The 56,766-nt window shown below is 73.2% G+C and carries 50 protein-coding genes and 1 riboswitch (1 of these 51 only partly in view); of the genes, 14 read left to right on the top strand and 36 right to left on the bottom strand.

The window, feature by feature from the left end; all coding sequences use genetic code 11:
• Together ACFP1Z_RS23945 and ACFP1Z_RS23940 are read left to right on the top strand one after the other, a co-directional pair.
• Nucleotides 1–798: the 3' portion of a class I SAM-dependent methyltransferase gene (locus ACFP1Z_RS23945; RefSeq protein ID WP_390319302.1), read on the top strand. Its footprint begins 18 nt before the window's first position; 798 of the gene's 816 nt are visible here — the last part of the coding sequence; the start codon falls outside the window, past its left edge; it ends in the stop codon at nt 796–798.
• A 37-nt stretch (nt 799–835) separates the two neighbouring features.
• Complete coding sequence (locus tag ACFP1Z_RS23940) at nt 836–1,411, top strand: HD domain-containing protein (protein WP_390319300.1); 576 nt, start codon at nt 836–838, stop codon at nt 1,409–1,411.
• Between the two features lie 194 nt (nt 1,412–1,605).
• On the opposite strand, the gene ACFP1Z_RS23935 is transcribed toward ACFP1Z_RS23940, so the two are convergent.
• On the bottom strand, nt 1,606–2,139 hold the full coding sequence (locus ACFP1Z_RS23935; protein WP_390319298.1) for a hypothetical protein: 534 nt from the start codon (nt 2,137–2,139) through the stop codon (nt 1,606–1,608).
• Nucleotides 2,140–2,356: 217 nt separating this feature from the next.
• On the opposite strand from ACFP1Z_RS23935, the gene ACFP1Z_RS23930 reads away from it, so the two are divergent.
• The 3 genes from ACFP1Z_RS23930 (at nt 2,357) to ACFP1Z_RS23920 (ending at nt 4,430) form a co-directional block, all read left to right on the top strand.
• On the top strand, nt 2,357–2,863 hold the full coding sequence (locus tag ACFP1Z_RS23930) for an NUDIX domain-containing protein (RefSeq protein WP_390319296.1): 507 nt from the start codon (nt 2,357–2,359) through the stop codon (nt 2,861–2,863).
• Between the two features lie 136 nt (nt 2,864–2,999).
• A complete protein-coding gene (locus ACFP1Z_RS23925; protein WP_390319294.1) occupies nt 3,000–3,845 on the top strand; it encodes an MOSC domain-containing protein in 846 nt (281 codons plus the stop codon).
• A gap of 327 nt (nt 3,846–4,172) precedes the next feature.
• Entirely contained in the window at nt 4,173–4,430 is a 258-nt protein-coding gene (locus ACFP1Z_RS23920; protein ID WP_390319292.1) for a hypothetical protein, read from the top strand.
• Nucleotides 4,431–4,485: 55 nt separating this feature from the next.
• Here the strand turns inward: ACFP1Z_RS23920 and ACFP1Z_RS23915 are convergent, their stop codons facing one another.
• The 16 genes from ACFP1Z_RS23915 to ACFP1Z_RS23840 all read right to left on the bottom strand — a co-directional run bounded on the left by ACFP1Z_RS23915 (nt 4,486) and on the right by ACFP1Z_RS23840 (nt 23,615).
• Nucleotides 4,486–5,016, bottom strand: coding sequence for an NUDIX hydrolase (locus ACFP1Z_RS23915; protein WP_390319290.1), 531 nt, complete (start codon nt 5,014–5,016; stop codon nt 4,486–4,488).
• Nucleotides 5,017–5,062: 46 nt separating this feature from the next.
• The gene (locus ACFP1Z_RS23910) at nt 5,063–6,400 is read right to left on the bottom strand and encodes a tetratricopeptide repeat protein (protein ID WP_390319288.1); all 1,338 of its coding nucleotides are present in this window, start codon (nt 6,398–6,400) and stop codon (nt 5,063–5,065) included.
• 93 nt (nt 6,401–6,493) lie between these two features.
• A complete protein-coding gene (locus ACFP1Z_RS23905; RefSeq protein ID WP_390319286.1) occupies nt 6,494–8,113 on the bottom strand; it encodes an MFS transporter in 1,620 nt (539 codons plus the stop codon).
• A 946-nt stretch (nt 8,114–9,059) separates the two neighbouring features.
• Entirely contained in the window at nt 9,060–10,214 is a 1,155-nt protein-coding gene (locus ACFP1Z_RS23900) for a PP2C family protein-serine/threonine phosphatase (RefSeq protein ID WP_390319283.1), read from the bottom strand.
• A 240-nt stretch (nt 10,215–10,454) separates the two neighbouring features.
• Nucleotides 10,455–12,965, bottom strand: a complete 2,511-nt coding sequence (gene pheT / locus ACFP1Z_RS23895) for a phenylalanine--tRNA ligase subunit beta (RefSeq protein ID WP_390319281.1) — start codon at nt 12,963–12,965, stop codon at nt 10,455–10,457.
• Entirely contained in the window at nt 12,965–14,092 is a 1,128-nt protein-coding gene (pheS, locus tag ACFP1Z_RS23890) for a phenylalanine--tRNA ligase subunit alpha (RefSeq protein WP_390319279.1), read from the bottom strand. The genes pheT and pheS overlap by 1 nt, the downstream gene beginning before the upstream one ends.
• Before the next feature lie 172 nt (nt 14,093–14,264).
• Complete coding sequence (locus ACFP1Z_RS23885) at nt 14,265–15,428, bottom strand: sensor histidine kinase (RefSeq protein WP_390319277.1); 1,164 nt, start codon at nt 15,426–15,428, stop codon at nt 14,265–14,267.
• 40 nt (nt 15,429–15,468) lie between these two features.
• Entirely contained in the window at nt 15,469–16,323 is an 855-nt protein-coding gene (locus ACFP1Z_RS23880) for a TrmH family RNA methyltransferase (RefSeq protein WP_390319275.1), read from the bottom strand.
• 174 nt (nt 16,324–16,497) lie between these two features.
• Entirely contained in the window at nt 16,498–16,884 is a 387-nt protein-coding gene (rplT, locus tag ACFP1Z_RS23875) for a 50S ribosomal protein L20 (protein WP_390319273.1), read from the bottom strand.
• 113 nt (nt 16,885–16,997) lie between these two features.
• Complete coding sequence (gene rpmI, locus ACFP1Z_RS23870; protein WP_071964711.1) at nt 16,998–17,192, bottom strand: 50S ribosomal protein L35; 195 nt, start codon at nt 17,190–17,192, stop codon at nt 16,998–17,000.
• Nucleotides 17,193–17,316: 124 nt separating this feature from the next.
• Complete coding sequence (gene infC, locus ACFP1Z_RS23865) at nt 17,317–17,955, bottom strand: translation initiation factor IF-3 (protein ID WP_390319271.1); 639 nt, start codon at nt 17,953–17,955, stop codon at nt 17,317–17,319.
• Nucleotides 17,956–18,330: 375 nt separating this feature from the next.
• Nucleotides 18,331–18,732, bottom strand: a complete 402-nt coding sequence (locus ACFP1Z_RS23860; RefSeq protein WP_390319268.1) for a DUF1844 domain-containing protein — start codon at nt 18,730–18,732, stop codon at nt 18,331–18,333.
• Nucleotides 18,733–18,795: 63 nt separating this feature from the next.
• Nucleotides 18,796–19,617, bottom strand: a complete 822-nt coding sequence (locus ACFP1Z_RS23855) for an MIP family channel protein (protein WP_390319266.1) — start codon at nt 19,615–19,617, stop codon at nt 18,796–18,798.
• 111 nt (nt 19,618–19,728) lie between these two features.
• Nucleotides 19,729–20,487, bottom strand: coding sequence for an SseB family protein (locus tag ACFP1Z_RS23850; protein WP_390319265.1), 759 nt, complete (start codon nt 20,485–20,487; stop codon nt 19,729–19,731).
• A 66-nt stretch (nt 20,488–20,553) separates the two neighbouring features.
• Nucleotides 20,554–21,711, bottom strand: a complete 1,158-nt coding sequence (gene mycP / locus ACFP1Z_RS23845) for a type VII secretion-associated serine protease mycosin (RefSeq protein WP_390319498.1) — start codon at nt 21,709–21,711, stop codon at nt 20,554–20,556.
• A 947-nt stretch (nt 21,712–22,658) separates the two neighbouring features.
• Nucleotides 22,659–23,615 (bottom strand): hypothetical protein, encoded by a 957-nt coding sequence (locus tag ACFP1Z_RS23840; protein WP_390319263.1) that lies wholly within the window; start codon nt 23,613–23,615, stop codon nt 22,659–22,661.
• Between the two features lie 200 nt (nt 23,616–23,815).
• Between ACFP1Z_RS23840 and ACFP1Z_RS23835 the strand changes: the two genes are divergently transcribed.
• On the top strand, nt 23,816–25,030 hold the full coding sequence (locus ACFP1Z_RS23835) for an amino acid deaminase/aldolase (protein ID WP_390319261.1): 1,215 nt from the start codon (nt 23,816–23,818) through the stop codon (nt 25,028–25,030).
• 80 nt (nt 25,031–25,110) lie between these two features.
• Here the strand turns inward: ACFP1Z_RS23835 and ACFP1Z_RS23830 are convergent, their stop codons facing one another.
• From ACFP1Z_RS23830 to ACFP1Z_RS23815, 4 genes are all read right to left on the bottom strand, one after another.
• Complete coding sequence (locus ACFP1Z_RS23830) at nt 25,111–26,379, bottom strand: HAD family hydrolase (RefSeq protein WP_390319259.1); 1,269 nt, start codon at nt 26,377–26,379, stop codon at nt 25,111–25,113.
• A gap of 96 nt (nt 26,380–26,475) precedes the next feature.
• Nucleotides 26,476–27,288: a 3-oxoacyl-ACP reductase gene (locus ACFP1Z_RS23825; protein WP_390319258.1), complete on the bottom strand. Its 813-nt coding sequence runs from the start codon at nt 27,286–27,288 to the stop codon at nt 26,476–26,478.
• A gap of 50 nt (nt 27,289–27,338) precedes the next feature.
• Entirely contained in the window at nt 27,339–28,703 is a 1,365-nt protein-coding gene (locus ACFP1Z_RS23820) for an aldehyde dehydrogenase family protein (RefSeq protein WP_390319256.1), read from the bottom strand.
• A gap of 14 nt (nt 28,704–28,717) precedes the next feature.
• A complete protein-coding gene (locus tag ACFP1Z_RS23815; RefSeq protein WP_390319254.1) occupies nt 28,718–30,085 on the bottom strand; it encodes a glutamine synthetase family protein in 1,368 nt (455 codons plus the stop codon).
• 112 nt (nt 30,086–30,197) lie between these two features.
• Between ACFP1Z_RS23815 and ACFP1Z_RS23810 the strand changes: the two genes are divergently transcribed.
• The 3 genes from ACFP1Z_RS23810 to ACFP1Z_RS23800 all read left to right on the top strand — a co-directional run bounded on the left by ACFP1Z_RS23810 (nt 30,198) and on the right by ACFP1Z_RS23800 (nt 33,354).
• Complete coding sequence (locus tag ACFP1Z_RS23810; RefSeq protein WP_390319252.1) at nt 30,198–30,947, top strand: FadR/GntR family transcriptional regulator; 750 nt, start codon at nt 30,198–30,200, stop codon at nt 30,945–30,947.
• Between the two features lie 99 nt (nt 30,948–31,046).
• Nucleotides 31,047–32,516 (top strand): ethanolamine permease, encoded by a 1,470-nt coding sequence (eat, locus tag ACFP1Z_RS23805; RefSeq protein WP_390319250.1) that lies wholly within the window; start codon nt 31,047–31,049, stop codon nt 32,514–32,516.
• Nucleotides 32,509–33,354 (top strand): gamma-glutamyl-gamma-aminobutyrate hydrolase family protein, encoded by an 846-nt coding sequence (locus tag ACFP1Z_RS23800; protein WP_390319248.1) that lies wholly within the window; start codon nt 32,509–32,511, stop codon nt 33,352–33,354. Before eat ends, ACFP1Z_RS23800 begins: the two co-directional genes overlap by 8 nt.
• Here the strand turns inward: ACFP1Z_RS23800 and ACFP1Z_RS23795 are convergent.
• Nucleotides 33,351–34,331 carry a LysR family transcriptional regulator gene (locus tag ACFP1Z_RS23795; protein ID WP_390319497.1) on the bottom strand — a complete coding sequence of 327 codons (981 nt, stop codon included), beginning with the start codon at nt 34,329–34,331 and terminating at the stop codon, nt 33,351–33,353. The two genes, ACFP1Z_RS23800 and ACFP1Z_RS23795, sit on opposite strands and share 4 nt — an antisense overlap.
• 76 nt (nt 34,332–34,407) lie before the next feature.
• On the opposite strand from ACFP1Z_RS23795, the gene ACFP1Z_RS23790 reads away from it, so the two are divergent.
• Nucleotides 34,408–35,565 (top strand): TDT family transporter, encoded by a 1,158-nt coding sequence (locus tag ACFP1Z_RS23790; RefSeq protein WP_390319246.1) that lies wholly within the window; start codon nt 34,408–34,410, stop codon nt 35,563–35,565.
• Here the strand turns inward: ACFP1Z_RS23790 and ACFP1Z_RS23785 are convergent.
• On the bottom strand, nt 35,492–36,232 hold the full coding sequence (locus tag ACFP1Z_RS23785; RefSeq protein WP_390319244.1) for a helical backbone metal receptor: 741 nt from the start codon (nt 36,230–36,232) through the stop codon (nt 35,492–35,494). The two genes, ACFP1Z_RS23790 and ACFP1Z_RS23785, sit on opposite strands and share 74 nt — an antisense overlap.
• A gap of 36 nt (nt 36,233–36,268) precedes the next feature.
• Nucleotides 36,269–36,490: riboswitch (cobalamin riboswitch) on the top strand.
• Nucleotides 36,491–36,532: 42 nt separating this feature from the next.
• Here ACFP1Z_RS23785 and metE point away from each other — a divergent pair.
• Entirely contained in the window at nt 36,533–38,851 is a 2,319-nt protein-coding gene (metE, locus tag ACFP1Z_RS23780; protein WP_390319242.1) for a 5-methyltetrahydropteroyltriglutamate--homocysteine S-methyltransferase, read from the top strand.
• Between the two features lie 69 nt (nt 38,852–38,920).
• Here metE and ACFP1Z_RS23775 read toward each other — a convergent pair whose 3' ends face one another.
• Both ACFP1Z_RS23775 and ACFP1Z_RS23770 read right to left on the bottom strand, forming a co-directional pair.
• A complete protein-coding gene (locus ACFP1Z_RS23775) occupies nt 38,921–40,726 on the bottom strand; it encodes an ABC transporter permease/substrate binding protein (protein ID WP_465269285.1) in 1,806 nt (601 codons plus the stop codon).
• On the bottom strand, nt 40,719–41,801 hold the full coding sequence (locus ACFP1Z_RS23770) for a quaternary amine ABC transporter ATP-binding protein (protein ID WP_390319240.1): 1,083 nt from the start codon (nt 41,799–41,801) through the stop codon (nt 40,719–40,721). The genes ACFP1Z_RS23775 and ACFP1Z_RS23770 overlap by 8 nt, the downstream gene beginning before the upstream one ends.
• Nucleotides 41,802–42,062: 261 nt before the next feature.
• Between ACFP1Z_RS23770 and ACFP1Z_RS23765 the strand changes: the two genes are divergently transcribed.
• A complete protein-coding gene (locus tag ACFP1Z_RS23765; RefSeq protein WP_390319495.1) occupies nt 42,063–42,968 on the top strand; it encodes a 5'-3' exonuclease in 906 nt (301 codons plus the stop codon).
• Between the two features lie 109 nt (nt 42,969–43,077).
• Entirely contained in the window at nt 43,078–43,923 is an 846-nt protein-coding gene (locus ACFP1Z_RS23760; RefSeq protein ID WP_390319238.1) for a siderophore-interacting protein, read from the top strand.
• Nucleotides 43,924–43,998: 75 nt separating this feature from the next.
• Here ACFP1Z_RS23760 and ACFP1Z_RS23755 read toward each other — a convergent pair whose 3' ends face one another.
• The 11 genes from ACFP1Z_RS23755 to ACFP1Z_RS23705 all read right to left on the bottom strand — a co-directional run bounded on the left by ACFP1Z_RS23755 (nt 43,999) and on the right by ACFP1Z_RS23705 (nt 55,374).
• The gene (locus tag ACFP1Z_RS23755; protein ID WP_390319236.1) at nt 43,999–46,827 is read right to left on the bottom strand and encodes a DEAD/DEAH box helicase; all 2,829 of its coding nucleotides are present in this window, start codon (nt 46,825–46,827) and stop codon (nt 43,999–44,001) included.
• A 140-nt stretch (nt 46,828–46,967) separates the two neighbouring features.
• Nucleotides 46,968–47,858: a twin-arginine translocase subunit TatC gene (gene tatC / locus ACFP1Z_RS23750; RefSeq protein WP_390319494.1), complete on the bottom strand. Its 891-nt coding sequence runs from the start codon at nt 47,856–47,858 to the stop codon at nt 46,968–46,970.
• Between the two features lie 107 nt (nt 47,859–47,965).
• Nucleotides 47,966–48,247: a Sec-independent protein translocase subunit TatA gene (gene tatA / locus ACFP1Z_RS23745; RefSeq protein WP_390319234.1), complete on the bottom strand. Its 282-nt coding sequence runs from the start codon at nt 48,245–48,247 to the stop codon at nt 47,966–47,968.
• A gap of 198 nt (nt 48,248–48,445) precedes the next feature.
• The gene (locus ACFP1Z_RS23740) at nt 48,446–48,676 is read right to left on the bottom strand and encodes a hypothetical protein (RefSeq protein WP_390319233.1); all 231 of its coding nucleotides are present in this window, start codon (nt 48,674–48,676) and stop codon (nt 48,446–48,448) included.
• Nucleotides 48,677–48,699: 23 nt separating this feature from the next.
• Nucleotides 48,700–48,942, bottom strand: a complete 243-nt coding sequence (locus tag ACFP1Z_RS23735) for a hypothetical protein (RefSeq protein WP_390319230.1) — start codon at nt 48,940–48,942, stop codon at nt 48,700–48,702.
• Between the two features lie 35 nt (nt 48,943–48,977).
• Nucleotides 48,978–49,940 (bottom strand): helix-turn-helix transcriptional regulator, encoded by a 963-nt coding sequence (locus ACFP1Z_RS23730; protein WP_390319229.1) that lies wholly within the window; start codon nt 49,938–49,940, stop codon nt 48,978–48,980.
• Nucleotides 49,941–49,971: 31 nt separating this feature from the next.
• On the bottom strand, nt 49,972–50,973 hold the full coding sequence (locus ACFP1Z_RS23725) for a helix-turn-helix transcriptional regulator (RefSeq protein ID WP_390319227.1): 1,002 nt from the start codon (nt 50,971–50,973) through the stop codon (nt 49,972–49,974).
• A gap of 138 nt (nt 50,974–51,111) precedes the next feature.
• On the bottom strand, nt 51,112–51,489 hold the full coding sequence (locus ACFP1Z_RS23720) for an FKBP-type peptidyl-prolyl cis-trans isomerase (protein WP_390319225.1): 378 nt from the start codon (nt 51,487–51,489) through the stop codon (nt 51,112–51,114).
• Between the two features lie 103 nt (nt 51,490–51,592).
• Nucleotides 51,593–52,582, bottom strand: a complete 990-nt coding sequence (locus ACFP1Z_RS23715) for an FKBP-type peptidyl-prolyl cis-trans isomerase (RefSeq protein ID WP_390319493.1) — start codon at nt 52,580–52,582, stop codon at nt 51,593–51,595.
• Between the two features lie 161 nt (nt 52,583–52,743).
• Complete coding sequence (gene pafA, locus ACFP1Z_RS23710; RefSeq protein ID WP_390319223.1) at nt 52,744–54,105, bottom strand: Pup--protein ligase; 1,362 nt, start codon at nt 54,103–54,105, stop codon at nt 52,744–52,746.
• 9 nt (nt 54,106–54,114) lie between these two features.
• Complete coding sequence (locus tag ACFP1Z_RS23705) at nt 54,115–55,374, bottom strand: MFS transporter (protein WP_390319221.1); 1,260 nt, start codon at nt 55,372–55,374, stop codon at nt 54,115–54,117.
• A 197-nt stretch (nt 55,375–55,571) separates the two neighbouring features.
• Between ACFP1Z_RS23705 and ACFP1Z_RS23700 the strand changes: the two genes are divergently transcribed.
• On the top strand, nt 55,572–56,600 hold the full coding sequence (locus tag ACFP1Z_RS23700) for a LacI family DNA-binding transcriptional regulator (RefSeq protein WP_390319491.1): 1,029 nt from the start codon (nt 55,572–55,574) through the stop codon (nt 56,598–56,600).
• Nucleotides 56,601–56,766 lie beyond the last annotated feature (166 nt).

Genomic DNA, 56,766 nt, shown 5'->3' with positions numbered 1-56,766 from the left:
GTCGCCCCCGAGATCATCGCCTTCTACACCGGGGGGTACGACGAGGCGACAAGACTGACGTCTTCCGCTGACGGCAGGCTGGAACTGGTCCGCACCCAAGAGCTGCTGCGCCGCCACCTTCCGCCGGCGCCCGCGAGCATCCTGGACGTGGGAGGTGGGCCCGGCGTACATGCCAGGTGGCTGGCCGCCGATGGTTACGACGTCCATGTCGTCGACCCTGTTCCCCGTCACATCGAAGCAGCACAACAAGCCGGTTGCAGCGCAGAACTCGGTGATGCGCGGCAACTCGCAACACCTGATCACTCCTACGATGTCGTGCTTCTCCTCGGGCCGCTCTATCACTTGCTCGACCAGGAGGACAGGCTCCAGGCCTTGGCGGAAGCCCGCCGTGCCGTCAAGCCAGGCGGCTTGCTCGCGGCCGCCGCGATCAGCCGCTATGCCTCCTTGTTCGAGCACACGGCAACCACCTGGCTCGATCGCGAACGGGTACACGACGCGGTGAAGGACATCCTGGCCACCGGACGTCACGACCCGGGGCGCAAGGGCTTCACGGCCGCGTACTTCCACACGGCGGACGGGCTTGCGAATGAACTGGTCCTCGCCGGTTTCCAGGGTGTGAGTGTCTATGGCATTGAGGGGCCGACGTGGTCCCTGCTCAAAGCCGCTGAGCAACACACGGGCGACCAACTCGCCGATTCACCGATGTTCCGGGCCGCATTGGCGGCGGCCCGCATGGCGGAGGCGTACCCCGACCTGCTGGCAGCCAGCTCGCACATGCTGGCCGTCGCGCGGTCCTGAAAAGACGACCCGTTGATCCCCTGAGAGGACAGGCCGCATGACAGCCGATCAGCACGCCAAGGGTTCCGTGAGCTACCTCATGGAGATGGGTGCACTGAAGCGGGCGAAGCGTTCAGGCTGGTGGATTGCTGGCGTGAAGGACCCCGAAACGATCGCTGAACACAGCTTTCGCACTGCCGTCATCGGATCCGTTCTGGCCATGATGGAGGGGGCGGACCCGGCAAAAGTCGCGCTGCTGTGCACCTTCCACGACACCCAGGAAACGCGTGTCGGTGACATCCCGTGGATTGGCCGTCGCTACCTGAAGTCGGCGAAGAACGAAGACGTTACGGCAGACCAGGTTGCGGAAGCACACCCTGCGGTCGCCTCGGGTATTCAGGCCATCGTCGAGGAGTACGAGAACGGAGACTCCCCTGAAGTCGTGATTGCCCATGATGCCGACAAGCTTGAGTGCATGATCCAAGGGCTTGAGTATCTGGAGCAGGGCTACAGCAACGCCCAAGAGTGGGTTGACAGCACACGGGCCAAGCTCAAGACCCCGTCCGCAATCGCGCTGGCGAATGCGGCACAGGGCATGTCATCGATCGAATGGCAGCGGGTCTATCTGGGCTGATGCCAAACGGAAAGACGCCCCCGACATCGGCGCGAGGCCGACGTCGGGGGCAGTGCGCTATGGGGTACTCGCGGCCTGCCAGATGGAGACGAACAGTCCGGCGACCGCGAGGAGGGCGGCGCGGCTCGCGGTCGAGGCGGCATAGCCGTCCGGGCCTGTCGAGTGCTCGACCGGAGCGCGGGTGACCCCGACCGCTACAGCTCATCGTCCTCGTCGCCCGCGCTTGACTCGCGGACGTACCAGAGATCGAGCACGTACCGCTCCGGAACTGGGCATCGCTCCCACGCCTGACGCATGTCTTCCACGCTCCAGTCACTGGTGAGCTGCCGCACGACAGAGTCTCGGTACGCCACAACTTCTTCCCGGCCGCTCCACGAGGCATAGCCCTCGTACACGCCGGGACGAGGCAGTGACATCTCCCCGGCCGGCCCCGAGGTGAACTGATTCACCATCAGCACACCGTTCTCAGACTCCAGGGCCAGTCGGACAAAACCGCTCACGGACTGGCCAGGAGTCGGTTGCGGGCCGTCCCAAACCCTGATCACGACCTCGACCTTGATGTCGCGCTGAAGACTGTGGACGTACACGTGATACCCACTGCTGGCGACAACGTGAGCACGGGCATCCTCCAGCGCTTCGCTGTCGACGGCATCGGCTTCCGGATCGGAGATGTCCAGCGCTTCATAGTCCGGCTTGGCAAGCGTACGGATCTCGGTGATGAGAGCCATGCGGTCTTCCTCTGTTGTACAGATTCACGGAACGATGGTCACGTAGAAGGATTCTCCGCAGCGAGGCCCCCGTAGTCGTGGCCCGCGACACGAAAGGACTCATTGCCACCCTCAGCACCGCTGGCCGCGTACAAGCCCTCCCGATCCCCGTGGCGACGACCGGAGAAAAGCCACAACTGCCATGCGGCCAAGGCCCTGTACGGCTACCCTCCCCAAGATGACGTCCCCGCCGCCCGCCACCGCCCACTACCTCCGCAACGCCGCCTCCGGCCTCGTCGTCCGCGACGGACACGTCCTCCTCGTGCGCGGGACCTGGCACGGCTCCGAGGCCGAGATCCACTGGCTCCCCGGCGGGGGTCAGGAGCCCGGGGAGACGCTGGCCGCCTGTGCCGAGCGCGAGGTCCTCGAAGAGACGGGCGTGCGGGTCAAGGCCGGGCCGATGCTGGTGCTGCGCGAGCGCATCGCGGGGAATCACCCCGGCATCCCGGCGGAGACAGGGCATCACCGGGTGGAGGCGGTCTTCTGGTGCGACATCCTCCACCAGCCCGCGCGGCTCGGCGGGGACAACCACGACGACGCCCAGACCGGCGTCGACTGGATCCCCCTGGAGAAGGTGCACAGGCTGCGCATGGCTCCGCCCTTCCTCCAGGCCATGCTTCCCGACCTCGCCGCGCGAGCCGCCGCGGGGCGCGCGCACGCCTTTTACGCGGGCGACGTGGAGTGACGTGTCGGGGACGCCGGTCGGCCGAGGGGTGGGCCCGGCGGTGGACGCCGGCTTCGGCTCCGGACCCGGCCCCGGACCCGGAAGCCGACAGTAAACCCACTGGGGCGCCCCTCCGTAGATCTGTATCGTGCCGCCCATGGCCGCAGTACTCGAACTGACCACCTATCCCATCAAGGGCTGCGCCGGCACCCCCCTCACCGAGACCCTGCTCACCGAGGCGGGCCTCGCGCACGACCGTACGTTCATGGTTGTGGACGAGGGCGGCGGCTTCCGCAGCCAGCGCACGGATCCGAGGCTCGCGGTCGTCCGGCCCGAGGTTGACGCCGACGGCACGCGGCTCCTTCTCCGGGCGCCCGGAGTTGACGAACTCCGTCTCGATGTGGACCTGTTGGCGGCCCGCCGCGAGGTGGAGCTGTTCGGCAGGCCGTACCGGGGGATCGATCAGGGGGCGGAGGCTGCCGCATGGTTCTCGGAGGTGCTCGGTGCGGCCAGCCGGCTCGTGCGGGTCCCGCCCGAGCAGGAGCGGGTCACGGACGGCTGGATCCCGGGCCGGTGCGGTTACGCGGACAGCGGTGCGACGCTCGTGGTCTGTCCCGCCTCCCTCGCGGAGTTCAACCGCCGTGTCACCGAACGCGGCGGCGTGGCCCTGCCGATGGACCGTTTCCGGCCCAACATCGTCGTCGGCGGGGAGGGCTGGGACGAGCCGCACACCGAGGACCGCGCCCGCCGTTTCACCGTCGGCAATGCCGAACTGGGCTACGCCAAACTGGCCACCCGCTGCGTGGTGACCACCGTCGACCAGGACCAGGGCGTCAAGTCCGGACCGGAGCCGCTGCGTACGCTCGCCACGTACCGGCGCAGGGCGAAGGGCGGGGTCGCCTTCGGCGCGAAGTTCTCCGTCGTGCGGGCCGGGAAGCTGGCGGTCGGCGATGCCGTCACCGTCTCCGAGTGGGGGGAGTCGGAGCTGCGCCGGGTGGCCTGAGGCGGGTGCCGGAACCGGCGCGCAGGTCCGTACCAGCATGTCCGGCCGCTACCCCCCGTGTTCGTCCCCCGCGCCGCGGAATCCGCCGCGCGGGGGACGTTCCTTGCTCGTCCCCCGTCCGTCTTCCGTGCGTACCCCGCACGTCTTCCGTCGCACACCTGGTTTCACACGGGGTGTGCGCCGGTGACCCGCATTCACCCTCCGCACACGCTCCCGTGTGCGCTGCCCAGGCGGTTGACTCGACTCCGGCAGTTCGACTCACAGGTCGAACACGCAATCCGCACAGGCACTTTGCACGACGGGGGCTTCCCGGAAGGAGTACGGACCGTGACCATCCATCCCGAGCGCGACGCCAAGGCGGCCGAGCTCGCGGAGCTGCGGCGCAACCTCGATGTGGGCGTCGTCCGCATCGACGGCCATCTCGCCCTGCTGAGCCGGCGCAGCGACCAGACCGAGCACGAGATCGCCGAAGTGGCGCAGCGGGTACGGGCGTTGGAGCAGGGCAGGTGGCCGCTGCCGTCGATCGCCGCGCTCACCGGCGTCGCCGCCCTGGCGCTCGCCGTGTGGCAGGCGACGGGCCGGTGAGCGCGAGGGGTGCCCGGTCCCGCGGCCCGTGACCAGGAAGAGCCCTGATCCGGGGTCAGCCGAGCCGGATGTGGTGCAGCAGCAGCAGAGCGGCCGCCATGTTGGCGGCCGGCACCTCACCGCGGCCGATCATGTCGGGGACGAGCTTGAGCGGTACCCACTCCCTGCGGTCCGACTCGAAGTCGTCCTCGGGTTCGCCGATGTACTCGGCCTCGTCGGACCAGTAGATGTGATGGCGGGCGTCGGTGAGGCCGTTGGAGGGCTCGATCGACATCAGGTGCCGCAGCGGGCCGGGCCGCCAGCCCGTCTCCTCCTCCATCTCCCGGGCCGCCGCGTAGGCGAGGTCCTCGCCGTCCTCGACGACGCCGGCCGCCAGTTCCCAGCCCCAGTTGTCGGTGATGAAGCGGTGCCGCCACAGCAGCAGGACCTCGTTGGCCTCGTTGACCACCGTGGCCACGGCGACGGGCCGCAGCCGGATGAGGAAGTGGTCGAGGTGGCGGCCATCGGGGAGTTCGACGTCCGCGAGATTGACCCGGAACCAGCGGTTCGCGTAGACGGTCCGCTCCCTGAGATTCTTCCAACGCACGTGTTGCCACCTTCCGCCGAGGTGGCCACCTCCCCGGGCGCTGAACTCACAAGGGCACGCGCAGCGCCCCGTCGATCATTTCTGCGGCCTCGGCCGTCGCCGCACACCCACTTTCGATCAGGTGCTCGCGCACCGCCCGGAGCCGATCCCGTAAGCGCTGCGATTCCATGCCTCTCGCCTGCTCGGTCATCTCCCGTGCGGTGGCCACCGCCTTGTCCGCGTCTCCTTGACGCAGCTCGATGTGCGTGAGCATGGCGAGCCGGTGGACACGGCCCCGGTCGTGCGCGGGGGTGTCGACGGCCCGGTCCGCGTGCTCACGGGCGGGTCCGAGGTCGCCGAGGCTCAGCAGCGCCTCCGCCACCTGGACGTTCACCAGGCCGGGCTGGACGTAGCCGGTCTCGGCGGGCTCCTGACCGCGGCGGATGCGTTCGGCCGCGGTCTCGGCGCGGCGGATGCAGGCGAGCGCGCCGGCGCCGTCGCCGAGTCGCGCGTACGCCTTGGCCTGCATGGCGTAGAGGTCGGCGGCGAGCGCCGGGGTGAGCTCCGCGCCCGCGGCCCGCAGCGCGGACTCGGCGAACGCGACCGCTTGCCGGTACTCCCGCATGAACAGCGACTGGTTGACGAGCAGGGCGATGACGTACGCGCCGAGTCCGCGGTCGCCGCTGGCCTTGGCCAGCCGCAGCGCCTGGTGGAAGTAGCGCTGGGCGAGTCCGTGGGCGTCGGAGTCGTACGCGCAGATGCCCGCGACGGCGACCAGTCCGCCGGTGGCCCGGTGCAGTTGCCGGCCCGTCTCGTCGGGATAGCTGCCGCGCAGCAGGGGCGCGGCCTCGGCGTTGAGGAAGCCCACGACGCGGGCGCGCGTGGCGATGCCGCCGGCCTTGCGGTACATCTGCTCGTAGTGGGTGCGGGCGGCGCGCAGCATCTCGATGTCGTCCATGGAGACGCGGGTGAGGCCGCGCCGGGAGACATCGGCGTCCTCGGGCGGGTTCTCCCACTCCCAGACGGGGATGACGGCGGGGGTGCCGGTGACGGCGGGGGCGGTGACGACGTGCTCACGCTGCTGTTCGTCGGAGCGCCACAGGGCGGTGGCGCGCTCGACGAAGCCCGAGAGCGGGGTGTTGGGCAGCCGGGGACTGCCGGGCCTGCCCAGGCCGATGTCGTCTAGGGTGAGCGGGCGGTGCAGCCGCTCGCCGAGGACCTCGCAGATCAGGTCCGGCACCTGGCCGCGGGGCCGCTGGCCCTTCAACCAGCGGGCCACGGCGGTGTGTTCGTACCGCAGTGCCAGCCCCCGGGCCCGGCCCGCCGCGTTGACGTGGGCCGCCAGACCGGCATGGGAGATGCCGGCCTCGTCGAGGATGGCGTCGAGAAGAGTATTGGGCTCCATCCTGCCCTCCGACCTGCCTCCGAAGCGCTCGGTGGGATCAGCGTAGTGGAGATCCCTTCGCACGGGGTGTGAACCGGCCGTCGCGCTGGGGCATCAGACCGGTGCGCCGGGTTCCTCTCCCTCGCCCGACTCCCGCCGCTTTCGCGCCTGTTGGGCCGCGGCGCGCGGTCCGGCGCCCTCCGGTTCCTGCGGTACGGACTCCAGGGGCGGCGGCACGCTCGCGGCGGGCAGGGCGGGCGCGGAGGCGACGGCGGACAGCGGGGCGGCGACGTCCTCCAGCGCGGTGCCTTCGGCGTCGACGCCGAGGAAGACCTCGGTCAGGCCGCCGAGCATCATCACGGCGGCGCCGAGCAGATAGCCGAGGAAGAGCCGGGTGCGGTCGTGCCCGTCGCCGATCAGGTGCCCGTACAGATAGGGGCCGGTGGCGCCCACGCACTGGGCGAGCGCGAAGAAGACGGCGATGGCCTGGCCGCGCACCTCCAGCGGAAAGATCTCACCGACCGTCAGATATCCGGCGGAGGCGCCCGCGGAGGCGAAGAAGAAGATGACGCACCAGGCGGTGGTCTGGGTGGTGGCGCTGAGCACGTCGGCCTGGAACAGGGCGGCGGTCAGGGCCAGGGCGACGCCGGAGAAGAGATAGGTACCGGCGATCATGCGGCGCCGGCCGACGGTGTCGAAGAGCGGGCCGAGCAGGACCGGGCCGAGCAGATTGCCGGCGGCGAAGCCCATGAGGTAGAGCGGGGCGCGGTCCGCGTCGACGCCGTAGAAGCGGGTCAGGACGAGGGTGTAGGTGAAGAAGATGGCGTTGTAGAGGAAGGACTGGGTGATCAGCAGCGAGGAGCCGAGCACGGAGCGGCCCGGGTAGCGGCGGAACAGCAGCCGCAGCAGGGTGGGGTAGCCGGCGCGCGGAGTCTGCCGGAGGAGGATGGCCCGGTCCGCGTCGACGGGCGCGAGGCGGTGCCCGGCGCGTTCCACCTCGCGCTCGATGCGGGCGATGGCCTCCTCCGCCTCGGCCGGCCGGCCGTGCATGGCCAGCCAGCGGGGGCTCTCGGGGAGTTGACGGCGGATCAGGAAGACGGTGAGGCCGAGGAGGGGGCCGAGCAGGAAGCCGAGCCGCCAGGCGATCCGGTCCGGGAAGGTGTGCAGCAGCCACAGTTCGGCGGCGGTGCCGAGGATCGCGCCGGCCCAGTAGGTGCCGTTGACCAGGAGGTCGACGCGGCCCCGGTAGCGGGCCGGGACCATTTCCTGGATCGCGGAGTTGATGGCCGAGTACTCGCCGCCGATGCCGGTGCCGGCGAGGAAGCGGGTGAAGTACAGGAAGGCGTTCCAGGCGGTGCCCTGACCGAGGGTCAGGGCGGTCAGTCCGCTGCCGAAGAGGTAGACGCCGAAGGTGAGCAGGAAGAGCCGGCGCCGCCCGAGCCGGTCCGCGAGCCGCCCGAACCACAGCGCTCCGGCGACCTGCCCGACGAGATAGACCGTGGCGATCAGGCCCGCGTCCCCGGCGGTCAGACGCAGGGTGTCGCTCCGGGTGAGGACGGCCGCGACCGCGCCGGCCACGGTGATCTCCAGCCCGTCCAGGATCCAGGCGACACCGAGCGCCACGACCATCCTGGTGTGGAAGGGCGACCAGGGCAGCCGGTCGATCCGCGCGGGCACGAGGCTGCGCACGACCTCCCCGGGTCCGTGCGCGGGCGGCGCGGGAGGTGCGGTCACGGTACGAACGCCTCCTCGGGTGCTGCGGCCACGGGTGCCGCGCGGCGGGCGGCTCCGAGGCACAACGAGGGGCGGGGGCGGGGGTGACGGGGCAGTCGGTTCCGGGCCCGAGGCGTGCACGGAAGGGTCAAGTGCCGGTGGGGGCCGGTCGGTTGCGGTCGACGGCGATCGGTGGGGATCGGCTGCGGCGGGGCGACGGCAGCGTGGGCGGTGACCGTGGCGAGCGACGGGGCTGGTTGTACGGACGGGCGGCGGCCGGGTGCGGGCGGGTGCGAGCGGACCGGACCGGGTGCGGGGACGGGGGCCAGGCACGTGGGAGCACAGGAGCGGCTCCGCCGGGTGTACGGACCGGCGGCAGCCGGGTGCGAGCGGACCGGGCCGGGTGCGGGGACGGGGCCGGGCACGCGGACAGGGGCCAGGCGCGGGGACGGGGGCCGGCTCTACGGCCGGGCGGCGGTCGGCTGCGGGCGGACGGGGCCGGGCGCGCGCAGAAGCGCAGGACCGGCACCGCCGGGTGAACGGACCGGGCCAGGACCGGGCGCATGGAACGGGACGGGATCCGGTGCGCGGAGGGAGGAGCCGACAACGCGCGTGAGCACGGGACCGGCGCCGCCGGGTGGACGGACCGGGCCGGGACCAGGCGCACGGAACGGGACGGGATCCGGTGCGCGGACCGGGACGGGGGCCGGTGCTCGGACGGCCACTGGCCGTACCGCGCGGGACGGCAGGCGAGCCGTCCGCCACGCGCCCCCCTGCCCACACCTCTCCGGCAAGGGCCGACAGCAGGGCGGGAGCGCAGGACGACCGGGCAGGGGCCGATGCGCGGGCGGCGACTGGCCGTACAGCGGGACGACGGGCGAGCCGTCCGTCCCACGCGGCCCTGCCCGCACCCCTCCGGCAGGGGCCGGCAACGGGCGGGAACGCAGGACCGGGCCGGCCGGGAACGTCAACTGCCCCCTGGCAGCGCCCCCTTGGCCGCTCCCGAGCGGCCCAGGACCAGGAGTGCGATGTCGTCCGTGATCCTCCCGCCCGTGTGCCGCAGCAGTGCCGACTGCACCCGTTCCACGACGCGTGCCGGGACGAGCGGGGTGCAGCGGGCCGCTTCGGCGAGGGCGTTCGCGAGGGGGAAGAAGGTGCCGCGCCGGTCGCGGGCGTCCTCGGCGCCGTCGGTGTGCAGGACGAGGGCGTCGCCGGGGCGCAGCCGGGTCAGCCGGGAGACGGGCAGTTCGGGCGGGAGCGGGAACAGCCCGAGCGGGGGCAGTGGTTCCTCGCAGGCGGGGACGGCCCGCGCGCTGCTGCGGCCGGTGGCGGAGAGCCGGTGCGGCCAGGGGTGGCCGCAGTTGAGGGCCGCCACGGAGCCGTCGGCGTGCAGCTCCAGCAGCAGGACGGTGACGAATTCCTCGTCCGTGAAGCGTTCCTGCCCGGGGCGCGCCGGGGCCGTGACGTGCCGGCGGTCCTTCAGGTGACGCTGGAAGGTGCGCTCCAGCCGCCGCAGGACGGCGGGGAGTTCGGCTTCGTCGTGCGCGGCCTCGCGGAAGCTGCCGAGCACGGCGGCGACGGTGTGGACGGCGGTGAGGCCGTGGCCGCGCACGTCCCCCATGACGACGCGCAGGCCGTGCGCGGTGGCCAGCACCTCGTAGAGGTCGCCGCCGACGAGGGTGCCGTGGCTCGCGCACAGGTGGCCGGCGGCGATGCGGACGCCGCCGAGGGCGGGCGGCAGCGGCCGCAGCAGCGCGTGCTGGGCGGTGACGGCGACTTCGTGGGCGCGGTCCAGCTCGCGCAGCAGCCGCATGCGGCGGCCGGTGATGACGTAACTGGCGCCGACCACGGCCAGGATGGCGCAGCACGTGCCGACACGTACGTCCGCGTCGACGGTGCTGGAGGGGCCGTAGGGCAACAGCACGAACAGGGCGCACAGGGTGGACATCGTGATGCACTGCCGTCTGCCGGTGCCGGCGCAGGCGATCGCGGGGGTGGCGGCGAGGAGTTGGAGGGCCGGGGCGCGTCGGGAGGCGGCCGACTCCCAGACGATCACGGCGAGCACCCACAGTCCGGGGAGCGCGAAGACCAGCGCCCGTACTCCCGCCTGTGTCCGGATCATGCGCCAGCCCCCTAGCCGCGACAACGCGTCATTCTCGCGAGCACGCAGAGCTACGTTGATATCACAGCGTTCGTTTCCACCCCATTGAGTGATATTCGAACACACTCGGGGACGGTGTGCGCGAGGGGCGCACCCGGTGACCCGGATGCGCCCCTCCACGGCCTTGGGCCGGCACGGCAGTTGACCTGCCGCTACGGCTGGCGGCACGGGGTGACGGCGTGCGAAGCCGTCCGCGCGCCGTCACGCGCCGCGCAGTACCGCCCCCGTGCGTTCGACCGCGGCGGCCACAGCGGCGTCACGCGCCGCGCCGGCCTCCTCGGCGGTCAGGGTGCGGTCGGAGGCGCGGAAACGCAGCGCGTAGGCCAGCGACTTCCGGCCCTCGCCGAGCTGTTCGCCGGTGAAGACGTCGAACAGGCGCAGCGATTCGAGGAGTTCACCGGCGCCGTCACGCAGCGCGGCCTCGACGTCGGCGGCGGCGACGGAGCCGTCGACGACGAGCGCGACGTCCTGCGTGGCGACGGGGAAGGCGGACACGTGCGGTGCCTCGACGACACCGGCGCCCGCCTGCTCCAGGCGGTCGAGGTCGATCTCCATCGCGCAGGTGCGCTCCGGCAGGCCGAGCGCCTTGACCGCGCGGGGGTGGAGCTCACCGGCGTTGCCGACGAACACCTCCTGGCCGTCGATCACCACGAGCAGCGCGGCGCAGCGGCCGGGATGGAACGGCGCCCTCTGGTCCTGGCGGACGATCAGCTCGGCGCCGGCGGCAGCCGCGACCGTACGGGCCGCCTCGACGGCGTCCGCCCAGGTCGCGGGGCGGCCCTTGCCCCACCAGCCGGCCTGCTCACGGGCGCCGGCGAGGACGACGGCGGCGTGCCGGGGCTGGCTGGGGAGCGCGGCGTTCAGGCCCGCGATCTCCTCGTCGGTGGGGCGGCGGTCGATCGGCAGCCGGGCCGCGGCGGGCTCGGAGCCGGTCGGCAGGAAGACCAGACCGGTCTCGAACAGCGCGAGGTCGTGCTCACCGCGGCCGTCGTTGCGGCGCAGGGCGGCGAACAGCCCCGGCAGCAGCGTGGTGCGCAGCGCGGGCTCGGTGTCCGCGAGCGGGTTGATCAGGCGCACCACGGTGCGGCGCGCGTCGTCGGCCTCCAGGCCCAGCTGGTCGAAGACGCCCTCGCCGAGGAACGGGTAGTTCAGCGCCTCGACGTAGCCGGCGCCGGCGAGGGCCCGGCCGACCCGGCGGTGCAGCCGCTGCCGCTCGGTCAGACCGCGGCCGGCGGGCGGCTGCGGCAGGGTGGCGGGCAGGTTCTCGTAGCCCTCCAGCCGGACGACCTCTTCGGCGAGGTCGTTGGGGTCGGTCAGGTCGGGGCGCCAGCTGGGCACGGTGACGATCAGCTCGTCCTGCCCGTAGACGTCGCAGCCGACCTGCTGGAGGCGGCGCACGACGGTCTCACGGCCGTAGTCGACGCCGGCGACGCGGTCCGGGTGGTCGGCGGCCATCGCGATGGTGCGCGGCGCGCCGGGGGTGGCGACCTCGGTGACGCCGGCCTCGGCGGTGCCGCCCGCGAGCAGCACCAGCAGGTCGACGGTGCGCTGGGCGGCGGCGGAGGCGGCCTGCGGGTCGACGCCGCGCTCGAAGCGCTTGGACGCCTCGGTGGACAGCTTGTGCCGGCGCGCGGTACGGGCGATCGGCACCGGGTCGAAGTGGGCGGACTCGATGACCACTTCGGTGCTGCCGCGGCCCGCGGCGTGGTCGGCGATCTCGGTGTCGGCGCCGCCCATCACCCCGGCCAGGCCGATCGGCCCGGAGCTGTCGGTGATGACGAGGTCCTCGGCGTCCAGGACGCGCTTGGCGCCGTCGAGGGTGGTGAGCTTCTCGCCGGGCTGGGCGCGGCGCACACCGATGGGGCCGTCGAGACGGGCGCGGTCGTAGGCGTGCAGCGGCTGGCCCAGTTCGAGCATCACGTAGTTGGTGACGTCGACGGCGAGCGAGATCGGGCGCATGCCCGCCTTCTGGAGCCGGCGCTGCAGCCAGATCGGCGAACGGGCCTCGGGGTTCAGGCCCGTGACCGTGCGGGCGGTGAAGCGGTCGCAGCCGGCCGGGTCGGCGACCTTGACCGGGTAGCCGGAGGCGTTGGGCGCGGGCACGTCCAGCAGGGCCGGGTCGCGCAGCGGCAGCCCGTAGGCGGTCGCGGCCTCGCGGGCGATGCCGCGCATCGACAGGCAGTAGCCGCGGTCGGGGGTGACCGCGATGTCGAGGACCTCGTCGACGAGCTCCAGCAGCTCCATCGCGTCGGTGCCGACCTCGTGCTCGGGCGGCAGCACGATGATGCCGTGGCTTCCGTCGTCGCCCATGCCGAGCTCGTCGCCGGAGCAGATCATGCCGCGCGACATCCGGCCGTAGGTCTTGCGCTCGGCGATCCGGAAGTCGCCGGGCAGGACGGCGCCGGGCAGTGCGACGACGACCTTGTCTCCGACGGCGAAGTTGCGGGCACCGCAGATGATCTCCTGCGGCTCACCGGTCCCGTTGGCGCCCGCCACGTCGACGGTGCAGAAGCGGATCGGCTTCTTGAAGCCCTCCAGCTCCTCGATGGTCAGGACCTTGCCGACGACGAGCGGGCCGGTCAGCTCGGCGCCCAGCTGCTCGACGCGCTCGACCTCCAGGCCGGCGGCCACGAGCTTGGCCTGGACGTCCCGGCCGGTCTCACCGGCGGGGAGGTCGACGTATTCCCGCAGCCAGGAAAGCGGGGCGCGCATCAGATCTCCATCCCGAACGGCCGGGTGAAGCGCACGTCACCTTCGACCATGTCTCGCATGTCCTCGACGTTGTGGCGGAACATCAGCATTCGCTCGATGCCGAACCCGAAGGCGAAGCCGCTGTACTTCTCCGGGTCGATGCCCGCGGCGGTCAGCACGCGGGGGTTGACCATCCCGCAGCCGCCCAGCTCGATCCAGCCCTCGCTGGAGCAGGTGCGGCAGGAGCGGTCGGGGTTGCCCACCGAGGTGCCGCGGCACACGTAGCACTGCATGTCCAGCTCGGCGGACGGCTCGGTGAACGGGAAGTAGTTGGGGCGCAGCCGGGTCGTCAGGCCCTCACCGAACAGGGCGCGCACCATGTGCTCGATGGTGCCCTTGAGGTCGGCCATGGTCAGGCCCTCGTCGATGGCGAGCAGCTCGACCTGGTGGAAGACCGGGGTGTGGGTGGCGTCCAGCTCGTCCATGCGGTAGACGCGGCCCGGGCACACCACGTAGATGGGGGGCTCGCGGTCGAGCATGGAGCGCACCTGCACCGGGGAGGTGTGGGTGCGCAGCACGACACCGGAGTCCTCCTCGCCGGCCCGGACCGGGCCCTGCACGAAGAGGGTGTCCTGCATGGCGCGGGCCGGGTGGTCCTGGGCGATGTTCAGGGCGTCGAAGTTGAACCACTCGGCCTCGACCTCGGGGCCCTCGGCGACCTCGTAGCCCATGGCGACGAAGACGTCCTCGATGCGCTCGCACAGGGTGGTCAGCGGGTGCCGGGCGCCGGCGGGGGTGCGGTCGTGGGGCAGGGTGACATCCACCGCCTCCTCGACCAGCACCCGGGCGTCGCGCTCGGCCTCCAGCTCGGCCTGCCGGGCGGCCAGCGCCTTGTTCACGGCACCGCGGGCCATGCCCACGCGCTTGCCGGCCTCGGCCTTGGCGTGCGGGGGCAGGGCGCCGATCTCGCGGTTGGCGAGGGCGAGCGGCGAGGTGGGGCCGGTGTGCGCGACCTTGGCCTCGTGGAGCGCGTCGAGGTCCCCGGCGGCGGCGAAGGCGGCGAGCGCCTCGGCCGTCCTGCGCTCGATCTCTTCCGGTTTCAGTGCCTCGACCTCGACAGGGTCGTACGACTTATTGGGTGCGGACATCTCTTCCCGTGCTTCCGATGGGCTGGCTTCGTGCGCTGCGCGGTTTCGCCCGACGACCTTGGCCAAAGGTGGTGCCAAAGGTGCCAAAGGTCGAGTCTAAAGGGCGCGTGCGGTGGGGTGGGCCCGCGGGCTGCCGATCCGGGAGGGGCGCTGCCTGCCGCGGCGGGTGCCGTCAGGACTGGCAGAGCACGGCCGGGGTGCCCACGGGCAGGGTAAATCGGAACTGCGCGCCGCCGCGAGCGGCCCGCTCCACCGTGATCGTCCCGCCGTGGGCCTCGACGATGCCCTTGACGATGTACAGCCCCAGGCCCGTGCCGCCGCGCTTGCTGCCCCGCCAGAAGCGGGTGAAGACGCGGCTCATCGATTCCTCCGGAATGCCTGGTCCCTCATCGCTCACGGTCACCGCCGTGCCTTCCGCCCGTGCCTTGGTGCGCGCGGGCGCGACTTCTATGGTGACCGTTCCCTCGCCGTGGCGCACCGCGTTTTCCAGCAGATTGCCGAGCACCTGGTCGACCTTGTCGGGGTCGGCCCACAGCTCGGGCAGCGGCTCGACGACACGGATCAGGAAGCGCTCGGGCCGCTGGCCGGCGGTGGTGTGCGCCAGGACGTGCCGGCGCACGGCGGCGGCGATGTCCACGCGCTGCCGGCGCACCTCCAGGCGTCCGGAGTCGATGCGGGAGATGTCGAGGAGTTCGGCGATGAGCCGGGTGACGCGGTCGGCGTCGGCGTCGACGGTCGCCAGGATCAGCCGCTTCTGCTCGTCGGTGAACCGCTCCCACTTGGCGAGCAGGGTCGCCGTGAACCCCTTGACGGAGGTCAGCGGGGAGCGCAGCTCGTGCGCGACGGTGGCGATGAGCTCGGCGTGGCTGCGCTCGGTGCGCCGCCGGGCCTCGGTGCCGCGCAGCTGGACCACCAGGCGCAGCACGCGCCCGGTGGGCCGCTCGCGCACGTACCGGGTAGTGACGAGGACTTCGCGGCCGCCGGGCAGCAGCAGATTGCGCTCGGGCTGGCCGACCCGGGTGACGGGCCCGCCGTAGGGGTCGGTCAGCGGCCACCAGCGGCGGCCGTCCAGGTCCTCCAGGGGCAGGGCGGCCTCCAGGGGCCGGCCGAGGACCTCGGCGGGGTGGACGTCGGTGATCCGGGCGGCGGCCGCGTTGAAGCAGGTCACCCGCCCGTTCTCGTCGGCGACGACGAGGCCGTCGGGCAGCTCGTCGGGGTGGGGCACCGAAGCGGCCGGGGTGGTCTCCCCCGCCCCGCCCTCGTACCCGGCGCACGCGCTGCCGTCCGCGGCGGCCGGAGCGGTGTCGGCCACGCTTCCCGGCGTCCTGGCATTCATCATCCGCACCCCCTCCCGATCCCCCCGGGGGGCAACCCTACTAGCTGGAGGTCACGCAGCGGCACCCTCCGGGTGCGCGCTGCGCACGGGCGGAGGCGTACAGGCACACCGCCGCGGCCGTCGCGAGGTTCAGGCTCTCGGCCTTGCCGTGGATGGGGACGCGGACCACCTCGTCGGCGAGCGCCCGGGTCTCGGCGGGCAGCCCCCAGGCCTCGTTGCCGAACAGCCAGGCGGTGGGCCCGCCCATGGTGCCCTCGTCGAGCTCGCTGTCCAGGTCGCGCTCGCCCGCGCCGTCGGCGGCCAGTACGCGTACGCCCGCGCCGGTCAGCCCGCGCACCGCCTCCTCGACGGGGACGCCGACGGCGACCGGCAGGTGGAAGAGGGAACCGACCGACGCCCGTACCGACTTGGGGTTGTACAGGTCCACGGAGGCGTCGGTGAGTACGACGGCGTCCGCTCCGGCGGCGTCGGCGCAGCGCAGCACGGTGCCCGCGTTGCCGGGGTCGCGGACGTGCGCGAGGACGGCGACGAGCCGGGGGCGGGCGGCGAGGATCGTCTCGAACGGCGAGTCCAGGAAGCGGCAGACGCCGATCAGGCCCTGCGGGGTGACGGTCTGCGAGAGGCCGGCGACCACCTCGTCGGAGGCGAAGTGCACCCGGACCCCGGCGGCGTGCGCGGTGGAGACGATCTCCTCGTGCCGTTCGGCGGCCTCGGCCGTCGCGAACAGCTCGACGAGGGTGGGCTCGGCCCCGCTGCGGTGCAGGATCGCCTCGCGGACGGCCTGCGGGCCCTCGGCGATGAACCGGCGCTCCTTGACCCGGAAACTGCGCTTGGCCAGCCGCCGGGCGGCGACGACGCGGGGGGAGCGCGGGGAGATCAGCTCGGGGGTGCCCATGGGCGGCGGCTCACTTACCTTCTGTGGGGTCCGGGGTGGTGCTGTCCGGGGTGGTGCGCGGGGGACGGCGCGGGCCTCGTACGGCGGCCGGCACGACGGCCTGCACGGCGGCCGATACGGCGACGGACCCGCAGGCCGGGCCTGCGGGTCCGTTCACAGCCTCGGGGGCGCCGGTCAGGCGGCGGCCTTCGGGGCGTTGACGTCGGCCGGCAGCGCCTTCTGGGCGACCTCGACGAGCGCGGCGAACGCGTTCATGTCGTTGACCGCGAGCTCGGCCAGCATCTTGCGGTCCACCTCGATGTTGGCGGCCTTCAGACCCTGGATGAGGCGGTTGTAGGTCATGCCGTTCTGGCGGGCAGCGGCGTTGATGCGCTGGATCCACAGCTGACGGAAGTCGCCCTTGCGCTTCTTGCGGTCGTTGTAGTTGTAGACCAGGGAGTGGGTGACCTGCTCCTTGGCCTTGCGGTACAGGCGGGACCGCTGGCCGCGGTAGCCGCTGGCCGCTTCGAGGATCGCCCGGCGCTTCTTGTGGGCGTTGACTGCCCGCTTGACGCGTGCCACTTGTTTAACTCCTTGTAGCGGGGCCGCGGTTGTCTCTCACGCGGCCCGGAAACGATTGGGTCCCGGTCGTCGACGCGCACCCCGGGCCTTGAGGGCCGGCGGGGTGTCCGGCGTCACTTGCCGAGAAGCTTCTTGATCTTCTTGGCGTCGCCCGGGGCCATCTCGGCGTTGCCGGTGAGGCGACGCGTCAGCTTGGACGACTTGTGCTCGAGCAGGTGGCGCTTGCCGGCGCGCTCCCGCATGACCTTGCCGGAGCCCGTGATCTTGAAGCGCTTGCTGGCACCGCTGTGCGTCTTGTTCTTCGGCATCGCGCCGTATCTCCTCGTCGGTGGCGCTCTCCGCCCGCGGTGGGGCAGGCGGGAACGTCAGCTGTGTTCGTTTGCTGTCCGGGGCGGGTGCCCCGGGGCGATCCGGGGCGCGCACGCCCCGGGATCACGCCTCTGCAGGCTCCTCGGCAGCGGCCGCGGCGGAGGAGTCCCGGCGGCCCGCCTTGCGGGCGGCCTGGGCCTCGCGGGCCTCGGCCATCGCCTCGGTCTTCTTCTTGTGCGGACCGAGAACCATGATCATGTTGCGGCCGTCCTGCTTGGGGTTCGACTCGACGAAACCCAGGTCCTGGACGTCTTCCGCGAGCCGCTGCAGCAGTCGGTAGCCCAGCTCGGGCCGGGACTGCTCGCGACCACGGAACATGATCGTGATCTTGACCTTGTCGCCCTGCTTGAGGAACCGGACGACGTGACCCTTCTTGGTGTCGTAGTCGTGCGGGTCGATCTTCGGCCGGAGCTTCATCTCCTTGATGACCGTGTGCGCCTGGTTCTTGCGCGCCTCACGGGCCTTCATGGCCGACTCGTACTTGAACTTCCCGTAGTCCATGAGCTTGCAGACCGGCGGGCGTGCGTTCGCCGCCACCTCGACCAGGTCGAGGTCGTACTCCTGCGCAAGCTCCAGGGCCTTGGCAAGCGGCACGATGCCGACCTGCTCGCCGCTGGGACCGACAAGTCGCACCTCGGGAACGCGAATCCGGTCGTTGATGCGGGGCTCGGCGCTGATGGATCCTCCTCGGTAGCACCACACGGCCGTCCGGCAGGGGGCCGCGTAACGTCTTTCGTCAGACCAACCGCGACGGCGCAAGAAAAATGCCCCGGACGGGACACAGGCGGGGCTCCAGAAACCGGAACACCGCCACGGTCTGCGCCGCGGGGCGTATGTCGGCGGCTCCATCGTCCGTACGGAACGATGGGCACCGCCTGACCGGAGACCTGCCGGCCACTGGCCGACGAGGTGGGAGTTCGGAGCCTCCACTTGTGGGCCGTACACATGAGTGTCCGGCCGGTCGCTACACGAGGTTATCAAACATGCCGAACAGGTGCTAACCCGGTGCACCGGAGCGCGGCCCCGGCGCACCCACCGGGTCCAGGCCGGGACACGGTCCCGGGCCCGGACACGGGTTCAGGCGAAGACCGGGCCCGTGAACTTCTCGCCCGGCCCCTGGCCCGGCTCGTCGGGCACCACCGAGGCCTCACGGAAGGCGAGCTGGAGCGACTTCAGCCCGTCGCGCAGCGGGCCCGCGTGGAAGTTGCTCACCTCGGTGGCGCTCGCGGTGACCAGCCCCGCGAGGGCGGTGATCAGCTTGCGGGCCTCGTCCAGGTCCTTGTGCCGCTCGCCGTCCTCGGCGAGGCCGAGGCTGACCGCCGCCGCGCTCATCAGATGGACCGCGACCGTGGTGATCACCTCGACCGCCGGCACGTCCGCGATGTCGCGGGTGAGGGCGTCGAAGTCGGGAGCCCCCTCGGCGGGGGCGTCCGCGGGGCCGGTGGTGGAGTCGTTGCTGATGGGGGTCGCGTCGCTCATGGCGCCCACGATACGGGCCGCTCCGGCGCGGGCACGCACCGGATACGGCCCCCGGCGGGCGGGTCAGGCGATGCCCGCCGTGCCCTCGCCCTCGTTGCCTCCCCGGCGTTTGTTGTTCTCCTTGTACCTGCGGCCGACCGCGAGTTCGTCGGCGAGGTTCACCGAGCCCTGCGGCGGGTGGGTGATCCGGTGCACGTACGCGGCGAGGGCACCGCCGATCAGCGGGGCGACGAAGAACAGCCACAGCTGCGACAGGGCACCGTCGCCCGCGAACAGGGCGGGGCCCAGGCTGCGGGCCGGGTTCACGGAGGTGCCCGTCAGCGGGATGCCCACCAGGTGGATCGCCGCCAGGGCCAGCCCGATGGGCAGGCCGTCGAAGCCGACGACCGCGACCTTGTGGGTCACCGCGAGGTAGACGCTCACCAGCAGGAAGGTCAGCACGATCTCGGCGACCAGGGCGCCGAAGGTGTTGATGTGCACGGCCGAGCGGTGCCCGAAGCCGTTGCTGCCGAAGGCACCCTCGGTCTTCAGGCCCGGCACCTGTTTGGCGACCAGGAAGAGCACGGCCGCGCCGACGATGCCGCCGACCAGCTGGGCGATCCAGTACTCGATGGCCGTGTGCAGGGAGATCCGGCCCTCCAGCAGCACGCCCAGGGTCACGGCCGGATTGACGTGACAACCCGAGATCGGACCGAAGGAGTACGCGAGGGCCAGCAGGGTGAAGCCGAAGGACACGGCGATGCCGAGCACGCCGATGTAGTCGGCCGCGAGGACCGCGGAGCCTACCGCGAAGAAGACCAGCAGCGCCGTGCCGAGGAACTCGGCCGCGACGGTCCTCGTCTGGACGGGGTCGAGCTGGACCGACCCCAGTTTGACGGCGTCCATGGCGTCCTCCTGAGGGGCTCGTGGACTGTCCCTGGCATTGTCGGACGATCCACGGCCGGGCGCCTGTCGGCGATCAGGGGCGCTGGATGGACACCACCCGCGCCGGGATGCTCAGCGGCGGAACAGCGGCTCCCCCGGCACGCTGGCGCCCGCGGGCAGCAGGGCCAGGTCCAGGCCGCGCACGAGCCGGGCGCGCAGCACCTCGTCGGCCGCGAGCGCCCCCGCGACGCGCTGGACGACCTCGGCGGGCGGGGCCTGCGGTACGAGCGCGAGGGCGAGGGTGCCGTCGGCCTCGGCCGAGGGGGCCAGGTGGGCGCTCAGCACGCCCTCCTCGGCGGCCAGGACGCCCCGCAGCGCCTCGGCGACCGCCGGGTCCTCCAGCGGGTCGGTGCTCACCCGGCCCTCGGCCAGGGCGAGCAGGGCGGGGCCGGTGAGCTGGTAGGTGACGGGGCCGGAGACGTCGAGGACGACCGTGTCGGCCTTCTCGTGCGCGGCCGCCCGGAGGGCCTGGTGCAGGGGTACGGCCACAGGGCGGCCGTCGGGGCGCCAGCGCTTGAGCGACTCCACCGACGTGAACGCGAGCAGCGCGCGCCGGCCGTCGGGGGCCTGCAGGGTGGGCACGGCCATGTCACTGGTCTTCTCGCGCTTGAGGCCTCCCCCTGTCTTCGACGGGGGTGCCCCCAGCCCCTCCTCGACCTCGCCGAGCACGGCGACCACGGGGACGAGCAGCCGCGCGCCGGTGAGGGCGGCGAGCACGCGCGGCTCGGCGGACCGGTCGGCGGACCAGGCGGCGAGCGCCGCCGCCAACTCGGGGTCGGCGGAGCCGTCGTCGTCGGAGAAACCGGGGTCCGGGATGTTCTTGAGCGCCACGCGCCGAGCCTATCCCGGCCGGGGGCGGGGCCCGACGGGAGGCCGCGGTTCCGGGCGGCCCCCGGGTCAGCGCTGCCGGGCCCCCCTCCACCGCCGCCCCGTCGGGGCCGTGCGCCACAGGGCGAAGGCCGCTGCCAGGAGTACGACACCGGTGGCCGCCGCGGTCAGGGCGAGGGTGCCCGGGGTGGCGGGGCCGTCGTCGGGACGGGGCGGGGCCGGGTCGTCGCCGAAGTACCGGTGGGCGTACGGGACCACGGCGGGGCGCTGCGGCCGGGGCGTGAGGTGCTCGGCGGCGGCCAGCGCGGCGGCGGGGTCGACGAGGCCCGCGCCGAGCGCGTCGTCGCGGCCGCCCGGCGGGGTGTCGCGTGCGGTGCCGACGAGGAGCGCGCGGACCTGGGCGGGGCTGAGCCCGGGGTGCGCGGAGCGCAGGAGCGCGGCCGCCCCCGAGACGAACGCGGCGGCCGCGCTGGTGCCCCAGCCCTCGTAGTAGCGCCGGTCGGGGTCGGCGATGACGACGTCGACGCCGGGCGCCGCGACGGCCGCGTACCAGTGCCGGGTGGAGAACGGGGCGCGGCCCCCGTCGCGGCCGACGGCGGTCACGGCGATGACGCCCGGGTAGGCGGCGGGGTAGGAGACGGGGTCGCCCTGTTCGCCGCTGTTGCCGGCGGAGGCGACGACGACGGCGCCCTTGTCGAGGGCGTACCGCACGGCGGCGTCCTCGCCCGGTTCGGGGTGGGCGGTGCCGCTGTCGTCGCCGAGGGAGAGGTTGATGACGTCGGCGCCGTGGTCGGCGGCCCAGCGGATGCCCTCGGCGAGGGCGTGGCCGCGCGCGCCGCGGGCCCTGGTCCGGGACGGGTCGCCGTCCTCCAGGATCACGCGGACGGGCAGGATCCTCGCTTCCGGGGCGATCCCGACGACGCCGTCGCCCCGGCCGGGCCCGTGGCCGCGCCCCGCGATGATCCCGGCCATGGCGGTCCCGTGCCGGGCCCAGCTCCGCTCCCCGGGCCCGGCCCCGAACCCGACGAAGTCCTTGCCGGACAGCACCTGCCCGGCAAGGTCGGGATGCCCGTCGTCGACACCGGTGTCGAGAACGGCGACGGTCACCCCGGCGCCCTTGCTGGTCCGCCAGGCAGCCTCGGTGTGCAGCGCGTCGAGCGCCCACTGCTGGGCACGGATGGCGTCGGCGCGCGCGCTGGGGACTCCGGTCCCGAGCAGCCCGAGCAGGAGCGCGCCGCCGAGGGCGGTGGCGAGCGGACGGCGGGCGGGCCGCCGGGCCGGGTCCGTGACGGCTCGCGTCGGCTTCGCGGCCTCCGACTGCGGGGCTGTCGCGGGGACGGCGGGGGTGGCTCGGCGCGGAGGCGTCCCGGTAGCGCCCGTCGTGGCACGCCGCCCGGTCGCGGCTCCCGGCGGCGTGGCTGCCGCAGGACCGACAGCGTGCGCGGACGCACCGGCGGGATCCGCCACGGCACGCGGCACCTCCGTGGCTCCCGGTCGCGCGGCCGCCGTGAAGGCGGCGCGGGCTGCCGGGCCCGGCGGGCCGTACGCGACCTGCGGGGCCACTGCCGCAGGGCCGGCGAGGCCGGCAGGGCCGACAGCGTGCGCGGACACACCGTCGGGACCTGCCACCGCACGCGGCGCCTCTACGGCTCCCGGCCGCGCGGCCGCCGCGAAGGCAGCGCGGGCTGCCGGGCCCGGCGGGCCGTACGCGACCTGCGGGGCCACTGCCGCAGGGCCGGCGAGGCCGGCAGGACCGACAGCGTGCGCGGACACACCGTCGGGACCTGCCACCGCACGCGGCGCCTCTACGGCTCCCGGTCGCGCGGCCGCCGTGAAGGCAGCGCGGGCTGCCGGGCCCGGCGGGCCGTACGCGACCTGCGGGGCCACTGCCGCAGGGCCGGCGAGGCCGGCAGGACCGACAGCGTGCGCGGACACACCGTCGGCTGCCACCGCACGCGGCGCCTCTACGGCTCCCGGCCGCGCGGCCGCCGCGAAGGCGGCACGGGCTGCCGGGCCCGGCGGGCCGTACGCGACCTGCGGGGCGGGCCCGGTCGTCCGGGTCGCCGGCCGTACGCGCTGTTCCCGGGCGCCCGGCGCGACGGCGGGGCGGGCGGGTGTCTCGCCGGGCGCCGGCCGGCCGTCGGCCGTCGGGGGGTCCCCGTGGGCTCGTGCTCTCATCGCCGGTCCTCCCGTACCGCCCGCCGCAGTGCCGCGCGTACGCCCTCCTCCATCCGCTCCGCGAGGGCGGTCGCCTCGTGGCCGAGGCCCGCCTGGGCGGGGGCCGTTGTGGCCCGGGGGGCGAGCGCGCGGGCGGCGGGCTGCGGGGTCGTGACGGTGCGGCCGTCGGCGAAGCCCGTGACCGTGTAGACGACGGCGGGGGCGTCGGTGAGGACGCCGATGTGCCAGGCCGCGCGCTGCGTGTCGCCGAAGCGCTCGGCGGCGGTGCCGCGCGGCGCGTACGGGCGGGGCAGCATCTCCGGGCGCTCGTCGAGGTGTTCGCCGGCGAAGCGCTCGCGCAGGGCGCGCATGCCGGTGCTGTCGGCGGTGGTGACGAGCAGGCCGACGGTGGTCACGCTGGTGGACGTGGCGTCGGTGTACGTGGCCCGCAGCAGCCGGGCGCAGCCCGCCGGGGCCAGCACGCGGGCCAGGGCCGCGTCGAACGCCCCCGCGCAGTCGCCGTCCGGGGCGACCCCGACGCGGATCCAGTCGCGCTCCGCTCCCCCGGGCCCGGCGTTCGCGCCGTGCACGGCGGGCGGGAAGAGTTCGTCGACGGGCACGGTGCGCCACAGCGATCCGCCGAGCGCGAAGTCCCGCTCGGCGGCGGAGTCCGCGCCCCGCGCCCTGGTGAGCCAACTCCCGGCCACCGCCCCGCAGATGAGCCCGACGCCGAGGATCAGGCAGACGGCGGCCACGACGGCGCGGGCACGGCCGCGGGGCCCGGCCGGGACGGCCGCGGGGTCGGGCGGGTACGGGGGCGACGGCGGGGCGAGCACGCTTCCGGCGCGCTGTTCGGGGACGGACCAGGTGGCCCTCGGCGCCGTACGCAAGCGCACTGTTGACGGCTCGTCATCGATGCGGAGGCCCGCCGCGCCGGGCGCCCCCGGCGCCGGCCGGTCCGCTTCGGTGCTCAAACCCCGCTCCCCCTCGCGAGCTGGCGCCCGTACCGCCCCGATCGCCTTTCGGGGCAGGCCGGTTCGTATCCGGACATCCCGCCACCGGCGCGCGGCCCACGGCGTACGGTCACTCTACGGTGCCGGTCGCGGCGGGGCCATTTCGTGCGGCACGGCCCTCCCCCTACCCGGGGCGCCCGGCCTCTGGCAGGCTGCGCCCCATGCGCCCCGTCACTGGTTCCCGCGCCGACCGGACCCGGCTGGACCGCGCCACGGCCGGACTCGACGCCCCGTTCGCCGTCGTCGACCTCCCCGCGTTCGACGCGAACGCCGCCGACCTGGTGCGGCGGGCGGGCGGCAAGCCCGTCCGTGTGGCGAGCAAGTCGGTGCGCTGCCGGGCCCTGTTGGAGCGGGTGCTGGCCCGGGACGGCTTCTCGGGGGTGATGGCGTACTCGCTCACGGAGGCCCTGTGGCTGGCGCGTTCGGGCTTCGAGGACGTGCTGGTGGCGTACCCCTCGGCGGACCGGGCGGCCTTCGCCGAGCTGACGTCCGACCCCGAACTGGCCGCCGCCGTCACGGTGATGGTGGACGACCCGGTGCAGCTCGCGCTGATCGACGCGGCCCGGGAGAGCGCGCGGGGCAGCCAGGAGGTGCGGGTCTGCCTGGAGTTGGACACCTCACTGCGGCTGCTGGGCGGCCGGGTGCGGATCGGGGCGCTGCGCTCCCCGGTGCGCGATCCGGGGCGGCTCGCGGAGCTCGCGTGGACGGTCGGGCGGCGGCCCGGCTTCCGCGTGGTGGGACTCATGGCGTACGAGGCGCACGTGGCCGGCGTCGGGGACGCGGTCGCGGGCCGGCCGCTGGGCAGCGCCGCGATCCGGCTGATGCAGCGTGCGGCCCGCAAGGAGCTGGCCGTGCGGCGGGCGGAGGCGGTACGGGCCGTACGGGCCGTGGCGGAGCTGGAGTTCGTCAACGGCGGGGGCACGGGGAGTGTGCAGCACACGGCCGCCGAGGCCGCCGTGACCGAAGTGGCCGCCGGGTCCGGGCTGTTCGTCCCGGCGCTGTTCGACGACTACCGCTCCTTCCGGGGGCGGCCGGCGGCGTTCTTCGCGCTGCCGGTGGTCCGGCGGCCCGGGGTGGGAATGGTGACGGTGCTGGGCGGAGGGTATGTGGCCTCGGGGGTTCCGGGGGCGGACCGGCTGCCCCGGCCTTGGCTGCCGGCCGGGTTACGGGTTGCTCCGCGGGAGGGGGCGGGGGAGGTGCAGACCCCATTGCTGGGGGCGGCTGCGGATGATCTTTTGGTGGGGGACAACGTGTGGTTTCGCCATGCGAAGGCCGGTGAGCTGTGTGAGCGGTTCTCCGTGTTGCGGCTTGTGTCCGGGGAGCGGGTTGTATCGACGATACCCACGTACCGGGGTGAGGGGCAGACGTTCTGCTGAGCGTCTCGTTGCCGGGTGCGGCCCGGTGGGTGGGCTGTGCCCACCCGTTCCGCCCTGCGGAACGACTGCCCACAGCTGCGTCAGACGGCCTTGTCCAGCTGATCGGCGATCACAGAACCGTCGTTGCGCAGAACCGGACCCCGAGAACCGTCCTCATGCGTGGCACCGGACGTCGCGCAGGGGTAGGCCCCCTCCTTGCGCGGCATCGGGTCGATGAACATCGGGTTGGCCACCCAGCGGCCGTCCGCGTTGTCGTAGGCGCGGCACATCAGTTCCGGCTTGTTGCGGTTGATGGCCAGGTGGGCGCCCGTGGCGTCGCCGACGAAGGTGACGTCGGTGTCGGCGTCGCCCGCGCCGAGGGCGATGCGGTGTGCGAAGTCCTGCTGCTGCCAGGCGGACTTGCCCTTGATCTTGAAGATCTCCTGGTTGATCCAGCAGCGCTTGCCGTCCATGTACGGCAGGGCCTCGCCGCCGGTCGTGGTGACGTCGCCGCAGCCCTGGATGCGGGTGGTCAGCCGGCCGTGCTCGGTGATGTTGCGGATACCGATGGTGTGCTTGCGGTCGATGCCGACGCCGCCGGACCAGGCCTCGGCGATGGGCTCGGAGGAGGCGGAGACGATGTAGACGTCGAAGCCGGCCGCCTTGAGCGTGCGGATGAGGTCCTTCTGCTGGTCGTAGTAGCGGACGTAGCCGGCCATGGTGTGGGTGCCGACGGTCTGCTTGCGGCCGACGGGCGCGGCGAGTTGCTCGGCGCGGGCCTGGCTCGCGAAGGAGCGCAGCGCGGCGGGGGTGTGTCCGGCGAACAGCTGGGGGATCCAGGCGTAGGCGGGCACGGTGCGGCGGTGGTTCCAGTCCCCGGCGAAGGCGGGCTCGCCGGCCATGGTCCGCGACTTCTCGCGGATCTCCATGATCTCGTCGGCGCAGCGGGCGTTGGCGGAGGTCTTCAGGGGCCTGCCGACGGGCACAGAGGTGCCGCACGCCTCGGTGAGGGCGCGGTCGGCGGCGGGGGTGAGCCACTTGCTGGTGTCCCGCCAGCTCTTGGGCCGCAGGATCTTGTCGTGGTTCAGGGCCCAGGCCAGGGTCGCGTCGGTGATGTCGTTCTTGACGACCGTGTTGTCCCAGTCGAAGGCGGCGACGGGGCGGGGGCCGCGCTTGCCGGAGCAGGTGCCGCGCTCGTCGATCATCTTCTGGAGCTTGGCGCGGTTGTCGCCGAACCAGGGGATGTTCACATCCAGCTGCGGGCAGTGGGCGCGCGGGGTGTGCGCGGGGGCCGCGGTGGCGGCGGGCAGGGGGGCGGCGAGGGTCACGGCGGCAGCGAGGCCGGCGACTATGGCGGTCTTCTTGCGCATGAGGTCTCTATCGGTACGAAAACGGCAGGACGGACGCCGGGTTCCGCGCGTGGCGGACCCGGCGTTCGACCATGGACCCTACAGCGGGGCGGCGGACTACAGCGGGGTGACGTACGCCCCGGCGATGCCGCCGTCCACGAGGAACTCGGCGGCGTTGACGAAGGAGGAGTCGTCGCTGGCCAGGAAGGCCACGGCGGCGGCGATCTCCTCGGGTTCGGCGAAGCGGCCCACGGGCACGTGCACGAGGCGGCGCGCGGCCCGCTCGGGGTCCTTGGCGAACAGTTCCTTCAGCAGCGGGGTGTTGACGGGCCCGGGGCACAGGGCGTTGACGCGGATGCCCTCGCGGGCGAACTGCACGCCCAGTTCGCGGGACATGGCGAGGACGCCGCCCTTGGAGGCGGTGTAGCTGATCTGCGAGGTGGCGGCGCCCATCACGGCCACGAAGGAGGCGGTGTTGATGATCGAGCCCCTGCCCTGCCGCTGCATGTAGGGCAGGACGGCCTTGCAGCACAGGTAGACGGAGGTGAGGTTGACCTCCTGGACGCGCTTCCAGGCTTCCAGTCCCGTCCGGAGGATGGAGTCGTCGTCGGGCGGGGAGATCCCGGCGTTGTTGAAGGCGACGTCGACGGAGCCGTAGGTGTCGTAGGCGGTCCTGAAGAGGGCCTCGACCTGTTCGGGGTCGGTGACGTCGGCCTGGACGAAGAGACCGCCGGTCTCCTCCGCCGCGGCTTTGCCGGCCTTCTCGTCGATGTCCGCGCACACGACGTGCGCGCCCTCGGTGGTGAGGCGGCGGGCGGTGGCCAGCCCGATGCCGCTGCCGGCTCCGGTGACGACGGCCGTACGGCCCACGAGGCGGCGGCACACGGCGGCCTCCCGGCCGGCGGGCGAAGGAGTGGTCTGCTCGGTCAAGGTGCTTGCCCTTTCTGACAGTTGGCGTCCAGTCCCCAAGCGTCCGGTGCTCAGGCGTCCGTGCTGATGAAGACGTTCTTGGTCTCGGTGAAGGCGGCGAGGCAGTCGGGGCCCAGTTCCCGGCCGAGGCCGGAGTGCTTGAAGCCGCCGAAGGGGGTCGTGTACCGCACGCTGCTGTGGGAGTTGACGGACAGGTTGCCGGCGGCGACGGCGCGGGTGACGCGCAGGGCGCGGCCGAGGTCGCGGGTCCATACCGAGCCGGAGAGGCCGTAGTCGGTGGCGTTGGCGAGCCGGATCGCGTCGGCCTCGTCCTCGAAGGGGACGGCGACGGCGACGGGTCCGAAGATCTCCTCGACGGCGACGCGGTCGTCGGGCCGCGCCTCCAGGACGGTCGCCGGGTACCAGTAGCCCTTGCCGTCGGGGACGTCCCCGCGGATGGCGGCGGGCACGGTCTCGGGCACGTAGGAGCGGACGCGTTCGCGGTGGGCGGCGGAGATCAGCGGCCCCATCCGCGTACCGGGGTCGGTGGGGTCGCCGGCGGTGAACGCCTTGACGGCGGGTTCCAGCAGTTCCATGAAGCGGTCGTAGGCGGAGCGCTGGACCAGGATGCGGCTGCGGGCGCAGCAGTCCTGTCCGGTGTTGTCGAGGAAGGCGGCGGGGGCGGTGGCGGCGGCCTGTTCGAGGTCGGCGTCGGCGAAGACGATGTTGGGGCTCTTGCCGCCGAGTTCGAGGGTGAGGCGTTTGGTCTGCCGCGCGCACAGGGCGGCGATGCGGCGGCCGACGGCGGTGGAGCCGGTGAAGACGACCTTGGCGACGTCCGGGTGGGTCACCAGGGCCTCGCCGGTCACCGGGCCCTCGCCGGGGAGGACTTGGAGGAGTCCTTCGGGGACGCCGGCCTCCAGGGCGTGGCGGGCGAGCTCCAGGGTGGCGAGCGGGGTGGTCTCGGCGGGTTTGAGGAGGACGGCGTTGCCGGCGGCGAGCGCGGGGGCCAGGCCCCAGGCGGCGATGGGCAGCGGGAAGTTCCAGGGGACGATGACGGCGACCACGCCGAGCGGCTCGTGGAAGGTGAGGTCCACGCCGCCCGCCACCGGGATCTGCCGGCCCGTCAGCCGTTCCACTCCCCCGGCGGCGTAGTCCAGCAGGTCGACGACGTGGCCCGCTTCCCACTCGGCGTTGCCGATGGGGTGGCCGGCCTCGGTGACGGTCAGGCGGGCCAGCCGCCGGGTGTTCTCGCCGACGGTCCTGGCGAACTGCCGCAGCACCCGGGCGCGTTCGGCTGGCGGTCGGGCGGCCCACTGCCGCTGGGCCTGCGCCGCGCGGGCGACGGCGGCGTCGACCTGTTCGGGGGTGGTGGCGGGGACGGTGGTCACCGTCTCCTCGGTCGCCGGGTTGGTGATGGTCAGTTCGTGCAGCAACGGCTTCGGTGTCCTTACATGCGCTCGAAGGAGCGGTAGCGCTCCCAGTCGGTGACGGCGGAGTCGTACGCCTGCTGTTCGACGTGTGCCATGTGCCGGTAGTGCTCGACGACGTCGTCGCCGAACGCGGCGCGGGCTATGGGGCTGGCCTCCCACAGCGCGGCGGCCTCGCGCAGGGTGGCGGGGACGTGTGCGGCGTTGCCGCTGTAGGCGTTTCCGGTGCACGCCTCGGGCAGTTCCAGTGCGTTGTCGACGCCGTGCAGGCCCGCGGCGATGAGGGCGGCGACCGCGAGGTAGGGGTTGACGTCGCCGCCGGGCAGCCGGTTCTCGAAGCGGTGGGAGGGGCCGCGGCCGACGACGCGCAGGGCGCAGGTGCGGTTGTCCGGGCCCCAGGCGACGGCGGTGGGGGCGAAGGAGCCGGGGCGGAAGCGCTTGTAGGAGTTGATGTTCGGCGCGTACAGGAGGGTGAGGTCCCGCAGGGCGGCGAGCTGTCCGGCCAGGAAGTGCCGCATGAGGGGGGACATGCCGTACGGGCCGGAGTCGTCGGCGAGCACGGGGGCGCCGGACCCGTCGCGCAACGACAGGTGGATGTGACAGGAGTTGCCCTCGCGCTCGTCGTACTTGGCCATGAAGGTGAGCGCCATGCCCTCCTGGGCCGCGATCTCCTTGGCGCCGGTCTTGTAGACGGCGTGCTGGTCGCAGGTGGTGAGCGCCTCGTCGTAGCGGAAGGCGATCTCGTGCTGGCCGAGGTTGCACTCGCCCTTGGCGGACTCCACGGTCAGGCCGGCGGCGCCCATCTCGTTGCGGATGCGGCGCAGGAGGGGTTCGACGCGGCCGGTGCCGAGGACGGAGTAGTCGACGTTGTACTGGTTGGCGGGGGTCAGCCCGCGGTAGCCGGCGTTCCAGGCGGACTCGTAGGTGTCCTTGAAGACCATGAACTCCAGCTCGGTGCCCGCGTAGGCGCTCCAGCCGCGCTCGGCGAGCCGGTCGAGCTGGCGGCGCAGGATCTGCCGGGGCGAGGCGCGTACGGGCGAGCCGTCGTGCCAGGCGAGGTCGGCGGTGACCAGGGCGGTGCCGGGGTGCCAGGGGGTGCGGCGCAGAGTGGCGAGGTCGGGCAGCATGGCGAAGTCGCCGTAGCCGCGCTCCCAGGAGGACATCGCGTAGCCGTCGACGGTGTTCATGTCGGCGTCCACGGCGAGGAGGTAGTTGCAGCCCTCGGTGCCGTGGCGCATGGCGTCGTCGAGGAAGAAGCGGGCCGCGAACCGCTTGCCCTGGAGCCTTCCTTGCATGTCGGTGAAGGCCAGGACGACGGTGTCGATGTCCCCCGAGTCGACCAGGGAGCGCAGTTCGTCGACGGTCAGCGGGGGCGTGCGGTCAGCCACGGGCGGGCCTCCTGTCGGTACGACGGAGGTCTTAAGGTAGGCCGGTAGACCATTGGTTGGGAAGAGGGAACGGGAAGAGGGAACGGACGTGGGAGAGCGAGGGAGGGGGGCGGTGACGCGTCAGGACGGCGGACAGGCGGCGGACCGGCTGGCGCCGGTGCTGCGGCCGGTGCGCGCGGGCGGCGGCTTCGAGGAGGCGCTGGAGCAGATACTGCAGATCGTCCGCCTGGGCCTGGTCGGCGAGGGTGAACGGCTGCCGTCCGAGCGGGAGTTGGCCGAGCGGCTGCACATCAGCCGGGTGACGCTGCGCGAGGTGCTCAAGGTGCTGCAGGACCAGGGGCTGGTGGAGAGCCGGCGCGGCCGTTACGGGGGGACGTTCGTCCGCGCGCGGGCCGGCCGGATCCGTACGGCCGCCGCCGGTACGGACGAACTGCGGCGCCGCATCGCCTCGGTGGACGTCGAGGACACGCTGCGTTTCCGCGAGGTGCTGGAGGTGGGTGCGGCCGGGCTGTGTGCCGCGCACGGGCTCGACGCGGGGCAGCGGGAGCGGCTGCGGGCGGCCCTGGAGGCCACCCACGAGGCGCCGTTGGCGGACTACCGGCGCCGGGACACCCTCTTCCACCTGACGCTGGCGGAGCTGTCGGGTTCCCCGTCGCTGGCCGCGCAGTACGCGGCGGTGCGGGCCACGGTCAACGACCTGCTGGACTGTATCCCGCTGCTCGTACGGAACCTGGAGCACTCGCAGCTCCAGCACGCGGCGCTGACCGAGGCCGTGCTGGAGGGGGACGCGGACGCGGCCCGCGAGGTGATGCGCGAGCACTGCTGCGGGACGGCGGCGCTGCTGCGCGGCTTCCTCGCGTGAGGCGCACACGTAACGAGCGTTTTACGCACGGGGGTTGCCCTGCGGCGTCCACCGGAGCAAAGGTATGGCGCAAAACCTTTACTGCGAGGAGCCGCGCCGATGCCCGACCGTACGGACTCCCCCAGCACGCCGCCCGCGTCCGCGCCGCCCGGTGCCGACGCCCTCGACGCCTATCTGGAGCGGCGCACGCTGCGCCGGGGCAGCGCCGGCCCGCTCCTGCTCACCGGCCTGGGCGTGGCCTATGTCGTCTCCGGTGACTACTCCGGCTGGAACTACGGCCTCGCGCACGGCGGTTTCGGCGGGCTCGCCGTCGCCGCCGCCCTGATGGGGCTGATGTACACGTGCATGGTCTTCGCGCTCGCGGAGCTGGCGTCCGTCCTGCCCACGGCGGGCGGCGGCTACGGCTTCGCGCGGCGCGCGCTCGGCCCCTGGGGCGGCTTCCTGACCGGGACCGCGATCCTCATCGAGTACGTGCTCGCGCCCGCCGCGATCTCCCTGTTCATCGGCGACTACGTCGAGTCGCTGCACCTGTTCGGGCTGACCTCGTCCTGGCCGGTGCACCTGGCCTGTTTCGTCGTCTTCATCGGGATCCACCTGTGGGGCGTCGGCGAGGCGCTGCGCTTCTCCTTCGTCGTCACCGGCATCGCCGTGGCCGCGCTGCTGGTCTTCGCGGCCGGCGCGCTCACCGACTTCGACGCGGGGCGGCTCACCGACATCCCCGTGGACCAGGGCGCGTTCGGGGCGGCGTCCTGGCTGCCGTTCGGCCTGCTGGGCATCTGGGCGTCCTTCCCGTTCGGCATGTGGTTCTTCCTCGGCGTGGAGGGCGTGCCGCTCGCGGCGGAGGAGACCCGGGACCCGGCCCGTTCGCTGCCGCGCGCCATGGCCACCGCGATGGGCGTCCTGCTGCTGCTCGCCGTCCTCACCTTCCTCGCCGCGAGCGGCGCGGGCGGCGCCGACGCGATGAAGGACGCGGGCAATCCGCTGGTGGCCGCCCTGCAGCGGGACGGACACCCCACCGTGCTCGGCAGGATCGTCAACTACGCGGGGCTGGCCGGGCTCGTGGCCTCCTTCTTCTCCCTCATCTACGCGGGCTCGCGGCAGTTGTTCGCCCTCTCCCGGGCCGGCTACCTGCCGCGGTTCCTGTCCCTGACCAGCCGGCGCAAGGCCCCCTGGCTCGGGCTGGTCGTGCCCGGCGCGCTCGGCTTCACGCTCGCCGCGGCCACCGGGGACGGGGCGCGCATGCTCGACGTCGCGGTGTTCGGGGCGACCATCTCCTACGCGCTGATGTCGCTCTCCCACATCGTGCTGCGCCGCCGCGAACCCGCTCTCGCGCGCCCGTACCGCACGCCCGGCGGGGTCGTCACCTCCGGGGCGGCGTTCGTGCTCGCGTGCGCGGCGCTGGTGGCGACGTTCCTCGTCGATGTCGCGGCGGCGCTGATCGCGCTCGCCGTCTACGCTGTCGCGGCGGGCTACTTCGGCTGCTGGAGCAGGCACCGGCTGGTGGCGCGGGCACCGGAGGAGGAGTTCGCGGCGCTGGCGCGGGCCGAGGCGGAGCTGGCCCGTGAGTGAGTCACGCGAGCACGACCCGAAAGGCAGCACGAGGACCATGCACGATCTGCCGTCGCACGACCTGCCGTCGCACGAGCCGTCGGACGAGCCGGGTGACACCGCACCCTCGGCACCGCCCCTGATAGGTGTCACCACCTACTTCACCCGGGCCCGTTGGGGCGCCGCCTGGGACCTGCCCGCGGCCCTGCTGCCGGCCGACTACCCGGGCTCCGTACAACGGGCCGGCGGACTGGCCGTGATGCTGCCGCCGGACGACCCCACGTCCGCGCCCGCCGTGCTCGACCGGCTGGACGGGCTCGTCCTCGCGGGCGGCGAGGACCTGGACCCGGCGCTGTACGGGCAGGAGCCGCACGAGCGCGCGGGCGCCCCCGTCCCGGAGCGGGACCGCTGGGAACTGGCCCTGCTGGCCGCCGCGTTGGAGCGCGGCACGCCGGTGCTGGGCATCTGCCGGGGCATGCAGCTGATGAACGTCCACGCCGGCGGCACCCTGGTCCAGCACCTGCCGGACCGGGTCGGCCACGACGCGCACAACCCGCGCACGGGTGTCTTCACCGATCACCGCGTCACGCCCGTCGCGGGCACCCGCACCGCCTCCCTGCTCCCGGCCTGCGCCGTGGCCACGCACCACCACCAGGCCGTCGACCGCCTCGGCCCCGGCCTCCTGGCCACGGCCCACGCCGACGACGGCACGATCGAGGCCCTCGAATTCCCGGGGGCGGCCTTCGCGGTGGGGGTGCAGTGGCATCCGGAGGCGCGGGGTGACCTGGCGGTCATGCGGGGCCTGGTACGGGCTGCGGGCGCCGCTGGGAAATCAAGCCCCTCCGGGGCCACCCCCTAGGACACCCCCCGCGTCAGCCCCAACAGCTCCCGCGCCGGCCCCGCAGGCCGCTGCCCCACCGGCCACACCGCCCGCAGCGCACGACGCAGCTGGATCCCCGCCACCGGAATCTCCACCAGCCGGCGGGCCGCCACCTCCTCCCCGATCGCCAGCTCGCTGAGCACGGACGGCCCCGCCCCGCTCACCGCGGCGGCCTTCGCCGCCGTGGTCGACGCGAGTTCCAGCAGCGGCGGCGCGGCCCCGCCGTACGCGGACAGCGCCGCGTCCAGCACCTGCCGCGTGCCCGAGCCGCGTTCGCGCAGGATCAGCGGGGTGGCGGCGAGCTCCCGGGCGGCGAGGGGGGCGCGGCGGCGGGCCCACGGGTGGGAGGGGGCGGTGACCACCGCGAGCCGGTCGTGGCCGACGACCGCGCCGTCCAGGCCCGGCGGTATGTCCAGGCCCTCGACGAAGCCGAGGTCGGCGGCGGAGGAGAGCAGCCGCTCGGCGACGGCCGCCGAGTTCCCGGCGAACAGGGACACGGCCGTGTCCGGGCGCCGCGCGCGCAGGGCGACGAGCCAGCCGGGCAGCAGGTACTCGGCGATGGTCATGCTGGCGGCGACCCGCAGCCGGGAGTCCCGGCGGGTGCGCAGCGCCTGCGCGCCGGCGTCGAAGGCGGCGGCGGCCTCGACGATCCGCCGGGCCCAGTCGGTGACGAGCACCCCGGCGTCGGTGAGCCGCGAGCCGCGCGGCGACCGCTCCACGAGCGCGACCCCGAGCATCCGCTCCATGCTGCGGATCCGGCTGCTCGCGGCGGGCTGGGTGATGCCCGTCTCCTTGGCGGCCCGCCCCAGGCTCCCCAGCCGCGCGACGGCCAGCAGCAGTTCCAGCGCGGCGAGGTCGGGGACCCGGTGGGCGAGCGGCCCCTGCGGGCCGGCGCCGGGGGCATCCGCTCCGCCCGGTGTCGCGCGGGCCTGCTCCGCGCCCTCCCCTTCACCCATGCTCATCACCCCACCTTATGCCCTCATAGACACAAAGCCCCTGGTGGGAGCGGCCCGCCCGGGCGACCGTGGAGGCATGACCACGCTCGCGCACCCCCGCACCCCCACCCGGGAGACCGCCCCGCCCCGCCCCGGGCTGCGGCACTTCGGGCCCAACTGGTACGCCTCCGTGATGGGGACGGCCATTGTCGCGAGTGCGGGGGCCGCGCTGCCGGTGACGGTGCCGGGGCTGCGCGGGGCCTGCCAGGCCGTGTGGGTGCTCGCCGCGCTCGCGCTGCTCGGCGTGCTCGCCGCGCGGGCCGGGCACTGGGCGCGCCACCCCGACCAGGCCCGTACGCACCTCGGTGACCCGGCCGTGGCCCCGTTCTACGGCTGTCTGGCGATGGCGCTGCTGGCCGTCGGCGGGTCGACACTCGCCGTCGGCAAGGACGTGATCGGCACACCGGCGGCCGTGGCCGTGGACGCCGTGCTGTGGACGGCCGGCACCGTCGTCGGTCTGCTCGCGGCGACCGCCGTGCCGTACCTGATGGTGACCCGGCACAGGATCGCCCCGGACAGCGCCTCCCCGGTGTGGCTGCTGCCCGTCGTGGCCCCGATGGTGTCCGCCGCGCTCGGTCCGGCGCTCGTACCGCACCTGCCGGCCGGGCAGTGGCGGCAGGCGATGGTGCTGGGCTGCTACGGCCTGTTCGGCATGAGCCTGCTGGCGACCCTGATCCTGCTGCCGGCGGTCTTCGCGCGGCTGGTGCACCACGGTCCGCTGCCGCTCGCGCTGACGCCGACGCTGTTCCTGGTGCTGGGCCCGCTGGGCCAGTCCACGACGGCCGTGAACAACCTCGCCGACGCCGCCCCCGGTGCGCTCGCCGGCCCGTACGCGCAGGCCGCGGCCCCCTTCGCCGTCCTGTACGGCACCCCGGTGACCGGTTTCGCGCTGCTGTGGCTGGCGCTGGCGACGGCGATGGTGGTGCGGGCGCTGCGGCAGGGCATGGGCTTCGCGATGACGTGGTGGGGGTTCACCTTCCCCATCGGTACGTGCGTCACCGGCGCCGCCGGCCTCGCCCGGCACACCGGTCTCACCGCGTTCACCTGGCTCGCGGTGGCCCTGTACCTCGTGCTCGTCGCCGCGTGGGCGACGGCCGCGACCCGTACGCTGCTCGGTCTGGTCAGCGGCAGGCTGCTCGCAGCGCCGCGCCCAGCACCCGCGGTGCCCGCGTCAACGACGGCCCGTACCAGGTGAGATGACGTCCGCTGACGAGCGCGCAGGGCAGTCCGGGGAAGGCCTCGGGGCCGTCGTCGGCGGTGAAGCGGTAGGGCTCGTCGGGCAGGACGACGAGCCCCGCTCCGCACGCGTTGAGCTCGTCGATGCCGATGCGGGGATAGCGTTCGGCGTGCCCGGCCCAGGCGTTGGCCACGCCCAGCCGGGCCAGCAGGTCGCCGGCGAAGGTGTCCCGGCCGAGCACCATCCAGGGCCGGCGCCACACGGGCACCACGGCCCGTACGGACGGCTCCCCGGCCCGTACGTCCCGCCACGCCTCGCGCGCCTCGGCCAGCCAGCCGGGCCGCTCCAGTCCGCAGCCGGCCACCAGGACCCGCTCCAGCTCGGTGAACGCCTGCTCCAGGGAGCGGACTTCGGTGACGAGCACCCGCAGCCCGGCGGCCCGCAGCGCGGCCAGGTCGGCGGGCCGGTTCTCCTCCTCGTTGGCGACGACGAGGTCGGGGGCGAGGGCGGCGATCCGGGCGGTGTCGGGGTTCTTGGTGCCGCCGATCCGGACCGCGTCGAGGCCCGGCGGACGCGTGCACCAGTCGGTGACGCCCACCAGCAGTCCGGGGGCGCTCGCGGCCACCGCCTCGGTGAGCGAGGGCACGAGCGAGACGACCCGGCGGACAGCGGTGCGCATGGCCATGATCACAGAGTATGCCGCGCGCGCAACTCCTGTGGCTAGACTGCGCGGTGCAGCTGGTTCGCCCCGTCCGCCAGGCGGGAGCGTCGTAAGAGGGAATCCGGTGCGAGTCCGGAACTGCCCCGCAGCGGTGAGCGGGAACGACCGCCGTCATACGCACTGGACGCCCGTGGCGTCCGGGAAGCGACGGCCAGTAGGTGCCCGGCCCTTCGGCCGGGTGCGCCCGCGAGTCCGAAGACCTGCCACTGCCCGCACACTGGAAAGCGGGGTGCGGTTCCGCACGAACTCGCGAAGGAGAGTTCCGTGAACGCAACGCGTACTGCGCGTGTCCGCCCGACGCTGCACGGCTACCCCCGGCAGGGCCCCGACCGGGAGCTGAAGAAGGCCGTCGAGAGCTACTGGAAGGGCCGGATCACCCAGGATCAACTGCTGGCCGAGGCGGCCCGGTTGCGTGCCGCCGCCCGTGAGGAGCTGCGGGCCCGCGGCATCGCGGAGATCCCCACCGGGGACTTCTCGCTCTACGACCACGTCCTGGACGCCACCTGGGCCGTCGGCGCGATCCCGGCCCGGCACCGGGCGGCGGCACGGACGGACACGCACACCGATCTGGACGTCTACTTCGCCATGGCGCGCGGCACCAAGGACGTGCCGCCGCTGGAGATGACGAAGTGGTTCGACACCAACTACCACTATCTGGTTCCCGAGTTGGGCCCGGACACGGTCTTCACGCCCGACTCCCGCAAGCAGGTCGGCGAGTTCACCGAGGCCCGCGAGGCCGGATACTCCGCCCGGCCCGTCCTGCTCGGCCCGGTCAGTTTCCTGCTGCTGGCCAAGCCCGCCCCGGGGGTGGCCGCCGGCTTCGAGCCGCTGACGCTGCTGGACCGGCTGCTGCCGGTGTACGCGTCGCTGCTCGCGGACCTGCGGGCCGCGGGCGCTGCGTGGGTGCAGCTCGACGAGCCCGCCCTCGTCCAGGACCAGCCGCCCGCCGTGCTGAACGCCGTCGCCCGCGCCTACCGGGACCTGTGCGCCGTCGAGGACCGGCCCAGGCTGCTGGTCGCCTCCTACTTCGACGAGCTCGGCGAGGCCCTGCCGGTGCTCGCCGGGTCCGCCGTCGAGGGACTGGCGGTGGACTTCACCGGTCCGGCCGCCGGTAACCTCGGCGCCCTGGCCCGGCTCGGCGGGCTGCCCGGCAAGCGGCTGGTCGCGGGCGTCGTCGACGGCCGCAACGTGTGGGCCGCCGACCTGGAGGGCGCCCTGTCGACGCTGGCCCAGCTGCTGCCCCTCGCGGGCGAACTCGACGTCGCGCCCTCCTGCTCGCTGCTGCACGTCCCCCTCGACGTCGCCGCCGAGCGCGAACTGGACCCGCAGATCGCCCGCTGGCTGGCCTTCGCCCGGCAGAAGACCGCCGAGGTCGTCACCCTCGCCACGGCCCTCAGCGAGGGCCGCGAAGCGGTCGCCCCGCAGCTCGCGGCGGCCCGCGCCGCCCGGCTCTCCCGGGCGGGCTCGGCCCTCACCCGCGACGCGGCCGTCCGCGCGCGCTGCGCCGCCGTCACCGGGGCGGACACCCGCCGCCCGCAGCCCTACCCGGAGCGGGCCGTGGCCCAGCGGGCGCGGCTCGGCCTGCCGCCGCTGCCGACGACCACCATCGGCTCCTTCCCGCAGACCCCCGAACTGCGGCGCGCCCGGGCCGCGTTGCGCGCGGGCACCCTCGGCGAGGACGGCTACCGGGAGCGGATCGCCGCCGAGATCCGCGAGGTGGTCTCCTTCCAGGAGAAGGCCGGACTGGACGTGCTGGTGCACGGCGAGCCCGAGCGCAACGACATGGTCCAGTACTTCGCCGAGCAGCTGAACGGCTACCTCGCCACCCGGCACGGCTGGGTGCAGTCCTACGGCACCCGCTACGTCCGGCCGCCGATCCTCGCCGGCGACGTCTCCCGGCCCGCGCCGATGACCACCGAGTGGACCGGCTACGCCCAGTCGCTGACCGCCCGGCCCGTCAAGGGCATGCTCACCGGACCGGTCACGATGCTCGCGTGGTCCTTCGTCCGCGACGACCAGCCGCTCGCCGAGACCGCCCGCCAGGTGGCGCTCGCGCTGCGCGACGAGGTCGCCGACCTGGAGGCCGGGGGCACCGCCGTGATCCAGGTCGACGAGCCGGCGCTGCGGGAACTGCTGCCGCTGCGCGCCCCGGCCCGTGCCGGATATCTCCGGTGGGCCACCGAGGCGTTCCGGCTGGCGACGGGCGGGGTGCGGGCGGACACCCAGATCCACACGCACATGTGCTACGCCGAGTTCGGCGAGATCATCTCCGCGATCGACGCGCTCGACGCGGACGTCATCAGCCTGGAGGCGGCCCGCTCGCACATGGCCGTCGCCGACGAGCTGGCCGCGGCCGGCTATCCGCGCGAGGCGGGGCCGGGGGTGTACGACATCCACTCGCCGCGCGTGCCGCCCGTGGAGGAGATCGCGCAGCTGCTGCGGCACGCGCTGCGCGCGGTTCCGGCGGAGCGGCTGTGGGTCAACCCGGACTGCGGGCTGAAGACCCGCGCCCCCGAGGAGTCCGGCCCGGCCCTGGAGAACCTGGTCGCGGCGGCGAAGCGGGTACGGGCGGAGCTGCCGTAAAACGCGAAGGGCCCCGCCCGGCGACCTCGTCAGAAGGTCTCCGGGCGGGGCCCGACCCCGGTGCGGGGGTTACGACTTCACCGGCGCGATCTTGTCGATCAGGCCCGGGTGCGCGTCCAGCCAGTGCGCGGCGGACTGCTTCTCCTTGCCCTTGCCGCCGTCCTGGATGGCGACCTCCAGCGAGGCGAGGTCCTCGGCGGACATGTGGAAGTCCTTGATCCAGCCGGCGACGCGCGGGAACTCCTCGGCGAAGTCCTTCTTGCCGATGGCGTGGATCTGCTCGCCCTGGCCCCAGGCGCCCTTGGGGTCCTTGAGCTTCTTCAGGTCGTACTTGCCGTAGGCCCAGTGCGGGGACCACAGCGTCGTGACGATCGGCTCCTTCTTCTTGATGGCGCGGTCCAGCTCGGCGAGCATCGTCGAGGTGGAGGAGGAGACGACCTTGTACTCGCCGTCCAGCCCGTACTCGCCCATCACCTTGTCGTTGAGGGTGCCCATCATCCCGGCGCTGGACTCGATGCCGACGATCTTGCCGCCGAACATCGCGCTCTTGCCCTTGAGGTCCTCCAGGGAGTCGACGTCCTTCACGTAGGAGGGCACGGTCAGCTCAAGGGAGGTGGGCCCGTACCAGGTGCCCAGGTCGGAGAGCCGGTCGCCGTAGCGGTCCAGGTACTGCTTGTGGGTCGTGGGCAGCCAGGAGTCGAACTGCACGTCCATCTGCCCCTGGGCGAGCGCGGTGTACAGCGGTCCGGGGTCGAGCTGCTGCACGTCGGGCTTGTAGCCGCGGCGCTCCAGGACGTTCTGCCACAGGTAGGTGCTGGCGACGGCCTCGTCCCAGGGGAAGTAGCCCAGCTTGATGCGCTGGCCCTTGCCGACGCCGGAACCGGCGGCCACGCTCTGCCCGTCGCCGCCGTCGCGGGCGATGCTCATACCGCCCGCGATCAGGGCGAGGACGACGACACCGGCGGTGGCGACGGCCGTACCGGGCCGGTAGCGCAGCACCTTCAGGCCGCGCGCGGTCGCGGCGGCCTTGGCGAGCGCGCGCCGGCCCAGCGGCGAGACACGCTGGTTGAGGGCACCGGTCATCCGGTCCAGGTAGATCGCGAGGATCACGACGGCCAGACCGCTCTCGACACCGCCGCCGATGTCGACCTTGGTGACGGCCGCGTACACGGCCTCGCCGAGGCCGCCCGCGCCGGCCATGCCCGCGATGACGACCATGGACAGGGCGAGCATGATGACCTGGTTGACGCCCGCCATGATCGTGGGCAGGGCGAGCGGCAGCTGCACCCGCAGCAGGGTGTCGCGCGGCGTGGTGCCGAAGGCGGTGGCCGCCTCGACGAGTTCGCCGTCGACCTGCCGGATGCCCAGCTCGGTCATGCGCACACCGGGCGGCATCGCGAAGACGACGGTGGCGATCAGACCGGGGACCGGGCCGATCGAGAAGAACATCACGCCGGGGATCAGGTAGACGAAGGCGGGCATCGTCTGCATGACGTCGAGCACCGGCCGCAGCACGCCGCTGACGGCGCGGCTGCGGGCCGCCCAGATGCCCAGCGGCACCGCGAGCAGCAGCGTGATCAGGCTCGCGACGAGCACGAGCGACAGCGTGGAGGTGGCCTCGTGCCACAGGCCGAAGGAGTCGACGAGCGCGAGCCCCGCGAAGGCGAGGACACCGGCGAGCAGGCCGCGCAGCCAGAACGCGATGACGGCGAGGATGCCGGCCATCAGCAGCGGCGAGGGCGCGTCCAGTACGGTGCGCACGCCGTCGTAGGCGCCGGTGACGACGGTGCTGACGGCGTCGAAGAGCCAGCTGAGGTGCGACTGCAGCCAGGTGACGATGGTCTCCGCCCATTCGCCGAGGTGGATCCTAGGCATCGGCGCTCACCTCCTGCTTGCGGGCGGGGGCTTCGACAGCGGCTCCTTCGGGAGCGTCGGCGGGGGCGCCGAGCGCGGAGAGCAGCTTGTCGCGGGTGACGACGCCGGCGAGTTCGCCGGTGTCGTCGGTGACGGCCACCGGGGCCCCGCTGCGCGCGAAGGGCGTGAACAGCTCGGCGACGGGCGTGTGCGCGCTGACGGTCGCGGGGGCGTCCCCGAGGGCCGCGGCGCCGGGCGCGTCCATGATCGAGCCGGCGGTGAGCACCCGGGAGCGGTCCACGTCCTGGATGAAGGAGGCGACGTAGTCGTTGGCGGGGCGGACCAGGATGTCCTCGGCCGTGCCGTTCTGCACGATCCGGCCGTCGCGCATGACGGCGATGCGGTCGCCCAGGCGCATGGCCTCGTTGAGGTCGTGGGTGATGAAGACGATGGTCTTCTTCAGCCGCGTCTGGAGGTCCAGCAGCTGGTCCTGCATGTCGCGGCGGATCAGCGGGTCGAGGGCGCTGAAGGACTCGTCCATCAGCAGCAGGTCGGCGTCGGTGGCCAGCGCGCGGGCGAGGCCGACGCGCTGCTGCATGCCGCCGGAGAGCTCGTCGGGCCAGGAGGTCTCCCAGCCGCCCAGGCCCGCCAGCTCCAGGGCCTCGGCGGCGCGCTCCGCGCGCTCGGCGCGGGCGACGCCCTGCACCTCCAGGCCGTAGGCGGCGTTCTCCAGCACGCTGCGGTGCGGGAACAGCGCGAAGTGCTGGAAGACCATGCTGATCTTCTTCGAGCGGACCTCGCGCAGCTCGCGCGGGGACAGCGCGGTCAGGTCCTGCCCGTCGTACAGGACGCGTCCGGCGGTGGGCTCCAGCAGTCCGTTGAGCATGCGCAGCAGCGTGGACTTGCCGGATCCGGACAGACCCATCACCACGAAGATCTGGCCCGCCTCCACCTCGAAGGAGGCGTCGATGACCGCCGCGGTGGTTCCGTCGGCGCGCAGCTCGTCGCGGCCTGCGCCGCCTTCGAGCCGTCGCACGGCGGCTTCGGGTCGTCTGCCGAACACCTTGTACAGATGCTCGGCCTTCAGCCTGGACACATACACCTCTCGGGTAGCACGAACAGCACGTCCCGGCTCCCCCGAAGCAGCCGGGACGTGGAGCGGTGCGGTATCGGTCCGCGTGCCCGCCGCCCAGTGCCTCTCGTCGAAAGCGCGTGTCTTTCGTTGAAAGCACGACGGGATCCGCTCCGGCACCGCGCCTGCCCTCGTTCATTCCGGGCAAACGGAACAGTGATCCACTTCACAGTGCGCGGGGGTGTCGGTGGTCTGCGGCATCATCGACGCGTGACGCGACGCCTGATGCTCCTCGACACCGCTTCCCTGTACTTCCGCGCCTATTTCGGGGTGCCCGACACCGTGCGCGCCCCGGACGGCACCCCGGTCAACGCGGTGCGCGGTCTGCTCGACTTCATCGCCCGCCTGGTCGCGGACCACGAGCCGGACGAGCTGGTCGCGTGCATGGACTTCGACTGGCGCCCGCGGTGGCGGGTGGATCTCATCCCCTCCTACAAGGCGCACCGCGTCGTGGCGGAGTCCGAGGCGGGCCCGGACACCGAGGAGGTCCCCGACACCCTCTCCCCCCAGGTCCCGGTGATCGAGGAGGTGCTCGACGCGATCGGCATCGCCCGTGTCGGCGCCGCCGGCTATGAGGCGGACGACGTGATCGGCACCCTCACGGCCCGCGCGGCCGGCCCGGTCGACATCGTCACGGGCGACCGCGATCTGTACCAGCTGGTGGACGACCGGCGCGGGGTGCGGGTGCTGTATCCGGTCAAGGGCGTGGGCACGCTGCAGACCGTCGACGAGGCGGTGCTGCGCGAGAAGTACGGGGTGGACGGCGCCGGTTACGCGGATCTGGCGCTGCTGCGCGGGGATCCGAGCGACGGGCTGCCGGGGGTGCCGGGCATCGGGGAGAAGACGGCGGCGAAGCTGCTGGCCTCCTTCGGCGATCTGGCCGGGATCACGGCCGCGGCGGCGGATCCGGCCTCGAAGCTCACCCCGGCGCAGCGCAGGCGGCTGCTGGAGGCCGCCGGCTATCTGGCGGTGGCGCCGAAGGTGGTGCGGGTCGCCTCCGATGTGCCGCTGCCGCCGTTCGACCCGGCGCTGCCGGGCGAGCCGCGCGATCCGATGGCGCTGGAGGAGCTCACGGCCCGCTGGGGTCTGGGCGGTTCCCTGCGGCGGGTGCTCTCGGTCCTCGCCCGGTGAACTGCTAGGTTAGGTCGGCCTAACTTATTCGTTGACCGCCGTACTTGATCGCAGTACTTGTGGCAGTACTTGTCGGTGCGGCACCTGTCGCGCGCGAAGGGGAACCACCATGGCAGAGCGTCCCGTCCGCAGGAAACCGCAGCTCCACCGCGCCCATGTGGTGCGCACCGAGCGGCTGACCCCGCATATGATGCGCGTCGTGCTGGGCGGCGAGGGCCTGGCCGGGTTCGGCGCGGGCGAGCACACCGACCACTACGTCAAGCTCCTCTTCCCGGTCGAGGGCGCCGCCTACCCGGAGCCCTTCGACATGGAGACCGTCCGCCGCGAGCTGCCGCGCGCCCAGTGGCCGCGGACGCGCACGTACACGGTGCGTTCCTTCGACCGGGCGGCGCGCGAGCTGGTCCTGGATTTCGTGGTGCACGGCGACGAGGGCCTGGCGGGCCCCTGGGCGGCGGGCGCGCAGGCCGGCGAGGAGGTGCTCTTCCTGGGCCCCGGCGGCGCCTACTCCCCCGACCCGGCCGCCGACTGGCATCTGCTGGCCGGTGACGAGAGCGCCCTGCCCGCGATCGCCGCCGCCCTGGAGGCGATCCCGGCGGGCGCGAGCGTGCACGCCTTCGTGGAGGTCGCGGACGCCCGCGAGGAGCAGGAGATCGCCCTGCCCGAGGGCGTGCGCGTGACCTGGCTGCACCGGTCGGGGGCGCCGGTCGGCGAGGCCCTGGTGAAGGCCGTGCGGTCGCTGGACTTCCCGCCCGGTGACGTGCACGCCTTCGTGCACGGCGAGGCCGGCTTCGTCAAGGAACTGCGCCGCCATCTGCGGCTGGAGCGCGGGGTGCCGCGCGAGCGCCTGTCGATCTCCGGCTACTGGCGCCGCGGCCACGACGAGGACGGCTGGCAGGCCTCGAAGCGCGAGTGGAACGCGCAGGTGGAGCGCGAGCAGGAGACGTCCGCCGCCTGACCGTCCGGCGCGGGCCCGCGCGGCGCCGGCCCCTCCCGGCCGCAACAGCCGGGAGGGCTCGGCGAGTCAGGGAATCTACCCCACCGACGAGTAGGCCACGACACCCCGCAGCAGCCCGTCCATCGCCTTGCGGGCACTGCGCGGCACCGAGCTGTCCGCGGGCGCGGCCGCCGCGATCTGGCCGAGGACGTCGATGGCCTGCTTGCACCAGCGCACGAAGTCACCGGCCGGCATCTCGATCTCGTGCAGCACCTCGTCCAGGCTGTGCCCGGACGCCCACCGGTAGGCGGCCCAGGCGAAGCCGAGGTCCGGCTCGCGCTGGCCCACGCCCTCCGCCTGGTTGATCCGGTGGTCCTCCTCCAGGGCGTCCAACCGGCCCCAGATACGCACCATTTCGGCGAGCGCCTCCTTCGCGGGACCGCCCGGCAGCTTCGGCGGGGCCGCGTCGTCGGCCGCCCGCGCCTCGAAGACCAGGGCGGACGCGCACGCGGCGAGCTCGGCCGGCTTCAGCCCCTCCCACACGCCGTCGCGCAGGCACTCCGCGGCCAGCAGATCCAGCTCGCCGTACAGCCGGGCCAGCCTGCGGCCGTCCTCGGTGACCTCGTCGCCCCGCAGATACCCCAGACCGGTCAGCAGCGAGCAAATCCGGTCGAAGGTACGGGCGATGGTGTTCGTCCGTCCCTCGATACGCCGCTCCAGCTGGCGGTTGTCGCGCAGCAGCCGGTGGTAGCGCTCGGCCCAGCGGGCGTGGTCCTCGCGGTCGGAGCAGCCGTGGCAGGGGTGCGCGCGGATCGCGGAGCGCAGCCGGGCGATCTCGGAGTCGTCGACGGCCGCCGACCGCGCCTTGCGGTGCCGCTCGGGCACGATGTGCCCGGCCTTGGTGCGCAGCGCGGAGGCCAGATCGCGCCGCGACTGCGGGCTGCGCGGATTGAACGAGCGGGGGATGCGCACCCGCTCCAGGGCCTCGACCGGGACCGGGAAGTCGATCGGCGCGAGCCGCTTGACCTGCCGCTCGGCGGTCAGGACGAGCGGACGCGGCCCGTCGTGGGCCTCGAAGCCGCGGTGCCGGTCGGTACGGCCCGCCGCGAGCCCGGGGTCGAGCACCAGCGCCAGGCCCGCGTACTTGCCGGTGGGCACGTGGATCACATCGCCGGGGCGCAGCCGCTCCAGCGCGGCGGCCGCGGCGGCCCGGCGCTGCACGGCGCCCTGCTTGGCCAGCTCGGTCTCGCGGTCCTTCAGCTCCCGCCGCAGCCGGGCGTACTCGTCGAAGTCGCCCAGGTGGCAGGTCATGGACTCGCGGTAACCGGCCAGGCCCTCCTCGTTCTTCTGCACCTGGCGGGAGATCCCGACGACGGAGCGGTCCGCCTGGAACTGCGCGAAGGAGGTCTCCAGCAGCTCCCGCGATCTGTGCCGGCCGAACTGCGAGACGAGATTGACCGCCATGTTGTAGGACGGCTTGAAGCTGGAGCGCAGCGGATACGTGCGGGTGCCGGCCAGGCCCGCGAGCGCGGCCGGGTCCATGGCGCGCTGCCACAGCACGACCGCGTGCCCCTCGACGTCGATGCCGCGCCGCCCGGCCCGGCCGGTGAGCTGGGTGTACTCGCCGGGGGTGATGTCGGCGTGCTGCTCGCCGTTCCACTTGACGAGCTTCTCCAGCACCACCGAGCGGGCGGGCATATTGATGCCCAGGGCCAGGGTCTCGGTGGCGAAGACCGCCTTGACCAGCCCCTTGGCGAACAGCTCCTCGACGACCTCCTTGAAGGTCGGCAGCATGCCGGCGTGGTGCGCGGCGATGCCCCGCTCCAGGCCCTCCAGCCACTCGAAGTAGCCCAGGACGTGCAGGTCCTCGTCGGGGATGGCGGCGGTGCGCTCCTCGACGATCTCCCGGACCCGGGCCCGCGCCTCGGCGTCGTTCAGCCGCAGCCCCGCGTACAGGCACTGCTGGACGGCGGACTCGCAGCCGGCCCGGCTGAAGATGAAGGTGATGGCGGGCAACAGGCCCTCGGCGTCGAGGCGTTCGATGACCTCGACCCGGCTGGGCACCCAGATCCGGGCCCGCTGCCGGCGCTCGCGCTCGCGGTCGGCCTCGCGCAGATTGCGGCCGCGCCGCTTGTCGCGGCCGCCCAGGGGACGGCTGTTCTCCATCCGGGCCAGCCGCACCAGGTCCGGATTGACCTCGCGGCGGCCGCCGCCGGGGGTGCCGTCGGGGGTCGCCTTCTCCTGGAACAGGTCGTACATGCGCCGCCCGGCGAGCACGTGCTGCCACAGCGGGACGGGCCGGTGCTCGGAGACGATCACCTCGGTGTCGCCGCGCACGGCGTCCAGCCAGTCGCCGAACTCCTCGGCGTTGGAGACGGTCGCCGAGAGGGACACCAGCGTCACCGACTCCGGGAGGTGGATGATCACCTCCTCCCAGACGGCGCCGCGGAAGCGGTCGGAGAGATAGTGCACCTCGTCCATGACCACATAGCCGAGGCCCGTGAGCGTCGAGGAGCCCGCGTAGAGCATGTTGCGCAGCACCTCGGTGGTCATCACGAGCACCGGGGCCTCGGGGTTGACGCTGTTGTCGCCGGTCAGCAGGCCGACCTTGCCGGCGCCGTAGCGGCGGACGAGGTCGGTGTACTTCTGGTTCGACAGCGCCTTGATGGGCGTGGTGTAGAAGCACTTGCGGCCCTGGGAGAGCGCCAGGTGGACGGCGAACTCGCCCACGATGGTCTTGCCCGAACCGGTCGGCGCCGCCACCAGGACGCCTTTCCCGGCCTCCAGCGCCTGGCAGGCGGCGATCTGGAAGGGGTCCAGTGCGAAGTCGTACATCTCGCGGAACGGGGCGAGGGCGGTGGCCTGCTCCGTGGCGCGCCGCCGGGCCTCGGCGTAGCGCTCAGCAGGGGACATGTCGTCGGTCATCTTGTCTACGAGCCTACCGGGAGCCCCTGACAGCGCACCCGATCATTACCGGGCCCGGGCCCGGGTACGACGGACGCCCCGGGGCCGGTGCCCCGGGGCGTCTCTCATGACCCTGTCTTCCGACCCGCGCGCCGTGCGGATCAGGTCACGTCGTCGTAGTCGTTGCGTCGGGCGGGTCCGTGGCCGCTGTCGTCGGCCTGCTCCAGCGCGGGCAGCGGCCGGGAGTCGCCGACCGGCTCCGGCGTCAGGTCCAGCGGGGCGGCCTCGTCGTCGTCGAGCTGCCGGTCCGGGTTGCGGCGCTCGCGGCGCCGGTCGTTGAGGATCGAGAAGCCCACGGCCCCGAAGTAGAGCATGACGATCGGTACGGCCAGCACGCACATGCCCAGCGGGTCGGTGCTGGGGGTGGCGACCGCGCCGAAGACGAACACGGCCATCACCACACCGCGCCACCACTTGAGCATCGTCTTGCCGGTGACCATGCCGACCAGGTTCATCATGACCAGGATCAGCGGCAGTTCGAAGGCGAGGCCGAAGACGAGGATCATCCGGACGGTGAAGTCGAGGATGTCGTCGAGGGCGAGGGTGTTGGCCGCGGCATCGGGCGTGACGCTCAGCAGCACCCGCATGCTGGTGGGCATGATCAGGTACGCGAGGTAGGCGCCGGCGACGAACAGCGGGGCGGCCGTGGAGACGAAGGCGAGCGTGTACTTCTTCTCGTTCTTGTGCAGGCCCGGCGCGAGGAACGCCCACAGCTGGTAGAGCCAGATCGGCGAGGCGATGGTGACGCCCGCGAGCAGGCACACCTTGACCACCGTGGCGAACGGTGAGGCCAGGGTGCCGAAGACGACGATCGCGCAGTTGCCGCCGTGGCTCTGGGCGAGATCACGGCCCGGGCAGGCGGGCACCGGGCTGGACAGGAAGTCCATGATCTGCTTGTTGTAGAACGCGGCGGCGACGGCCACCACGACGATGGCGAGCACGGCCTTCGCCAGGCGATTGCGCAGCTCGCGCAGGTGCTCCGCGAGGGGCATGCGCCCCTCGGGGTCCTTCACCTTCTTGCGGGCAGACTTGGGCAACCCACGTCCCTATCTCGTGCGGCAGACGGACACGCGCGGCGCCCGTCCCGGTCGTCCCTGGATCAGTGCTGCGTCGTACGGTCGGCGGGCTCGCTCGCCGGACGGCCGGAGACATCGCCGGGGGCGGCCTTGATCGTACGGGGGGCGGCGGAGCCGGCGGGCGGGTCGGCCGGGGCGGAGGCGTTGTCCTGGCCCTCCGAACGCATCGCCTTGGCCTCGCTCTTGAGGATGCGCGCGGACTTGCCGAGCGAACGGGCCATGTCGGGGAGCTTCTTCGCGCCGAACAGCAGGACGATGAGAACGAGAATGAGAATGATCTCGGGGGCGCCGAGCCTTCCGAACATAAGCGTGTACCTTCTCACCGAAGCGGCATGGGTGGGGTGCTGCGAGCCGGTCCGCCGGGTCTGCTCCCGGCAACCGCACGTCAGCGATCGTAACGCGCAGGGGTGAACACCGGACAATCCCCGTGCGTACTCCCGGCTGCGGCCCACCGCCTCGTCGCAGACCGCCGTCCCAGCCTACCGCCCGCTCCGGGACCCGGCTCAGCCCTGATGCACGGAGTCCTCGCGCACGGAGCGCACCGTGTGCGCGGTGTTCCCGGCGAGCGGCAGCGCGGCCCGCTCCAGCTCCTCGGCGGCGCCCGCGATCCGCACCGAGCTGTCGGCGATCTGGCGGGCCAGCCGCCGCACCTCGGTCAGGACGCGGGCGGCGAGCACGCCGAGCACGGCGATTCCGCAGAAGGCGAGGGCGACGGCGAGCACGGTCCAGAGCATGGCGGGAGCCTATCGGTGGCGGGTCAGGCGGTGATGTGCAGCCGCAGGGTGCGCACCCCGCCGCCGGTGAGCAGCTCCACGATCCGCTCCCCCGCCGGCTTTCTGACCGCGGCACCGCAGTCGGGGCAGGTGAAGGAGTAGAAGGTGGTCTTGTGGCTGGCGCCGATGGCGAGCCGCAGCGCGCCCGCGGCCAGCTCGAAGCAGCCCCGGCAGTCGGGGCAGGCGGCCTTGAACACCGCGGCCCTGTGGTGCGTACGCGCGTCCACCGCGCCCCCTCCCGCGTTCTTCGGCAACGGCCCGCTCACTCCCCGTACGCCGCGAGGGCCTCGCGCGCCGCGTCCCGGGCACCGGCCACCAGCTCCGGCGGGGAGACGATGCGCCCGTCGGCGCCGAGCCGCAGCGCGAGCCGGCGCAGCGAGGCGGGGTCGGGGGTGCGCAGGGTGATCCGCAGACCGCCGTCGGGCAGTTCCTCGGCGCGGTCGTGCGGGTAGTACTCGGCGACCCAGCGGCCGCAGGGCCCGACCTCGACGACGACCTCGGGGTCCTCGGCGGCCGGCTGCACCAGCCCGGCGGACAGGTCGCGGGGCTCCAGCGGCGGCGGGTCGCAGACCTCGTCGAGCAGCCGGATCTCGGCGACCCGGTCCAGCCGGAAGGTGCGCCGGGCCTCCGAGAGCCGGCACCAGGCCTCCATGTAGGTGTGGCCGACGGCGAACAGCCGGATGGGGTCGACCTCGCGCTCGGTGAGCTCGTCGCGGGCGGGCGAGTAGTAGCGCAGCCACAGCCGGCGGCGCTCGGCGATGGCCCGGTCGACGTCGGCGAAGACGCCGCCCTCGGACTCGAAGGTGACCGACAGCCGGGAGCTGGCGCCGGCCGCCTCGCCGGCCGCGGCCTCGATCTTGGCGGTGGCGCGGAGCAGGGCCTGCCGGTCGCTCTCGCGCAGCCCGGGCAGAGTGGCCACGGCGCGGGCGGCCACGAGCAGCGCGGTGGCCTCGTCGGCGGCGAGCCGCAGCGGTTCACCGGTGCTGGTGCCCGAGGCGTCGGGGTTGTGCCACCAGATGTGTTCGCCGTCGGTGTCGATGTCCAGCAGGTCGCCGCCGCGGAAGCTGGTGCCGCACATGGGCAGCACGTCGAGGTCGGCGATCAGCTCGTCCTCGGTGATGCCGAAGGCGCGCGCGACCTCGGCGACGCGGGCGCCGGGGCGCTCGCGCAGATAGGTGACCAGCGAGAGCATCCGCCGGGTCTGGTCGATGGCGTTGGTGGCCATGGCGTGAAAGTCCCGTTCCCTCGTCCTGTGGTCAGCCCTTGGCGACGGCGCGCAGCCGGTCGAGCACGTCCGCGCGGAGCTCGGCGGGGCCGAGGACGACCACGTCGGGGCCGAACTCGGCGAGCCAGGCGTCCAGTCCGTGCCCGTAGGGGATCTCCAGCTCGTCCCAGCCGTCGCCGAGCGGGCGGGTGGCGGTGGCGCGGGCGCGCAGCGGATAGCCGTGCCCGGAGCGGAGCCTGATCAGGGCGGTGCCGGTGGCGGTCTCGCCCGCCCAGGTCTCGACGGTCTCGCGGACGGTGGAGTGGTCGGGCACCGGCGCGGTGTAGGGCAGCGCGCGGGAGCGGACCCGGCCGGTGATGCGGGAGAGCCGGAAGACCCGCTCGGCCGCGCGGTCGCGGTCCCAGCCCGCGAGGTACCAGTGGCCGCGCCAGCACTCCAGGGTCCACGGCTCGACGTGCCGGCGCTCGGGGCGGGAGGCATTGGCCTTGCGGTAGTCGAACTCGACGGGGCGGCGGTCCCGGGCGGCGAGCATCAGCGGCTCGAAGGCGGCCTCGCGGACGGGGATGCGCGGCTCCAGGGCGCCGTGCCCCTCGTAGTCGGCCTCGGCCAGCGGCATGCCGGCGGCCCGCAGCTTCTGCAGGGCGCCGCTGGCGGCACCGGCGAGACGGGCCTGCTGCCAGACCTTGGCGGCCAGGCCCAGGGCGGCGGCCTCCTCGGCGTCGAGGGTGATCGGGGGCAGCCGGTTGCTGTCGCGGCGGGCCAGATAGCCGGTGTCGCCGTCGACGCTCTCGACGGTCTCGATGATCAGGCCGAGCTCGCGCAGGTCCTCCTTGTCCCGCTCGAACATCCGGTTGAAGGCGTCGTCGCCGGGCGCGGAGTCCCCCGGGGCGCCGCCGCCCGCGGCCCGGCCGGGGCCGAAGGCCTCGATGTACGCCTCGATGGAGGCCCGCAGCTCGCGCTTGCTGAGCGGCCGGCTCGTGCCCAGCAGGCACAGCGCCAGGTTCATCAGCCGCTCGGCCTTGGCAATCGCCATCGACGCCCTCTCTGCTTGTGTTCTCAACGGTTGACCGTACCGCCCGGCGGCCGCCCGGCAAAAGCCGAGGCCCGCACTCCCCCTCGTGAGGGAGTGCGGGCCCTGGGTGTTCGAACCGGCGCGGCGGGAGCTACGGGCTCAGCCGATGCCCATCAGGTCGCAGACGAAGATCAGGGTCTCGCCCGGGGCGATCACGCCGCCGCCGGCACCGCGCTCGCCGTAAGCGAGGTGCGCCGGGATGACCAGCTTGCGCCGGCCGCCGACCTTCATGCCCTGGATGCCCCTGTCCCAGCCTTCGATGACCTGGCGGGCACCGAGCTGGAACTCCAGCGGCCTGTTGCGGTTCCAGCTCGCGTCGAACTCCTCGCCGGTGGAGAAGGCCACGCCCACGTAGTGGACCTGGACGAAGTCACCGGCCTTGGCGACCTGGCCCTCGCCCTCCCAGACCTCGGTGATCTCCAGGTCGGTCGGGACCGGGCCCTCGGGGAAGTCGATCTCGGGCTTGTCGATGTTCACGCGGTGCTCCTACGCAGGAATCGTGCAGATAACCGTGCAAGTCTGGCAGACCGGGGGCGGGGTCCCGGCCGGGGGCCCCGCCGGTCCGCCCGCGTGGCCCGCCTCAGGCCTTGCCGACGATGTCGACGACGAAGACGAGGGTGTTCTTGTCCAGCCCGCTCTGCGGGTTGCCCTCGTAGCCCAGCTTCGGCGGGATCACCAGCAGGACCCGGTCACCGACGTGCTTGCCGACGAGCCCCTTGTCCCAGCCCTGGACGACATTGCCGGTGCCGATCTGGAAGGCCGTGGCGCCGGAGTGGTCGAAGGAGGAGTCGAACTTCTTGCCGTCCTCCCACTTCACCCCGGTGTACTGGGCGATCAGCCCGTCGCCGGCCTTGATCTCCGGGCCGGTGCCCTTGATCAGCACCTGCTCCTTGAGGTCCTCGGGCGCCTTGGTGTCCTTGGGGACCGTGATCTCGGCGGCCTTGCCGGGCTCGGCCTTGACCTCCGGCATGCCCTCCTCGGGCGCCGCCTGCTCGCCCTTGGCCCCGGCCTTCGGATCGACCTTCTGGGCGCCGGCGACGTCGATGACCCACACCAGCCCGTCCTCGGGCTTGACCCCGGACTGCGGGTTGAGCTGGTCGCCGATGAGCGCCTTCGCGCTGCCCTCGACCTCGATACGGCTGCCGGCCTTCTGGCCGACGACGGCGTCGAGCACCTTGGCCGGCATCTCCTGGCTGGGCTGGCCGAGCTGCTGGACGAGCTGCCGGCGCGGGCCCTTGGTCCCGGCCTTCTCCTGCATCGTCCAGGTACCGCCGAGGGGCTTGTCGTCCTTCATGGTCTGCCCGGCGAAGTCCAGGCGGACGAAGGAGTCCTTCTCCACCTTCTCGCCACTGCCCTCGACCAGGGTCTTCACGACGAGCTTGTCGGCCGCCTTCGCGTCCTTGGGCGAGGTGGAGATCTTCGGCTGCTCACCGAACTTCCCCTCGACCGTGACCTTGGCTACCGGCGAGCCTTTGCCGCTGCCCTCGTCCCCGCAGGCGGCGGCGGTGAACAGCAGGGCGGGCACGGCCAGCGCCGCCGCGATGCGGCGCGTGTTCTTCGTGAGCTTCATCATCCAACTCGGGGCTAGGGGGGTGGCTGGGCAGTGCCCGCCACTTTACGGCTTGCGTCTGCCCCGGCAACCCCGGCCGACACGGCCGCGCGCCGGGTCACGGCGGTCGTCCGTGCCCCGGCGCGCACCGGAGGGCGCCGCGCGGGCGCGGCCCCGGCCGGTCACATCCCGGCGATGAGCTTCTCCACCCGGTCGTCCACCGAGCGGAAGGGGTCCTTGCACAGCACCGTGCGCTGCGCCTGGTCGTTGAGCTTCAGATGCACCCAGTCGACGGTGAAGTCGCGGCGCTGTTCCTGGGCGCGGCGGATGAAGTCGCCGCGCAGCCGGGCCCGGGTGGTCTGCGGGGGCACCGACTTGCCCTCGAAGATCTTGAGGTCGTTGCAGACCCGGGCGGCCTGGCCCTTCCGCTCCAGCAGGTAGTACAGGCCCCGGCGGCGGTGGATGTCGTGGTAGGCGAGGTCTATCTGGGCCACCCTCGGGTGGGACATGGTGATGTTGTTCTTCGTCCGGTACCGCTCGATGAGCTGGTACTTCATCACCCAGTCGATCTCGGTGGCGATCCGGTCCAGGTCCTCTTCGCGGACGGCCTCCAGCGTGCGGCCCCACAGCTCCAGGACCCGCTCGACCGTGCCGGTGCGGATGCCGCGCCGCTCGCAGAAGTCCACGGCCTTCTCGTAGTACTCCTGCTGGATCTCCAGCGCGGACGCCTCGCGGCCGCTGGCCAGGCGCACCTTGCGTCTGCCGGTGATGTCGTGGCTGACCTCGCGGATGGCCCGGATGGGGTTCTCCAGGGTCAGATCGCGCATCACCGTGCCCGCCTCGATCATGCGCAGCACGAGGTCGGTGGCGCCGACCTTGAGCAGCATGGTCGTCTCGGACATGTTGGAGTCGCCGACGATCACGTGCAGCCGGCGGTAGCGCTCGGCGTCGGCGTGCGGCTCGTCGCGGGTGTTGATGATCGGGCGCGAGCGGGTGGTGGCGGAGCTGACGCCCTCCCAGATGTGCTCGGCGCGCTGACTGACGCAGTAGACCGCCCCGCGCGGGGTCTGGAGCACCTTCCCCGCCCCGCACAGCAGCTGCCGGGTGACGAGGAAGGGGATGAGGATGTCGGCGAGCCGGGAGAACTCCCCGTGCCGGGCCACGAGGTAGTTCTCGTGGCAGCCGTAGGAGTTGCCGGCGGAGTCGGTGTTGTTCTTGAAGAGGTAGACGTCGCCCGCGATGCCCTCCTCGTGCAGACGACGCTCCGCGTCGACGAGCAGCCCCTCCAGGATCCGCTCGCCGGCCTTGTCGTGGGTGACCAGCTCGATGACGCTGTCGCACTCCGGTGTCGCGTACTCCGGGTGCGATCCCACGTCGAGGTAGAGCCGGGCACCGTTGCGCAGGAAGACATTGCTGCTGCGGCCCCAGGAGACGACCCGGCGGAAGAGGTACCGCGCCACCTCGTCAGGGGACAGCCGGCGCTGCCCCCGGAATGTGCACGTGACGCCGTACTCGTTCTCCAGCCCGAAAATGCGGCGGTCCATGCCTGAACATTACGCCTGATGCCCTGCGCTGAAACCGGGTTCGGCGGCACCGGTTCGATCATTTTCAGGCACGTTTCCGGCGACCACCCGGGCCTTGGGGGCGGTCAGGAGATGCCGCGTGGCGAGCAGGACGAGCAGGGCCGCGGCGCCGCCGGCGACGGAGACCGCGAAACCCATGGCGTCGCTGCCCCACTCGATGGCCGGGCCGGCCACGGCGCTGCCGATCGAGGCGCCGACGCCGAAGGAGGTGACGAGCCAGGAGAACGCCTCGGTGGCGCAGCCGCGCGGCGCGTGCCGGTCGACGACGACGAACGCGCAGGCCAGCGCGGGCGCCAGGAACACACCGGCGAGTGCGGCCAGCAGCGTCATGGCGATCGCGCCGGGCACCAGCACGAGCGGGACGTAGCACACCGCGAGGGCGGTGACGATCAGCCGCAGCCGGCGCTCGGGCTCGCCCGCCCACTGCCGGTGGCCGTAGACGACACCGCCGATGAGGGCGCCGACGCCCAGCGCGGAGAGCAGCCAGGCGGAGATGTTCTTGTCGCCCTGGTTCTCGGCGTAGGCGACGGCGGCGACGGCTATCGCGCCGAGCGCCGAGCCGATGCAGAAGAAGGCCCCGAGCACCACGAGCAGCCCGCGCGAGCGCAGCGCGCCCAGCCAGTGCGCCTCGCGGGGCTCGCTGCGCCAGCCGCGCGAGGGCGGCGAGGTGACCACCGCGAGCGCGCCGAGGAGTCCGAGCACGTTGATGACCAGCAGCCCGGCGGCCGGGGACCACTGTGCGGCCAGCAGCATGACGATGAGCGGGCCGACCGCGTACATCACTTCCTGGGCGACCGCGTCGAGCGCGTACGCGGCGTGGATGCGCTCCTCGCTCCCCAGCACCGAGGGCCACAGCGCGCGCAGCCCGCCCTCCAGCGGCGGGGTGAACAGACCCGCGATCGCCACGGCCGCGTAGGCGAGCGGCAGCGGATCCAGGCCGACCCAGGCGAAGACCGCCATGCCGAGGGCGGAGAGCACCGCGGACGGCAGCATCACCCGGGGCTGGCCGTAGAGGTCGACGGCCCGGCCGAGCAGCGGCTGGCCGACGGCGTTGCCGATGCCGTAGACGGCCGTCAGCGCGCCGGCGAGGGCGTAGCCCGCGTCCTGGGACTTGACGAAGAGGACGATGGCCAGGGAGGCGGTGGCGGTGGGCAGCCGGCCCACCAGGGTTCCGGTGAGCAGCCGTGCCGCGTACCGCGTTCTGAGCATCTCGGCGTAGCCGGCCGCCATGGTGTGCACTCCTTGGTCCCGGGCGTCCTCGCCCGGGTCGTCTGATGGGGTTTTACGTACAACGATCGAAGTCGTCATACGTACCATGGCCGCAGCCCGCGGGTCCAACCCGGCCGCGGGCGGGGGAAGCACGGGAGGCAGCAGTGACGAGGGGCGGATCCGGCGGCACGGGTGGGACGGAAGAACGCTGGCCGCCGGTGCGCGGGCCGCGCGCGGTGGCCCGGGCCACCAGCCGGGACGTCGCCCGGGTGGCCGGAGTCTCGCAGACCACGGTCTCACTCGTGATGGGCGAGAAGTGGCGCGGCCGGGTCTCGGAGCGCACCGCCGAAGCCGTACGCTCCGCCGCGCGCGGCCTCGGCTACCGGCCCAATCTCGCGGCCCGCGACCTGCGGCTGGGACACCCCCGGACAGCACTGCTCGTCGTGCCCGCGCTCACCAACGAGTTCTTCGCCCGGGTCTGGACGGGCACCGCGCGCGCCGCCGAACAGTACGGCGTGGGCGTCGTGCTCTACCCCTCCCCCGAAGGCATCGGCCCGGCCCGGGACCCCTTCGCCTCCGCCAGCGCGACCCTCGACGGCGTGATCGCCTCGTCGATGGCCGCCGAGGCGCTGGACGCGCTGCGCGAGGGCGGGCTGCCGCTGGTGATGCTCGACAGCGACCCGGACCGCACGGAGGCGTCGGCGACCGTCAACCTCGACATCGCCGACGGGATGCGGCAGCTCGCCGCGCATCTGCTGGGCCTGGGCCACCGGCGCTTCGTCCACCTCGCCGCCGAGGTCGACTCATGGACCTTCCGCGAACGGCAGCGCGCACTGGCCGCCGCGCTGCGGGAGGCCGGCGGTACTCAGCTGCGCACCGTGTACGCCGCGCTGTCCGTGGGCGAGGCGACCGAGGCGACCGAGCAGGCCCTCGCCGGGCCCGGCCCGCGCGCGACCGCCCTGGTCTGCGACAGCGACGTCCTCGCGGCCGGCGCCTGCAAGGCGGCCCGGCGGCTGGGCCTGCGCGTACCCGACGACATCTCGGTGACCGGCTTCGACGACCTGACCCTGGCCACGGCGGTGGAGCCGGAACTGACGACGGTGCGGTTGCCGACGGAGGCGGTGGGGGAGGCGGGGATGCGGGCTTTGATGACGGTGCTGGACGGGGGGGTGGCGGGGTCGCGGGCTTTGCCGGTGGAGTTGGTGCGGCGCGGTACGACTGCTGCGGCGCGGCCTGGTTCCGGGTGACCTTGTGGGGGCGTGGCCGGGTGGGGGTGGGCGCCTGCGGCGGGCTTCTTCCCCAGCCCCGCCCCTTCCCGAAACTGGGGCTCCGCCCCAGACCCCGGTCCTCAATCGCCGGACGGGCTTGAAAATCAAGCCCGTCCGGCGATTGAGGACGCCCCCTAGAAAAGCC

Origin of the sequence: Streptomyces gamaensis, from assembly GCF_042656465.1 — a bacterium.
Classification (GTDB): domain Bacteria; phylum Actinomycetota; class Actinomycetes; order Streptomycetales; family Streptomycetaceae; genus Streptomyces; species Streptomyces gamaensis.
Note: the sequence above shows the minus strand (reverse complement) of the source record. Positions and strands in the feature narration are given on the sequence as shown.

Coding starts and splice junctions, on each gene's coding strand:
- pafA (WP_390319223.1), bottom strand. CDS start 54,105: ATGGACCGCCGCATTTTCGGGCTGGAGAACGAGTACGGCGTCACGTGC.
- ACFP1Z_RS23725 (WP_390319227.1), bottom strand. CDS start 50,973: ATGGCGATTGCCAAGGCCGAGCGGCTGATGAACCTGGCGCTGTGCCTG.
- ACFP1Z_RS23910 (WP_390319288.1), bottom strand. CDS start 6,400: ATGGAGCCCAATACTCTTCTCGACGCCATCCTCGACGAGGCCGGCATC.
- pheT (WP_390319281.1), bottom strand. CDS start 12,965: ATGCGCGCCCCGCTTTCCTGGCTGCGGGAATACGTCGACCTCCCCGCC.
- ACFP1Z_RS23795 (WP_390319497.1), bottom strand. CDS start 34,331: ATGGGTGAAGGGGAGGGCGCGGAGCAGGCCCGCGCGACACCGGGCGGA.
- pheS (WP_390319279.1), bottom strand. CDS start 14,092: ATGTCCGCACCCAATAAGTCGTACGACCCTGTCGAGGTCGAGGCACTG.
- ACFP1Z_RS23935 (WP_390319298.1), bottom strand. CDS start 2,139: ATGGCTCTCATCACCGAGATCCGTACGCTTGCCAAGCCGGACTATGAA.
- ACFP1Z_RS23885 (WP_390319277.1), bottom strand. CDS start 15,428: ATGAATGCCAGGACGCCGGGAAGCGTGGCCGACACCGCTCCGGCCGCC.
- eat (WP_390319250.1), top strand. CDS start 31,047: ATGCCCGACCGTACGGACTCCCCCAGCACGCCGCCCGCGTCCGCGCCG.
- ACFP1Z_RS23730 (WP_390319229.1), bottom strand. CDS start 49,940: ATGGCCACCAACGCCATCGACCAGACCCGGCGGATGCTCTCGCTGGTC.
- ACFP1Z_RS23790 (WP_390319246.1), top strand. CDS start 34,408: ATGACCACGCTCGCGCACCCCCGCACCCCCACCCGGGAGACCGCCCCG.
- ACFP1Z_RS23930 (WP_390319296.1), top strand. CDS start 2,357: ATGACGTCCCCGCCGCCCGCCACCGCCCACTACCTCCGCAACGCCGCC.
- ACFP1Z_RS23760 (WP_390319238.1), top strand. CDS start 43,078: ATGGCAGAGCGTCCCGTCCGCAGGAAACCGCAGCTCCACCGCGCCCAT.
- ACFP1Z_RS23855 (WP_390319266.1), bottom strand. CDS start 19,617: ATGGACGCCGTCAAACTGGGGTCGGTCCAGCTCGACCCCGTCCAGACG.
- ACFP1Z_RS23880 (WP_390319275.1), bottom strand. CDS start 16,323: ATGGGCACCCCCGAGCTGATCTCCCCGCGCTCCCCCCGCGTCGTCGCC.
- rpmI (WP_071964711.1), bottom strand. CDS start 17,192: ATGCCGAAGAACAAGACGCACAGCGGTGCCAGCAAGCGCTTCAAGATC.
- ACFP1Z_RS23785 (WP_390319244.1), bottom strand. CDS start 36,232: ATGGCCATGCGCACCGCTGTCCGCCGGGTCGTCTCGCTCGTGCCCTCG.
- ACFP1Z_RS23830 (WP_390319259.1), bottom strand. CDS start 26,379: ATGCGCAAGAAGACCGCCATAGTCGCCGGCCTCGCTGCCGCCGTGACC.
- ACFP1Z_RS23940 (WP_390319300.1), top strand. CDS start 836: ATGACAGCCGATCAGCACGCCAAGGGTTCCGTGAGCTACCTCATGGAG.
- ACFP1Z_RS23705 (WP_390319221.1), bottom strand. CDS start 55,374: ATGGCGGCCGGCTACGCCGAGATGCTCAGAACGCGGTACGCGGCACGG.
- ACFP1Z_RS23835 (WP_390319261.1), top strand. CDS start 23,816: ATGCGCCCCGTCACTGGTTCCCGCGCCGACCGGACCCGGCTGGACCGC.
- tatC (WP_390319494.1), bottom strand. CDS start 47,858: ATGCCCCTCGCGGAGCACCTGCGCGAGCTGCGCAATCGCCTGGCGAAG.
- ACFP1Z_RS23775 (WP_465269285.1), bottom strand. CDS start 40,726: ATGCCTAGGATCCACCTCGGCGAATGGGCGGAGACCATCGTCACCTGG.
- ACFP1Z_RS23900 (WP_390319283.1), bottom strand. CDS start 10,214: ATGATCCGGACACAGGCGGGAGTACGGGCGCTGGTCTTCGCGCTCCCC.
- ACFP1Z_RS23740 (WP_390319233.1), bottom strand. CDS start 48,676: ATGCTCTGGACCGTGCTCGCCGTCGCCCTCGCCTTCTGCGGAATCGCC.
- ACFP1Z_RS23860 (WP_390319268.1), bottom strand. CDS start 18,732: ATGAGCGACGCGACCCCCATCAGCAACGACTCCACCACCGGCCCCGCG.
- ACFP1Z_RS23755 (WP_390319236.1), bottom strand. CDS start 46,827: ATGACCGACGACATGTCCCCTGCTGAGCGCTACGCCGAGGCCCGGCGG.
- ACFP1Z_RS23925 (WP_390319294.1), top strand. CDS start 3,000: ATGGCCGCAGTACTCGAACTGACCACCTATCCCATCAAGGGCTGCGCC.
- ACFP1Z_RS23715 (WP_390319493.1), bottom strand. CDS start 52,582: ATGAAGCTCACGAAGAACACGCGCCGCATCGCGGCGGCGCTGGCCGTG.
- tatA (WP_390319234.1), bottom strand. CDS start 48,247: ATGTTCGGAAGGCTCGGCGCCCCCGAGATCATTCTCATTCTCGTTCTC.
- ACFP1Z_RS23765 (WP_390319495.1), top strand. CDS start 42,063: ATGCTCCTCGACACCGCTTCCCTGTACTTCCGCGCCTATTTCGGGGTG.